The sequence below is a fragment of the Paenibacillus sinopodophylli genome (assembly GCF_005930355.1).
GTDB classification, from domain to species: domain Bacteria; phylum Bacillota; class Bacilli; order Paenibacillales; family Paenibacillaceae; genus Pristimantibacillus; species Pristimantibacillus sinopodophylli.
The window spans coordinates 1-55,480 of sequence record NZ_VDBO01000020.1 but is presented as its reverse complement, the minus strand read 5'-3'; the positions used below and the strand labels follow the sequence as shown (position 1 = coordinate 55,480).

Annotated in this window: 72 protein-coding genes, 1 pseudogene and 1 other annotated feature (1 of these 74 cut by a window edge); of the genes and pseudogenes, 70 read left to right on the top strand and 3 right to left on the bottom strand. The window is 46.0% G+C overall.

Annotated features, from left to right (window positions below; translation table 11 throughout):
• Window positions 1-19: the final stretch of an HD-GYP domain-containing protein gene (locus FGT79_RS29035; protein WP_138756311.1), read on the top strand. It extends 614 nt beyond the left edge of the window; the window shows 19 of its 633 coding nt (coding positions 615-633); its start codon lies beyond the left edge, outside the window; the stop codon is at window positions 17-19.
• A gap of 63 nt (window positions 20-82) precedes the next feature.
• Here FGT79_RS29035 and FGT79_RS29030 read toward each other — a convergent pair whose 3' ends face one another.
• On the bottom strand, window positions 83-478 hold the full coding sequence (locus tag FGT79_RS29030; protein WP_138756310.1) for a nucleoside triphosphate pyrophosphohydrolase family protein: 396 nt from the start codon (window positions 476-478) through the stop codon (window positions 83-85).
• Window positions 479-654: 176 nt separating this feature from the next.
• On the opposite strand from FGT79_RS29030, the gene FGT79_RS29025 reads away from it, so the two are divergent.
• The 66 genes and pseudogenes from FGT79_RS29025 (at window position 655) to FGT79_RS28700 (ending at window position 51,467) form a co-directional block, all read left to right on the top strand.
• A complete protein-coding gene (locus FGT79_RS29025; protein ID WP_138756309.1) occupies window positions 655-1,752 on the top strand; it encodes a PIN/TRAM domain-containing protein in 1,098 nt (365 codons plus the stop codon).
• A gap of 146 nt (window positions 1,753-1,898) precedes the next feature.
• On the top strand, window positions 1,899-2,618 hold the full coding sequence (ispD, locus tag FGT79_RS29020) for a 2-C-methyl-D-erythritol 4-phosphate cytidylyltransferase (RefSeq protein ID WP_138756308.1): 720 nt from the start codon (window positions 1,899-1,901) through the stop codon (window positions 2,616-2,618).
• Window positions 2,615-3,097: a 2-C-methyl-D-erythritol 2,4-cyclodiphosphate synthase gene (gene ispF, locus FGT79_RS29015; RefSeq protein ID WP_138756307.1), complete on the top strand. Its 483-nt coding sequence runs from the start codon at window positions 2,615-2,617 to the stop codon at window positions 3,095-3,097. Before ispD ends, ispF begins: the two co-directional genes overlap by 4 nt.
• 74 nt (window positions 3,098-3,171) lie before the next feature.
• Window positions 3,172-4,644, top strand: coding sequence for a glutamate--tRNA ligase (gltX, locus tag FGT79_RS29010; RefSeq protein WP_138756306.1), 1,473 nt, complete (start codon window positions 3,172-3,174; stop codon window positions 4,642-4,644).
• A gap of 511 nt (window positions 4,645-5,155) precedes the next feature.
• Entirely contained in the window at window positions 5,156-5,800 is a 645-nt protein-coding gene (cysE, locus tag FGT79_RS29005) for a serine O-acetyltransferase (RefSeq protein ID WP_138756305.1), read from the top strand.
• A 4-nt stretch (window positions 5,801-5,804) separates the two neighbouring features.
• Window positions 5,805-7,244: a cysteine--tRNA ligase gene (gene cysS, locus FGT79_RS29000; RefSeq protein WP_138756304.1), complete on the top strand. Its 1,440-nt coding sequence runs from the start codon at window positions 5,805-5,807 to the stop codon at window positions 7,242-7,244.
• Window positions 7,241-7,675: a Mini-ribonuclease 3 gene (locus tag FGT79_RS28995; protein ID WP_138756303.1), complete on the top strand. Its 435-nt coding sequence runs from the start codon at window positions 7,241-7,243 to the stop codon at window positions 7,673-7,675. The genes cysS and FGT79_RS28995 overlap by 4 nt, the downstream gene beginning before the upstream one ends.
• Before the next feature lie 43 nt (window positions 7,676-7,718).
• Window positions 7,719-8,474, top strand: a complete 756-nt coding sequence (rlmB, locus tag FGT79_RS28990) for a 23S rRNA (guanosine(2251)-2'-O)-methyltransferase RlmB (RefSeq protein WP_138756302.1) — start codon at window positions 7,719-7,721, stop codon at window positions 8,472-8,474.
• A 3-nt stretch (window positions 8,475-8,477) separates the two neighbouring features.
• Complete coding sequence (locus FGT79_RS28985) at window positions 8,478-9,002, top strand: NYN domain-containing protein (protein ID WP_138756301.1); 525 nt, start codon at window positions 8,478-8,480, stop codon at window positions 9,000-9,002.
• Between the two features lie 298 nt (window positions 9,003-9,300).
• On the top strand, window positions 9,301-9,951 hold the full coding sequence (gene sigH / locus FGT79_RS28980) for an RNA polymerase sporulation sigma factor SigH (RefSeq protein WP_138756300.1): 651 nt from the start codon (window positions 9,301-9,303) through the stop codon (window positions 9,949-9,951).
• Between the two features lie 312 nt (window positions 9,952-10,263).
• Complete coding sequence (gene rpmG / locus FGT79_RS28975; RefSeq protein ID WP_015847242.1) at window positions 10,264-10,413, top strand: 50S ribosomal protein L33; 150 nt, start codon at window positions 10,264-10,266, stop codon at window positions 10,411-10,413.
• Between the two features lie 18 nt (window positions 10,414-10,431).
• Complete coding sequence (gene secE, locus FGT79_RS28970; protein ID WP_138756299.1) at window positions 10,432-10,641, top strand: preprotein translocase subunit SecE; 210 nt, start codon at window positions 10,432-10,434, stop codon at window positions 10,639-10,641.
• Between the two features lie 24 nt (window positions 10,642-10,665).
• Window positions 10,666-11,199 carry a transcription termination/antitermination protein NusG gene (gene nusG / locus FGT79_RS28965; RefSeq protein WP_053373884.1) on the top strand — a complete coding sequence of 178 codons (534 nt, stop codon included), beginning with the start codon at window positions 10,666-10,668 and terminating at the stop codon, window positions 11,197-11,199.
• A 121-nt stretch (window positions 11,200-11,320) separates the two neighbouring features.
• Window positions 11,321-11,746, top strand: a complete 426-nt coding sequence (gene rplK, locus FGT79_RS28960) for a 50S ribosomal protein L11 (protein WP_028609671.1) — start codon at window positions 11,321-11,323, stop codon at window positions 11,744-11,746.
• A gap of 100 nt (window positions 11,747-11,846) precedes the next feature.
• Entirely contained in the window at window positions 11,847-12,539 is a 693-nt protein-coding gene (rplA, locus tag FGT79_RS28955) for a 50S ribosomal protein L1 (protein WP_138756298.1), read from the top strand.
• A 12-nt stretch (window positions 12,540-12,551) separates the two neighbouring features.
• Window positions 12,552-12,718, top strand: a sequence feature (ribosomal protein L10 leader region).
• A gap of 57 nt (window positions 12,719-12,775) precedes the next feature.
• Entirely contained in the window at window positions 12,776-13,279 is a 504-nt protein-coding gene (gene rplJ / locus FGT79_RS28950; protein WP_138756297.1) for a 50S ribosomal protein L10, read from the top strand.
• A gap of 86 nt (window positions 13,280-13,365) precedes the next feature.
• On the top strand, window positions 13,366-13,725 hold the full coding sequence (gene rplL / locus FGT79_RS28945; RefSeq protein WP_138756296.1) for a 50S ribosomal protein L7/L12: 360 nt from the start codon (window positions 13,366-13,368) through the stop codon (window positions 13,723-13,725).
• Between the two features lie 227 nt (window positions 13,726-13,952).
• Window positions 13,953-14,552, top strand: a complete 600-nt coding sequence (locus FGT79_RS28940; protein ID WP_171056502.1) for a class I SAM-dependent methyltransferase — start codon at window positions 13,953-13,955, stop codon at window positions 14,550-14,552.
• Between the two features lie 384 nt (window positions 14,553-14,936).
• Window positions 14,937-18,485: a DNA-directed RNA polymerase subunit beta gene (rpoB, locus tag FGT79_RS28935; protein WP_138756294.1), complete on the top strand. Its 3,549-nt coding sequence runs from the start codon at window positions 14,937-14,939 to the stop codon at window positions 18,483-18,485.
• Window positions 18,486-18,580: 95 nt separating this feature from the next.
• Window positions 18,581-22,207, top strand: coding sequence for a DNA-directed RNA polymerase subunit beta' (gene rpoC / locus FGT79_RS28930; RefSeq protein ID WP_138756293.1), 3,627 nt, complete (start codon window positions 18,581-18,583; stop codon window positions 22,205-22,207).
• Between the two features lie 244 nt (window positions 22,208-22,451).
• The gene (locus FGT79_RS28925) at window positions 22,452-22,682 is read left to right on the top strand and encodes a ribosomal L7Ae/L30e/S12e/Gadd45 family protein (protein ID WP_138756292.1); all 231 of its coding nucleotides are present in this window, start codon (window positions 22,452-22,454) and stop codon (window positions 22,680-22,682) included.
• Window positions 22,683-22,939: 257 nt separating this feature from the next.
• Window positions 22,940-23,362 carry a 30S ribosomal protein S12 gene (gene rpsL, locus FGT79_RS28920; protein WP_054025332.1) on the top strand — a complete coding sequence of 141 codons (423 nt, stop codon included), beginning with the start codon at window positions 22,940-22,942 and terminating at the stop codon, window positions 23,360-23,362.
• A 90-nt stretch (window positions 23,363-23,452) separates the two neighbouring features.
• Window positions 23,453-23,923 carry a 30S ribosomal protein S7 gene (gene rpsG, locus FGT79_RS28915; RefSeq protein WP_028609662.1) on the top strand — a complete coding sequence of 157 codons (471 nt, stop codon included), beginning with the start codon at window positions 23,453-23,455 and terminating at the stop codon, window positions 23,921-23,923.
• A gap of 29 nt (window positions 23,924-23,952) precedes the next feature.
• Complete coding sequence (gene fusA, locus FGT79_RS28910) at window positions 23,953-26,028, top strand: elongation factor G (protein WP_138756291.1); 2,076 nt, start codon at window positions 23,953-23,955, stop codon at window positions 26,026-26,028.
• 112 nt (window positions 26,029-26,140) lie between these two features.
• Window positions 26,141-27,331, top strand: a complete 1,191-nt coding sequence (gene tuf, locus FGT79_RS28905) for an elongation factor Tu (RefSeq protein ID WP_138756290.1) — start codon at window positions 26,141-26,143, stop codon at window positions 27,329-27,331.
• A gap of 309 nt (window positions 27,332-27,640) precedes the next feature.
• Entirely contained in the window at window positions 27,641-28,684 is a 1,044-nt protein-coding gene (locus FGT79_RS28900) for an ABC transporter substrate-binding protein (RefSeq protein ID WP_138756289.1), read from the top strand.
• A gap of 98 nt (window positions 28,685-28,782) precedes the next feature.
• Window positions 28,783-29,697, top strand: coding sequence for an ABC transporter permease (locus tag FGT79_RS28895; RefSeq protein ID WP_138756288.1), 915 nt, complete (start codon window positions 28,783-28,785; stop codon window positions 29,695-29,697).
• Window positions 29,697-30,491, top strand: coding sequence for an ABC transporter ATP-binding protein (locus tag FGT79_RS28890; RefSeq protein ID WP_138756287.1), 795 nt, complete (start codon window positions 29,697-29,699; stop codon window positions 30,489-30,491). Before FGT79_RS28895 ends, FGT79_RS28890 begins: the two co-directional genes overlap by 1 nt.
• Before the next feature lie 483 nt (window positions 30,492-30,974).
• Entirely contained in the window at window positions 30,975-31,283 is a 309-nt protein-coding gene (gene rpsJ, locus FGT79_RS28885; protein ID WP_017692074.1) for a 30S ribosomal protein S10, read from the top strand.
• Between the two features lie 41 nt (window positions 31,284-31,324).
• Window positions 31,325-31,948 carry a 50S ribosomal protein L3 gene (gene rplC, locus FGT79_RS28880; protein ID WP_138756286.1) on the top strand — a complete coding sequence of 208 codons (624 nt, stop codon included), beginning with the start codon at window positions 31,325-31,327 and terminating at the stop codon, window positions 31,946-31,948.
• 28 nt (window positions 31,949-31,976) lie between these two features.
• Window positions 31,977-32,600 (top strand): 50S ribosomal protein L4, encoded by a 624-nt coding sequence (gene rplD / locus FGT79_RS28875; RefSeq protein ID WP_138756285.1) that lies wholly within the window; start codon window positions 31,977-31,979, stop codon window positions 32,598-32,600.
• The gene (gene rplW, locus FGT79_RS28870) at window positions 32,600-32,893 is read left to right on the top strand and encodes a 50S ribosomal protein L23 (RefSeq protein ID WP_053373900.1); all 294 of its coding nucleotides are present in this window, start codon (window positions 32,600-32,602) and stop codon (window positions 32,891-32,893) included. Before rplD ends, rplW begins: the two co-directional genes overlap by 1 nt.
• Before the next feature lie 17 nt (window positions 32,894-32,910).
• Entirely contained in the window at window positions 32,911-33,741 is an 831-nt protein-coding gene (gene rplB / locus FGT79_RS28865) for a 50S ribosomal protein L2 (RefSeq protein WP_138756284.1), read from the top strand.
• Window positions 33,742-33,807: 66 nt separating this feature from the next.
• Complete coding sequence (gene rpsS, locus FGT79_RS28860) at window positions 33,808-34,089, top strand: 30S ribosomal protein S19 (protein ID WP_053373902.1); 282 nt, start codon at window positions 33,808-33,810, stop codon at window positions 34,087-34,089.
• 43 nt (window positions 34,090-34,132) lie between these two features.
• Window positions 34,133-34,468, top strand: a complete 336-nt coding sequence (gene rplV / locus FGT79_RS28855) for a 50S ribosomal protein L22 (protein ID WP_028609649.1) — start codon at window positions 34,133-34,135, stop codon at window positions 34,466-34,468.
• Window positions 34,469-34,481: 13 nt separating this feature from the next.
• Window positions 34,482-35,144: a 30S ribosomal protein S3 gene (gene rpsC, locus FGT79_RS28850; RefSeq protein WP_138756283.1), complete on the top strand. Its 663-nt coding sequence runs from the start codon at window positions 34,482-34,484 to the stop codon at window positions 35,142-35,144.
• Between the two features lie 2 nt (window positions 35,145-35,146).
• Window positions 35,147-35,581, top strand: coding sequence for a 50S ribosomal protein L16 (gene rplP / locus FGT79_RS28845; RefSeq protein WP_028609647.1), 435 nt, complete (start codon window positions 35,147-35,149; stop codon window positions 35,579-35,581).
• On the top strand, window positions 35,571-35,771 hold the full coding sequence (gene rpmC / locus FGT79_RS28840) for a 50S ribosomal protein L29 (protein ID WP_053373905.1): 201 nt from the start codon (window positions 35,571-35,573) through the stop codon (window positions 35,769-35,771). The genes rplP and rpmC overlap by 11 nt, the downstream gene beginning before the upstream one ends.
• A gap of 50 nt (window positions 35,772-35,821) precedes the next feature.
• Complete coding sequence (rpsQ, locus tag FGT79_RS28835; protein WP_138756282.1) at window positions 35,822-36,085, top strand: 30S ribosomal protein S17; 264 nt, start codon at window positions 35,822-35,824, stop codon at window positions 36,083-36,085.
• A gap of 47 nt (window positions 36,086-36,132) precedes the next feature.
• Window positions 36,133-36,501: a 50S ribosomal protein L14 gene (gene rplN, locus FGT79_RS28830; RefSeq protein WP_054025318.1), complete on the top strand. Its 369-nt coding sequence runs from the start codon at window positions 36,133-36,135 to the stop codon at window positions 36,499-36,501.
• Between the two features lie 46 nt (window positions 36,502-36,547).
• Window positions 36,548-36,901 carry a 50S ribosomal protein L24 gene (gene rplX, locus FGT79_RS28825; protein ID WP_076271424.1) on the top strand — a complete coding sequence of 118 codons (354 nt, stop codon included), beginning with the start codon at window positions 36,548-36,550 and terminating at the stop codon, window positions 36,899-36,901.
• 31 nt (window positions 36,902-36,932) lie between these two features.
• Window positions 36,933-37,475 carry a 50S ribosomal protein L5 gene (gene rplE, locus FGT79_RS28820; RefSeq protein ID WP_110773991.1) on the top strand — a complete coding sequence of 181 codons (543 nt, stop codon included), beginning with the start codon at window positions 36,933-36,935 and terminating at the stop codon, window positions 37,473-37,475.
• Window positions 37,476-37,501: 26 nt separating this feature from the next.
• Window positions 37,502-37,687, top strand: coding sequence for a type Z 30S ribosomal protein S14 (locus FGT79_RS28815; protein ID WP_037291562.1), 186 nt, complete (start codon window positions 37,502-37,504; stop codon window positions 37,685-37,687).
• A gap of 30 nt (window positions 37,688-37,717) precedes the next feature.
• Window positions 37,718-38,116 (top strand): 30S ribosomal protein S8, encoded by a 399-nt coding sequence (gene rpsH, locus FGT79_RS28810; protein ID WP_138756281.1) that lies wholly within the window; start codon window positions 37,718-37,720, stop codon window positions 38,114-38,116.
• Window positions 38,117-38,147: 31 nt separating this feature from the next.
• Complete coding sequence (rplF, locus tag FGT79_RS28805; protein WP_138756280.1) at window positions 38,148-38,690, top strand: 50S ribosomal protein L6; 543 nt, start codon at window positions 38,148-38,150, stop codon at window positions 38,688-38,690.
• 60 nt (window positions 38,691-38,750) lie between these two features.
• Window positions 38,751-39,119, top strand: coding sequence for a 50S ribosomal protein L18 (gene rplR, locus FGT79_RS28800; protein WP_138756279.1), 369 nt, complete (start codon window positions 38,751-38,753; stop codon window positions 39,117-39,119).
• A 30-nt stretch (window positions 39,120-39,149) separates the two neighbouring features.
• Complete coding sequence (gene rpsE, locus FGT79_RS28795; protein ID WP_054025314.1) at window positions 39,150-39,647, top strand: 30S ribosomal protein S5; 498 nt, start codon at window positions 39,150-39,152, stop codon at window positions 39,645-39,647.
• A gap of 13 nt (window positions 39,648-39,660) precedes the next feature.
• A complete protein-coding gene (rpmD, locus tag FGT79_RS31680; protein ID WP_076271422.1) occupies window positions 39,661-39,846 on the top strand; it encodes a 50S ribosomal protein L30 in 186 nt (61 codons plus the stop codon).
• Between the two features lie 39 nt (window positions 39,847-39,885).
• Window positions 39,886-40,326: a 50S ribosomal protein L15 gene (gene rplO, locus FGT79_RS28785; RefSeq protein WP_053373914.1), complete on the top strand. Its 441-nt coding sequence runs from the start codon at window positions 39,886-39,888 to the stop codon at window positions 40,324-40,326.
• The gene (gene secY, locus FGT79_RS28780) at window positions 40,327-41,628 is read left to right on the top strand and encodes a preprotein translocase subunit SecY (protein WP_138756277.1); all 1,302 of its coding nucleotides are present in this window, start codon (window positions 40,327-40,329) and stop codon (window positions 41,626-41,628) included.
• 91 nt (window positions 41,629-41,719) lie between these two features.
• The gene (locus FGT79_RS28775) at window positions 41,720-42,370 is read left to right on the top strand and encodes an adenylate kinase (RefSeq protein ID WP_138756276.1); all 651 of its coding nucleotides are present in this window, start codon (window positions 41,720-41,722) and stop codon (window positions 42,368-42,370) included.
• Entirely contained in the window at window positions 42,370-43,128 is a 759-nt protein-coding gene (gene map / locus FGT79_RS28770; RefSeq protein ID WP_138756275.1) for a type I methionyl aminopeptidase, read from the top strand. The genes FGT79_RS28775 and map overlap by 1 nt, the downstream gene beginning before the upstream one ends.
• Before the next feature lie 8 nt (window positions 43,129-43,136).
• Window positions 43,137-43,418, top strand: a complete 282-nt coding sequence (locus FGT79_RS28765; protein ID WP_138756321.1) for a KOW domain-containing RNA-binding protein — start codon at window positions 43,137-43,139, stop codon at window positions 43,416-43,418.
• Between the two features lie 3 nt (window positions 43,419-43,421).
• Window positions 43,422-43,637, top strand: coding sequence for a translation initiation factor IF-1 (gene infA, locus FGT79_RS28760; protein WP_053373919.1), 216 nt, complete (start codon window positions 43,422-43,424; stop codon window positions 43,635-43,637).
• A gap of 45 nt (window positions 43,638-43,682) precedes the next feature.
• Entirely contained in the window at window positions 43,683-43,796 is a 114-nt protein-coding gene (rpmJ, locus tag FGT79_RS28755; protein WP_003333770.1) for a 50S ribosomal protein L36, read from the top strand.
• 19 nt (window positions 43,797-43,815) lie between these two features.
• Window positions 43,816-44,184, top strand: a complete 369-nt coding sequence (gene rpsM / locus FGT79_RS28750) for a 30S ribosomal protein S13 (RefSeq protein ID WP_054025308.1) — start codon at window positions 43,816-43,818, stop codon at window positions 44,182-44,184.
• A 19-nt stretch (window positions 44,185-44,203) separates the two neighbouring features.
• Window positions 44,204-44,599, top strand: coding sequence for a 30S ribosomal protein S11 (rpsK, locus tag FGT79_RS28745; protein ID WP_054025307.1), 396 nt, complete (start codon window positions 44,204-44,206; stop codon window positions 44,597-44,599).
• Window positions 44,600-44,726: 127 nt separating this feature from the next.
• Window positions 44,727-45,671 carry a DNA-directed RNA polymerase subunit alpha gene (locus FGT79_RS28740; protein WP_053373922.1) on the top strand — a complete coding sequence of 315 codons (945 nt, stop codon included), beginning with the start codon at window positions 44,727-44,729 and terminating at the stop codon, window positions 45,669-45,671.
• A 44-nt stretch (window positions 45,672-45,715) separates the two neighbouring features.
• Complete coding sequence (rplQ, locus tag FGT79_RS28735) at window positions 45,716-46,084, top strand: 50S ribosomal protein L17 (RefSeq protein ID WP_138756274.1); 369 nt, start codon at window positions 45,716-45,718, stop codon at window positions 46,082-46,084.
• 351 nt (window positions 46,085-46,435) lie between these two features.
• Complete coding sequence (gene truA, locus FGT79_RS28730) at window positions 46,436-47,188, top strand: tRNA pseudouridine(38-40) synthase TruA (RefSeq protein WP_138756273.1); 753 nt, start codon at window positions 46,436-46,438, stop codon at window positions 47,186-47,188.
• A 182-nt stretch (window positions 47,189-47,370) separates the two neighbouring features.
• Complete coding sequence (gene rplM, locus FGT79_RS28725; protein ID WP_138756272.1) at window positions 47,371-47,808, top strand: 50S ribosomal protein L13; 438 nt, start codon at window positions 47,371-47,373, stop codon at window positions 47,806-47,808.
• A 20-nt stretch (window positions 47,809-47,828) separates the two neighbouring features.
• Window positions 47,829-48,221 (top strand): 30S ribosomal protein S9, encoded by a 393-nt coding sequence (gene rpsI / locus FGT79_RS28720; protein ID WP_056635921.1) that lies wholly within the window; start codon window positions 47,829-47,831, stop codon window positions 48,219-48,221.
• A gap of 209 nt (window positions 48,222-48,430) precedes the next feature.
• Window positions 48,431-49,126, top strand: coding sequence for a phosphoadenylyl-sulfate reductase (locus FGT79_RS28715; protein WP_138756271.1), 696 nt, complete (start codon window positions 48,431-48,433; stop codon window positions 49,124-49,126).
• Between the two features lie 64 nt (window positions 49,127-49,190).
• Window positions 49,191-49,316, top strand: a pseudogene (gene sat, locus FGT79_RS28710) (sulfate adenylyltransferase); the annotation flags it as partial.
• Between the two features lie 131 nt (window positions 49,317-49,447).
• Window positions 49,448-50,236 (top strand): N-acetylmuramoyl-L-alanine amidase CwlD, encoded by a 789-nt coding sequence (cwlD, locus tag FGT79_RS28705; protein ID WP_138756269.1) that lies wholly within the window; start codon window positions 49,448-49,450, stop codon window positions 50,234-50,236.
• 106 nt (window positions 50,237-50,342) lie between these two features.
• Window positions 50,343-51,467 carry a P-loop NTPase gene (locus FGT79_RS28700; RefSeq protein WP_138756268.1) on the top strand — a complete coding sequence of 375 codons (1,125 nt, stop codon included), beginning with the start codon at window positions 50,343-50,345 and terminating at the stop codon, window positions 51,465-51,467.
• Window positions 51,468-51,584: 117 nt separating this feature from the next.
• Here the strand turns inward: FGT79_RS28700 and gerD are convergent, their stop codons facing one another.
• Entirely contained in the window at window positions 51,585-52,289 is a 705-nt protein-coding gene (gerD, locus tag FGT79_RS28695) for a spore germination lipoprotein GerD (RefSeq protein WP_138756267.1), read from the bottom strand.
• Window positions 52,290-52,579: 290 nt separating this feature from the next.
• On the opposite strand from gerD, the gene FGT79_RS28690 reads away from it, so the two are divergent.
• Window positions 52,580-53,203 (top strand): KinB-signaling pathway activation protein, encoded by a 624-nt coding sequence (locus tag FGT79_RS28690; RefSeq protein ID WP_171056501.1) that lies wholly within the window; start codon window positions 52,580-52,582, stop codon window positions 53,201-53,203.
• Between the two features lies 1 nt (window position 53,204).
• On the opposite strand, the gene pdaB is transcribed toward FGT79_RS28690, so the two are convergent.
• The gene (gene pdaB / locus FGT79_RS28685; protein ID WP_138756266.1) at window positions 53,205-54,014 is read right to left on the bottom strand and encodes a polysaccharide deacetylase family sporulation protein PdaB; all 810 of its coding nucleotides are present in this window, start codon (window positions 54,012-54,014) and stop codon (window positions 53,205-53,207) included.
• A 205-nt stretch (window positions 54,015-54,219) separates the two neighbouring features.
• Here pdaB and FGT79_RS28680 point away from each other — a divergent pair, with 205 nt between their 5' ends.
• Both FGT79_RS28680 and FGT79_RS28675 read left to right on the top strand, forming a co-directional pair.
• Window positions 54,220-54,846, top strand: coding sequence for a stage II sporulation protein M (locus tag FGT79_RS28680; protein ID WP_246096677.1), 627 nt, complete (start codon window positions 54,220-54,222; stop codon window positions 54,844-54,846).
• Between the two features lie 226 nt (window positions 54,847-55,072).
• Window positions 55,073-55,294: a hypothetical protein gene (locus tag FGT79_RS28675; protein WP_138756265.1), complete on the top strand. Its 222-nt coding sequence runs from the start codon at window positions 55,073-55,075 to the stop codon at window positions 55,292-55,294.
• Window positions 55,295-55,480: the final 186 nt, after the last annotated feature.

Genomic DNA, 55,480 nt, shown 5'->3' with positions numbered 1-55,480 from the left:
ACACGGGCAAGACAAATAAAATTCAAATACAAAGAAGCTTTGGGGATGGAACACCGCCCCAAAGCTTCTTCTCAATCAAATTCTAAGTTAAATTAAACAGGCCTAAAGTGGAGCATTTGTCGTATTCGTCGGCAATCACTTCATCCAGTTGAATATCTAGCAAGTTGCATAAAGCTGTCATATAAAACAGGTTGCGCCCCAGGTCATTCTTAAGCGCGTCGCGGCAATGCTCGCATACCGCGCCGGTAAGATGGCTTTGCAGCGTCGTTTTGGCGTTCTCAAGATTCAATTCATCTGAATATTGCTGTTTCCGGGCATTAAGCTCGATACACCCGCAATCTGTTACGGCCTTCGTGACCGCTCGATTGACAGAAGCACCGGACTGTCCGAATTTAGACATGACATCTAGTAAGCTGCGGTGCCTAAGCAGCAATTCAGAGACTTGCTGCTGAAATTGATCCAGTGTAGGAGCACTCATCGGTTCCACCTCTTTCACCAACCTCTTATGTTGAAAACTTTAATTCCATTATAAGCTTGATCCTGCCCGTTTACAAAATGTGAATTATTAGAAATTATAAATCTTTGCAAATAATAGGGCACCGCACGGTTAACAAGGCAATTATTGGAACATAATTGTAGTGGAGGTGAACCATAATGGTTAGACGAATTATTCAATTAATGGGGATGTTATTCGGTGGTATGGCAGGCGGTGAGGTATACGGTTGGGTGAACGGAGCGGCCGTATGGTCTGGCTCATCCTTCGGAATGCTGCAGCGGTCTGGCACTTATTACATGAATGTAGCCATTGGCGCGGTTTTTGGCGTTGTTGTGGCAACGATGCTTGCAGGTCAAATTATCCGCTATATGCAAAAGGGAGCAGAGCAAGCGGCCGCGCTTCCGATGCAGCAGCTCATTGCAGGTACAGGTGGTCTTCTTGCTGGGTTATTGCTTACCGTCTTGATCTATCCCGCTGTATCTGGCCTCAGTGGCTTAGGAAGTTTGATTCCAGCAGCTATGATGGTATGCTTCGGTTATTTAGGCATGCGTATTGGCTTAAACAAGCAGCAGGAGATGGCCGATGGCTTTGCTGCTATGCTGGAGAAGCGGAGAGTTGCTCCGGCAGTTGATGAAGCGGGTGGTTACGAGGAGCATAAAATTCTCGATACAAGCGTTATTATTGACGGACGAATTGCGGATATTTGCAAGACTGGCTTTATTGAAGGGACGCTTGTTATTCCGGAGTTTGTGCTCGAGGAGCTGCAGCATATTGCGGACTCATCCGATCTTCTCAAGCGAAACCGAGGACGGCGCGGGCTCGATATTTTGAACAAGATTCAGAAAGAACTTGATGTGAAGGTCCTTATTTACGAAGGGGATTTCGAAGAAATAGGTGAAGTGGACAGCAAACTTGTTAAGCTTGCTAAAGCGCTGCATGGCAAGGTTGTGACTAACGATTTCAATTTAAACAAGGTCTGTGAACTACAGGGCGTATCCGTCCTTAATATCAATGATTTGGCCAATGCTGTGAAGCCGGTTGTACTGCCTGGAGAAGAAATCATCGTTCAAGTGATTAAAGACGGCAAAGAGCATGGGCAAGGCGTCGCTTATTTGGATGACGGCACGATGATCGTAGTAGAGGGCGGACGCGAATATATTGGCACAACAATGGAAGTGCTCGTGACGAGCGTGCTGCAAACCTCTGCGGGAAGAATGATATTTGCCAAGCCGAAGCTGTTGGAAAAAGCGCTGTAACAAGGTATGATAGTACTATTGTTTAAGCGCAAACGGCTGACGCCGCTCCATGGCGGCAAAAGCTCGTTTCGCGGTGAAGGATAAGCCGGCTGTGCATGCAGCCTTAGAGGGCTATTCTTTAACACAGTGTGAGGCGGGTCGAAGGCATGGGAGCAGATTGGGGAGTCATCATCGTAGCGGCTGGAAAAGGCACGCGGATGGGCACGAAGGAAAGTAAACAATATTTGCAATTGGCAGACAAGCCTATCCTTGTACATACGCTGGAGCTGTTCCAGTCACTTGCTTGGGTTAAGGAAGCTGTACTAGTTGTCGGCAGCCATGATGTAGAACGCTGCCGCAATTGGGTGAGCGAATATGGGATAACGAAGGTAACGGCAGTTGTAGCGGGAGGCAAAGAGCGTCAGCATTCTGTGTACTGCGGGCTGCAGGAGCTATCAACGGATTGGGTAATGGTGCATGATGGTGTACGCCCGTTAGTGACAGAGGAGGCAGTTCGTACATGCTGTACACAGGCCGAGGAAAGTGGAGCTTCCGTTCTTGCCGTTCCGGTGAAGGATACGATCAAACAAGTGAATGATGCGGGTGTGATTGTCTCGACGCCGGACCGTCGAAGCTTGTGGGCGATACAAACGCCGCAAGCTTTTCGGCGTGTCTTGCTGCAGGAGGCGCATGAACGTGCAATGGCAGATCAATTCATAGGTACGGATGACGCGATGGTGGTTGAGCGCTTAGGCGTAAGTGTTACAGTCGCGGAAGGGGAATATACCAATCTAAAAATAACGACGCCAGAGGATTTGCCTTGGGCAGAGTTCCTGCTTGCGAAGCGTCGTGCCGATCGGGCAGAGGGGAAGGGTGAGCAAGGATGATTCGAGTAGGACAAGGGTTTGATGTGCATCAATTGGTGGAGGGACGTCCATGCATTATTGGTGGGGTAACCATTCCATATGAGAAAGGTCTTCTCGGCCATTCAGATGCGGATGTGCTTCTGCATGCGATAACGGATGCTATATTAGGTGCACTTGGGCTTGGTGATATCGGCAAGCATTTCCCTGATACAGATGCTGCCTACAAAGATGCTGATAGTCTCAAGCTGCTAGAAGACGTATGGAAGCTAGTGCGTGAGCGCGGTTATAAGCTGGGCAATATTGATTCAACAATTATTGCACAGCGTCCCAAAATGCTGCCATACATCCCGCAAATGGCCGAAATTATCGCAAAAACGTTAGAAGCAGACATCACCCAAGTAAATGTAAAGGCAACAACGACTGAACAGCTTGGATTCACAGGACGCGGCGAGGGAATTGCGGCGCAATCCGTTGTTTGCCTAATCATGGATGTGATATGATCGGATTTATTCATCTATAGGACTGCTTGCGGAGGATACGCTTGTGCCGCATAACTACTAGGAGGTAATTTGAGATGACAGCAGAGGTTAGAGTTCGTTATGCTCCGTCACCAACGGGACATTTACATATCGGTAATGCAAGAACGGCCTTATTCAATTATTTGTATGCGAGAAACAAAGGCGGCAAATTTATTATTCGGATTGAAGATACCGATGTGAAGCGCAATGTTGCAGGCGGCGAAGAAAGCCAGCTGAAATATTTGAAATGGCTGGGGATTGATTGGGATGAGAGCATTGATATCGGGGGCGGATACGGACCATATCGTCAGACAGAACGGCTTGATATTTACAATACATACTGGCAGAAGCTGCTTGACCGCGGTCTTGCATACCGCTGCTACTGTACGGAAGAAGAGCTGGAGAAGGAGCGGGAGGAGCAGACAGAACGTGGTGAGACACCGCGCTATTCCGGCCGCCACCGCCATTTGACAGACGAACAGCGTCAAGCGTTTGAAGCAGAAGGCCGTGTGCCTAGCATTCGCTTCCTTGTTCCGGAAGGGCGTACGTATGCTTTTGATGACCTCGTTAAAGGTTCCATCAGCTTCGATACCGCCGAAATGGGCGATTTCGTAATCGTGAAGAAGGACGGCATACCGACCTATAACTTCGCAGTCGTGCTGGACGATTATTTGATGAAAATTAGCCATGTGCTGCGCGGGGAAGACCATATCTCCAATACACCGCGTCAATTGATGATCTATGAGGCTTTCGGCTGGGAGCCTCCGATATTTGGTCACATGACGCTGATTGTCAATGAACAGCGCAAAAAGCTGAGCAAACGAGACGAGTCAATTATACAGTTCATTTCACAATATGACGATTTAGGGTATCTGCCGGAAGCGATGTTCAACTTCATAACGCTGCTTGGCTGGTCGCCAGAGGGTGAGCAAGAAATCTTTACACGTGAAGAACTGGTGTCCGTATTCAATGCGGATCGACTGAGCAAGAGCCCTGCTGTATTCGATACGCAGAAGCTTAGCTGGATGAACAATGAGTATCTGAAGAAAGCCGATATTGGCCGCGTAGTTGATCTATGTCTGCCGCACTTGGTGCAAGCGGGACGTGCTGCCCTTGAGCTTGATGACGCTGGACGTGCATGGATTACAGATTTAGTTGCGCTCCATCAGGACAAACTGCGTAGTGCCTCGGATATCGTGCCGATGACAGAACTATTCTTCCGCGATACCGTTGAAGATGAGGAAGAGGCGACAGTCGTGCTGGCGGAGGAACAGGTTCCTACGGTGCTTGAGGCGTTTTTGACGCTTGTTGAAGCGGGTGAGGCTCCGTTCGAGGTTGACGGCATTAAGGATATGATTAAGTCGGTACAGAAATCGACAGGCTTCAAAGGGAAACAGCTGTTTATGCCGATTCGTGCTGCGCTTACCGGTCAGACTCATGGTCCAGATTTGAATCAATCACTCGCTCTACTTGGCCAAGAAAAGGTCATTAAGCGCCTTCGTGACCGCTTAGCAGGCTATTCAGCATAATCGCCTTAAGCGTTTGAATAACCAAGCATTTATAATACCCTTGTCACATTTTTGGGTATTCGGTATACTATGTCTAATAATAGAATGAATCGAACAGCCATGAACAGGAGAAGTACGTTTGCTTGTGGATTCGCAGAGAGGACAACCGTCATTCGAATCGACGCCCATTTTGGTGCGGCTAAGGGACTCGAGTGGGGCTGAAAGTTGTCTGGTCCGCCGAACGGAAATATGCACCTGGGAGCTTTGTTCCGAGCTGCTGCAGCAACATATGAATGGTCATAAGGATTAGGCGATGCCGCGTAATTGTTTATGAGTGTATGTATGAAGCTTCAGCGGGGTAGGCAGCAACGTATTGTCTGCGTTATAGACTTTGAGATGAATGTTCAAGGGGGAATGCTGCCTTGTTTGTTCAAGCAGAGTGGAACCGCGAGATTGTACGCCTCTGCAGCATAATATGCTGCAGGGGTTTTTTTATTCATTATTTATGAGTGTTTGAAAAAGGGGATTGTTTATGTTTCGTCACATTCGATCGGACATCCAAGCAGTTTTTGAGAATGATCCGGCTGCTCGCAGCCGCTTCGAGGTTATTTTCACCTATTCGGGTTTGCACGCCATATGGGCACATCGTATAGCTCATCCTTTATACCGTAGTGGCTGGTTTACGGTAGCACGTATGATCTCTCAAGTAAGTCGGTTTATGACAGGTATTGAGATACATCCAGGCGCAAAAATTGGCGAACGATTGTTTATCGATCACGGCATGGGTGTCGTAATCGGTGAAACTTGCGAGATTGGCGATGATGTAGTTATTTATCAAGGCGTCACGCTGGGTGGAACGGGCAAGGAGAAAGGTAAGCGACACCCGACAATTGGTAATAATGTAGTTATTGGCTCGGGATCCAAGGTGCTCGGCTCATTCACTGTGGGCGAGTTTTCAAATATCGGTTCCAATGCGGTGGTGCTGCGAGAGGTGCCCACCAATTGTACGGTAGTCGGAAATCCTGGACGTGTTGTGAAACGAAACGGCGAGCGGGTTGGTGATCGACTTGATCATACGCAGCTGCCGGATCCGGTCATCGAGATGTTCCGAACGATGCAGAAAGAAATTGACGAACTAAAAACCGAACTGAAGCAGCTTCGGGACGAGGAGAAATAAGATAATGACAGTATCCATTTATAATACGGTGTCGCGGAATAAGGAGCCCTTTGTACCGCAAGAGCCTGGCAAAGTGAAAATGTATGTATGTGGACCAACCGTATACGATTATATCCATATCGGCAACGCGCGCCCCGTTATCTTTTTCGATGTGGTGCGGCGGTATCTGGAGGATGTAGGAAACGAGGTGCAATACGTCGTTAACTTTACGGACGTGGATGATAAGCTTATTCGTAAGGCGGAGCAGCTTGAGACTACCGTTCCTGAAGTAGCTGAAAAGTTTATTAAAGCGTTTTATGAGGATATCGAATCGCTTGGTGTGCACAAAGCCACGCTTAATCCGCGTGTAACCGAGCATATCCCTCATATCATCGCGTTTATCCAAGGGTTAATTGACAAAGGCTATGCTTATATGAGTGATGGCGACGTCTATTATCGCACAGCTGCTTTCGCAGATTATGGCAAGCTATCTCATCAGAATATTGAGGAGCTTCAGTTCGGTATTCGAGTTGAGATTGGCGACCGTAAACAAAATCAACAAGACTTTGTACTATGGAAAGGCGCGAAGCCTGGAGAAATTAAGTGGGAAAGTCCATTTGGAGACGGTCGACCGGGCTGGCACATTGAGTGCTCGGCAATGGCTCGGGCTTATCTTGGCGATACACTCGATATACATGGCGGCGGACATGATCTGCAGTTTCCGCATCATGAGTGCGAGGTCGCGCAATCAGAGGCATTGACGGGCAAGCCGCTGGCTAATTATTGGATGCACAACGGCTATATTCATATCAATAATGAGAAAATGTCCAAATCGCTCGGCAATGGAATTACGGTGCATGAGCTGGTGAAGCGGGTTAAGCCTCATGCGATACGTTACTTTATGTTGTCTACTCATTATCGGAGTCCTTTGAACTTCAGTGACGATACAGTAGCACAAGCAGAGAACAGTGTTGAACGGATCGCCAACAGCGCCGCTAATCTAAGGCATAGGCTGTCTACGGTGGAAGGCGGCTTGGCGCAAGCAAATGAGAGTAGCAATGGACTGCTTCCATCCGGAGATGCAGCACTCGATGCGAGATTGCAAGCGATCTACAGTCAGTTTCATGCTAGAATGAGCGATGATTTCAACACACCAGATGCGATAACATCGGTATTCGATTTGGTTGCGGAAGCGAATCAATATCTTAATCGCGCCGATGCCGAGGCTGGCGGTGTGCTTGCCTTGCTAACATTGCTTGAACGTATGGATTCTGTGCTTGGCTTGCTGCCACAGCAGGCGGAATCCGAGCTGCTTGATGCGGATATCGAGCAGCTTATCGTTGAGCGTACAGAGGCTCGTGCTTCGAAAAACTGGGCAAGAGCGGATGAAATAAGGGTACTGCTTACTGAGAAAAATATCGTGCTTGAGGATACGCCGCAAGGCATCCGTTGGCGGCGCAAATGAGCGGGCGCGTAGAGGAGAATAAGCTGCTGTTCCACGCACCCTCCAAAACACCGCAGCTGATGAATCCGGTAATCCTTGCTTATATGGGCGATGCTGTGTTCGAGCTTCTGGTGAGGCAATATTTAATATCGCTGCCGAACCAAAAGTCTCATCATATTCACCGCGAAGCGACAAAGTTCGTGTCAGCCAAAGGTCAAAAGAGAACGCTCGATCTATGGCAGCCGCATCTAACGGACGAAGAGGCGGACATCGTCCGCCGAGGTCGCAATTCCAAATCAGGTGCGCCTCCCAAAAATGCGGATCTGGCTGATTATAGGCTTGCGACAGCATTGGAGAGTCTAGTTGGTTATTTATACTATGAAGGTCGTATTGAACGCATCCATGAGCTCTTTACGATTGCGATTGGAAAGAATGAGAAGATTGAAGGCTGACTATGCCTTTCGTGATATCAAGACCATATGAGGAGGGTAACCGATGACTGAAGAAATCGTTCAAGATGAGATGATTGCCGGCAAACATCCGGTACTGGAAGCTTTGCGCTCCGGACGAGAGATCAATAAGATTTGGATTGCCGACGGCGCTCAGAAAACATTGACGCAGCCTATTGTAGCTGAAGCTAAGAAATTTGGAATTATCGTTCAGTTCGTAGATAAAAGAAAGCTCGACAGCTTAACTCCAGGTGTAACTCATCAAGGGGTAGTCGCACAAGCTGCCGCATTCGCATATGTAGAGGTTGAAGAAATTCTTGAACGTGCTAAGGAGCGGGATGAGGTTCCGTTTATACTGCTGCTGGATGAAATTGAAGATCCGCATAACTTAGGATCGATACTGCGTACCGCCGAATGTACAGGTGTCCATGGCGTTATCATACCGAAGCGTCGCTCGGCTGGATTAACCGCAACCGTGCTGAAAACGTCTGCTGGCGCAGCAGAACATGTGCCGGTCGCCCGGGTAACGAATCTTGCACAGACGATCGACAAGTTGAAGGATGCAGGCGTATGGGTAGCAGGGACGGACCTGAGTGCATCTCAAGATGTTTACAAAATGAAATTCGATATGCCTCTTGTCGTAGTTATCGGCAATGAAAGTAAAGGAATGGGAAGACTGATCAAGGAGAAATGTGATTTTCTCGTTAAATTGCCGATGTTAGGCCAACTTAACTCACTGAATGCTTCTGTTGCCGCAGGCGTTCTTATGTATGAGGTCGTGCGTCAACGTCGGAGCCTTTAGGCGATGAAGCGGAAGGACGATATTCTATTAGTCGACGGATATAATATAATCGGTGCATGGCCCGTACTTGAGAAACTGAAGGAATACGACTTGGAGGAAGCACGTGACAAGCTTCTGGATATGATGGCGGATTATCAAGGTTTCACGGGGATGCAGGTATATGTCGTGTTTGATGCCCATCAGGTACCAGGGCTAGGTGCGACGTATAGGCATCACAAGCTGATGATTGTATATACGAAAGAAAAGGAAACCGCGGATGAATGCATTGAGCGTCTATGCTCAGAGTTATATATGCGCCGCAGGAATATCTATGTAGCCACTTCCGATTTGGTTGAGCAGAACGTTGCCTTTGGTAAAGGTGCGCTTCGGGTATCGGCGCGTGAGTTGCTTATTGACATTGGTCAAAATCGTAAAAATATCGAGCAGACGCTTCGCGAAGACAAACCGGGTACCCGCAATTCTGTAGACGGAATTGTCAGTCTTGAAATCCGCAGTCAGCTTGAGAGACTGCGGCGTGGAGAGAAATAATGAGAATGATTACCAAGTCCTTCCTTGCCGATGGTGATTGATTGAAGAAATAGCATCCACAAAGTTACAAAATTGCTAATAAATCGATACTTTATAGCATTCCGATTGGTTGACGGTGGAAGGTTACATCATGTATACTGACTCTATTATTAGCGATAAGAACGTGTTGTATTTCCTAAAGTAACTTTCTTATCTTTGGACGCAGATCGCTGATTGGATCATGCTATTGGATTCACAGGATAGATTTGCGAGAATAAGAATCTAGCGGTGTACGCCTTGCAGGCCGGAGGGATAGTTCGTGAGTATCGACCTCAAAGAATGGAGTACGCTCGAGTATGACAGCAGTTCGGACGAGGACATCGTCGAAGCGGTCCGCAATGGCGACAGTATGGCGTTGGAATATTTGATTAACAAATATAAGAATTTTGTGAGGGCCAAAGCGCGCTCCTATTTTCTTATCGGCGCGGATCGTGAAGATATCGTGCAGGAGGGTATGATTGGTCTATACAAAGCAATTCGTGATTTCAAAGGGGACAAGCTGGCAAGCTTCAAAGCCTTTGCAGAGTTGTGTATTACTAGACAGATTATTACCGCCATCAAAACAGCCACGCGTCAGAAGCATATCCCGCTTAATTCCTACGTATCACTTGACAAGCCCATTTACGATGAAGACTCGGATCGCACACTGCTCGATGTCATATGCGGCACGCGAGTATCTGATCCTGAAGAGTTGATTATCAATCAAGAAGAATTCATTGGCCTGGAAGATAAGATGTCCGAAATATTAAGTGACCTTGAGCGCAAGGTACTTATGCTCTATTTGGATGGAAGATCCTATCAGGAAATTGCTGTCGACTTAGATAGGCATGTGAAATCTATTGATAACGCGCTCCAACGGGTTAAGCGCAAGCTAGAACGTTATTTGGAAGTCAGAGATATTAGCGGTTAAACGCAATCATACACAATCGTCAATACGAGGGTTGTCTTCCATCTGGCGGTGTCCAGGTGGGACATAGACCCTTTTTGTTTGAAATGGGTCGGAGTAGACTATAATGGTAGAAACGAGCCCGATGCTCTTGTTATTACCAGTTTTTCGCAGGCCTGACACTTATCTTTTAGATTGACATCGAAATTACGGTGTGATAAAGTGTTTAGGTAGGCCTAAAATCGAGGTTTTTTTTCGTTTTGGCGTTGGAATCAATGAACTTTCATATAGAGCTTCATGATTCGTATTTTGTAGCAGTTCGGGAGGTGTAATTCAATGCGGGTAATTATCACGTTGGCATGCACAAACTGCAAACAGAGAAACTATGCGAGCAGCAAGAACAAACGCAATCACCCCGACCGCATCGAGTTGAAGAAGTTTTGCAAGTTCTGTAACGAGCAGACTCCTCATCGCGAGACGAGATAGTCAATTGGAGGTGTGAACGTGGCATTTTTGGCTAAACTAAAGCAAAGCTTTGGTACAACGTTTAGTTTTTTTGCCGACAGCTGGGCGGAACTTAAGAAGGTTCGCTGGCCAAGCCGTAAAGAGTTGACAAGCTATTCGATCGTGGTTTTGCTGACGATCACGTTTGTAACGATTTATTTCTGGCTTCTTGACATCGGGATCTCGTCTCTGGTTGAATTCATTGTTTAAGAATGGTCCAAAGGTGGATTTGTGATGGAAAAAAGATGGTACGTCGTGCATACTTACTCAGGCTATGAGAACAAGGTGAAAGCCAATTTGGAGCGCCGTGTTGAATCGATGGGCATGGAAGACAAAATTTTCCGTGTGCTTGTTCCTATGGAAGATGAAGTGGTAGAGAAGGATGGTAAGAAAAAAACCGTCCAACGTAAAGTCTACCCCGGCTATGTTCTTGTGGAAATGGTTCAAACCGACGATTCATGGTACGTTGTTCGTAATACGCCTGGCGTAACTGGATTCGTAGGATCAACAGGTTCCGGTTCTAAGCCGATTCCTCTATTGCCAGATGAGGTTGAGCAAATTCTCAAGCACATGGGTATGGAAGAGCCAAAACCGAAAATCGAGTTCGATCTGAAAGAAACAGTACGCGTAAAAGTAGGTCCTTTCGCAGATTTTGTTGGTACAGTAGAAGAAATTTTGCTGGACAAAGCGAAGTTGAAGGTTCATGTAAACATGTTTGGCAGGGAGACCCCGCTGGAGCTGGATTACACTCAAGTGGAGAAGATATAATATCTGGTTCCCGATTCTACTGGGTAAAACCAGTAGAAGTTTGGACGCGAAGTGGCAATGCCTCTTATTAGCGGCATATGCTATTTACGCATGGAATAAAGGGTAAGGAGGTGTGTCAGGCATGGCAAAAAAGGTCATTAAAATGGTCAAATTGCAAGTCCCTGCAGGTAAAGCTAACCCAGCGCCGCCAATCGGTCCAGCACTAGGTCAAGCGGGCGTCAACATTATGGCGTTCTGTAAAGAGTTTAATGCTCGTACTGCAGATCAAGCAGGCTTGATTATTCCAGTCGTTATTACAGTATTTGAAGACCGTTCTTTCACTTTCGAAACAAAAACGCCGCCGGCAGCAGTATTGCTACGCGTCGCAGCTGGTATCGAAAAAGGTTCAGGCGAGCCTAACAAGAAAAAGGTCGCTACTGTAAAACGTGACAAAGTTCGCGAAATCGCTGAGCAAAAAATGCCGGATCTTAACGCAGCTTCAGTTGAAGCAGCAATGCGTATGGTTGAAGGTACTGCTCGCAGCATGGGCGTAACTATTGTTGACTAATCTTACAGAGTAGCTTGCTTTGCGAAGCTTAGGCTTTCGCGAGTGGGAGGATCATCCTTTGGAGGATTTTCCGCTACAACCACATGAGGAGGAAATTACAATGGCTAAACACGGTAAAAAATATCAAGAAGCTGTTAAGCTTATTGACAGCGAAGCAACTTACGAGCCTTTGGAAGCGATCGAGCTTGTGAAGAAGGCAGCAACAGCAAAATTCGACGAGTCCGTTGAAGTTGCAGTGCGTTTGGGTGTAGACCCTCGTAAACAAGACCAAGCCGTTCGTGGCGTAGTAGTACTTCCACATGGTACTGGTAAAACAAAACGCGTTCTCGTTTTCGCAAAAGGCGAAAAAGTGAAAGAAGCGGAAGCTGCGGGCGCTGACTTTGTTGGCGATGCAGACATGATCAACAAAATCCAACAAGGCTGGTTCGAATTCGACGTTTGCGTAGCAACGCCGGACATGATGGCTGAAGTTGGTAAACTTGGACGTATTCTTGGTGGTAAAGGCTTGATGCCTAACCCTAAAGCTGGTACAGTAACGTTTGACGTTGCGAAAGCCGTTCAAGAAATTAAAGCCGGTAAGATTGAATACCGTCTTGATAAAGCGGGTCAAATCCATGCTCCAATCGGTAAAGTATCATTTGATGCTGAGAAACTCAACGAGAACCTCAAATCATTGATCGATGCACTTAATCGTGCTAAACCGGCTGCTGCAAAAGGTATTTACCTGAAAAACATCGCCGTTTCTTCAACAATGGGCCCTGGCGCTCGTGTTTCTACAGCGGTATATCGCTAAGAAGAACGGAACTAAATTCGAATACGCATACCGTAGACAGTAGGTGCCATAAGGCTTAATTTCCTACCGAGGTGTTATGATAAAACGTTTGTAAGCAACATTCGATCCTTTGCGGATTGATGCGCGATAACGACATCATGGCCTTCGCAGTGTCTGCGAAGGCCTTTCTCATGCATCGAGGCGTGGAAAGCCCGTCGTAATTAACGGAATGTATACTATTACGGGAGGTGTACAGTTTGGCTAACGCAAATATCATCCAAGAGAAACAAGAGGCAGTTGCCGTAATCGCGGCGAAAATTGCTGCTAGCTCCAGTACAGTTGTAGCTGACTATCGTGGATTGAACGTTGCGCAAGTTACTGAACTTCGGAAACAGCTTCGTGAAGCAGGAATTGAGTTCCAAGTTCTTAAAAACTCGCTCGTTCGCCGCGCAACAGAAGGTACGGATTATGTAGAATTGAACAATATTCTTACAGGTCCTACTGCTATTGCATTCGGTAATGAAGACGCTGTTGCTCCAGCTAAAATTTTGAACGATTTTGCTAAGAAAAACGATGCTTTGAAACTTAAAGGCGGCGTTGTTGAAGGTAAAGTCGTATCACAAGAAGAAATTAAAGCTCTTGCGGAACTTCCGTCCCGCGACGGTTTGCTCTCTATGCTCCTCAGCGTATTGCAAGCTCCAGTGCGCAACTTCGCGCTTGCAGTTAAAGCAGTCGGTGAAAAACAAGAAGCAGGCGTTTAATTTCTATTCAGTACCGTTCAGAGTATTAAATCGGCAAAAGCCGAATGCAGCATAAAAAAATAAACCATATTCCCGGAGGTATAATCATGTCTAAAGAGCAAATCCTAGAAGCGATTAAAGTTATGAACGTTCTTGAACTGAACGATCTTGTTAAAGCAATTGAAGAAGAATTCGGCGTAACTGCAGCAGCTCCAGTAGCAGCAGCAGGTGCAGGCGCAGCTGTTGAAGCTGAGCAAACAGAATTCGACGTTATCCTTAACGGCGCTGGCGCTTCAAAAATCAACGTAATCAAAGTTGTTCGCGAAATCACAGGTCTTGGCCTGAAAGAAGCGAAAGATTTGGTTGACAGCGCTCCTAAAGCTGTTAAAGAAAAAGTTGCTAAAGAAGAAGCTGAAGCAGTTGCAGCTAAACTTTCTGAAGCAGGCGCTTCTGTAGAAGTTAAGTAATATTGCTTTAACCAAATATGCTGATCATGCGATTGTACGATGAGTCGGCTGGCGAGCCCCTTGAATCCGTCAGGTTTCAAGGGGCTCGTTGTATGTTAAAGGATAAGAGTGTATAAATGAAATGGCTTATACATTCTTATCTTTCAACGCGAGCCTTGCCTATCGTTCAAAAAGGCTGGCAGCTGAATGCTTTTAGGAGTATTGGGATGACAGGAGAGTGATGAATCATGTCCGATCACTATTATTCACAAAGCCCGGACGTGAAGCATAACCGTCAGGTACATGAGGTGTCTCTTAGAGGCTTTTCTTTCCGGTTTATGACGGATGCCGGCGTTTTCTCGAAGACGGGTGTCGATTATGGGAGCCGAGTTCTGATTGATGCGCTTGAGCTAAAGCGTGATGCGGTGGTGCTCGATGTTGGCTGCGGCTATGGCCCAATCGGTCTCACTTCAGCAAAACTTGCAGAACATGGGCATGTAACGATGATTGATATAAATGAAAGAGCAGTAGAGCTATCGAAAGAAAATGCGAAGCTTAACAAGGTTGCGAATATAACGGTTCTGCAGAGCGATCTGTTTGAGGCAGTGAAGGGAAAGACCTTCACTGTTATTGTAACAAACCCGCCTATTCGTGCAGGTAAAACGGTTGTACATCGCATATTCGAAGAAGGCTTTGAATTGCTTAGGTCTGGTGGAGAGATGTGGGTTGTCATTCAGAAGAAACAAGGAGCACCCTCAGCAAAGGCTAAACTGGAGTCATTATTTGAAGAGGTTGACGAAGTGACGAAAGATAAAGGCTATCGCATTTTCCGAGCTGTAAAAGGGTAGTTGAAAAGGGAAAATGTTATTTTAAGTTTTTACTTAAAAAAGCCATAAAAATTATTGACTTGACATTTTAGATATGGTAAAATTATAAAATGTCAGCATTAAATTGGGCTCAATCTCTTTAGTTAACTAAAATGTCAAGTGTAATTTTAAAGCGCGGAATGCATAAGTTTTACACATTTGACGTATAATGTTTACGTTTTGGGCAAAATTATTTGATATGAGACTATCACGGCCGCGCTGTGATTGGTTAACTGCCGGAACATGCTCTTTTTTCGAACTATTCGATAAGGGCTTTTCTTTATTTGACTATATAGGCGGCTGGTCCGTTTATAGTGACGCAGTGATTATCGATGCTGTGATACAGACATGAGGGGTGAGGTTAAGTTGGCAGGACAACTTGTTCAGTATGGTCGGCGCGCGCGCAGAAGCTACGCCAGGATCAACGAGGTGCTGGAAGTCCCGAACCTGATTGAAATCCAACAAAAATCGTATGAGAAGTTTTTGGACAGCGATCTTATCGAATTGTTCCAAGACATTTCTCCGATTTCGGACTTTACGGGCAATCTATCGCTTGAGTTTATCGACTATAGCTTAGGCGAACCGAAATATTCGGTCGATGAATCAAAAGAGCGCGACGTGACGTATGCGGCTCCTTTACGCGTTAAGGTACGACTTTTCAATAAGGAGACCGGCGAAGTAAAGGAACAAGAAGTTTTCATGGGTGATTTCCCGCTTATGACAGAGACAGGCACGTTTATTATTAACGGGGCCGAGCGTGTCATAGTTAGCCAATTGGTTCGATCCCCGAGTGTGTACTTCAGCACGAAGGTCGATAAAAACGGGAAGAAAAACTACACAGCTACGGTTATTCCTAACCGCGGCGCTTGGCTAGAGCTTGAAACAGATGCGAAAGATATCATCTACGTTCGTATTGACCGCACTCGGAAAATTCCGGTAACGGTGCTTTTGCGTTCGTTAGGCTTCGGTACTGACGCTGAAATTCTTGAACTGCTGGGACATGATGAGTACATCCGCAACACGCTTGACAAAGACAACACGGATTCCACGGAAAAAGCGCTAATTGAAATATATGAGCGTCTTCGTCCGGGTGAGCCTCCGACTTTGGACAATGCGAAGAGCTTGCTGGTTGCTCGCTTCTTTGACCCGAAACGTTATGACTTGGCCAATGTAGGCCGTTACAAAATAAACAAAAAACTTCACATCAAGAACCGTTTGTTTAATCAACGACTTGCGGAAAATTTAGTTGACCCTACGACTGGTGAAATTATTGCTGAGTCTGGTCAAATGATTGATCGCCGCTTGCTTGATGAAATTCTCGAGAAGCTTGAGAAGGATGTTGGCTTCAAGACTTATCACGTTGCTAACGGTGTATTGGATGCAGATAGTATTCCACTACAAACGATCAGCGTATTCTCACCATATGACGAGAGCAAAGTTATTAAGGTAATTGCGAATGGCATTATTGATAAATCCGTGAAGCATATCACGCCTGCGGATATCATTTCTTCCATTAACTACTTTATTAACCTGTTGCACGGCGTAGGCAGCACGGATGACATCGATCATCTAGGTAACCGTCGTCTGCGTTCAGTAGGTGAGTTGCTTCAGAACCAATTCCGAATTGGTCTATCTCGTATGGAGCGCGTAGTGCGCGAGAGAATGTCCATTCAAGATGCCAATGCGATTACGCCGCAAGCGCTAATCAACATTCGTCCGGTTATAGCATCTATAAAAGAGTTCTTCGGATCCTCGCAGCTATCCCAGTTTATGGACCAAACGAATCCGCTTGCTGAATTGACGCACAAACGTCGTTTATCTGCACTCGGACCCGGCGGTTTGACTAGGGAGCGCGCGGGCTTTGAAGTCCGTGACGTCCATCACTCCCACTATGGGCGGATGTGTCCGATTGAGACGCCAGAGGGACCGAACATCGGGTTGATCAACTCCTTGTCTTCGTTTGCCCGCATTAACGAGTACGGCTTCATTGAGGCTCCATATCGTTGGGTTGATCCGAAAACAGGAATTGTCACCGAACAAATCGCATACTTGACTGCTGATGAGGAAGACAACTACGTAATCGCACAGGCGAATGCGAAGCTGACTTCTGAAGACAGGTTTGCAGAAGAAAATACGATCGTACGTTACAACAAGCAAGCCGATAACATTCTGACCATGCCTAGTGATCGCGTTGACTACATGGACGTATCTCCTAAACAGGTTGTATCCGTTGCGACAGCGTTAATTCCGTTCCTGGAAAACGATGACTCCAACCGTGCCCTCATGGGATCGAACATGCAACGTCAAGCGGTACCTCTTCTTATCCCTAGATCACCACTAGTTGGAACGGGGATGGAGCATAAGGCAGCGAAAGATTCGGGTGTTTGTATCGTTGCGAAGCATGACGGTATAATCGAACGTTCTTCCGCTAATGAAATTTGGCTTCGCCGTGTGGAACAAATCGATGGCAAGCCAGTTACTGGCGACCTTGTGAAACATAAGTTACACAAGTTTATGCGTTCCAATCAAGGAACGTGCATCAATCAGCGTCCACTTGTACGCAAAGGTGATGTAATTAAGAAAGGTGACATTCTTGCAGACGGTCCTTCCACAGAAAAAGGCGAATTGGCTCTTGGACGCAACGTTGTCGTTGCATTCATGACGTGGGAAGGCTACAACTATGAGGATGCGATCCTGCTTAGTGAGAAACTTGTGAAAGAGGATGTATACACATCCATTCACATCGAGGAATATGAGTCCGAGGCCCGTGATACGAAGCTAGGACCGGAAGAAATTACACGCGATATTCCGAATGTCGGCGAAGAAGCTCTTCGCAATTTGGATGAGCGCGGAATTATCCGTGTCGGCGCTGAGATCGGCGCTGGTGATATTCTAGTAGGTAAAGTTACGCCTAAGGGTGTAACGGAGCTTACTGCTGAAGAAAGATTGCTTCATGCAATCTTCGGCGAGAAGGCTCGTGAGGTTCGTGATACTTCGCTTCGCGTTCCGCATGGTACTGACGGTATCGTTGTAGACGTGAAAGTGTTCACTCGCGAGAATGGCGATGAATTGCCACCAGGCGTTAACCAATTGGTACGTGCATATATTGCTCAAAAACGGAAAATTTCCGAAGGCGACAAAATGGCCGGCCGTCATGGTAACAAAGGGGTAATCGCTCGTATTATGCCTGAAGAAGATATGCCGTTCCTACCGGATGGAACTCCAGTTGAGGTTGTACTTAACCCGCTCGGTGTACCATCACGGATGAATATCGGTCAGGCACTTGAAGTTCACTTAGGTATGGCTTGTAAGCATCTTGGCATTCATGCCGCTACGCCGGTATTTGATGGCGCGCGCGAGAATGACGTTTTCGATACAATGGAAGAAGCAGGCATGCAGCGTAACGGTAAAACCGTCCTTTATGACGGACGAACAGGTGAGAATTTCGAACGTGAAGTTACAGTTGGGGTCATGTACATGATCAAACTAGCTCACATGGTCGATGACAAAATCCATGCTCGTTCGACGGGTCCTTACTCGCTTGTTACGCAACAACCGCTTGGTGGTAAAGCACAATTTGGTGGACAACGTTTCGGGGAGATGGAAGTATGGGCGCTTGAAGCATATGGCGCTGCATACACGCTTCAAGAGATTTTGACCGTTAAATCCGATGACGTTGTTGGCCGTGTGAAAACATATGAGTCAATCGTCAAGGGCGAGAATGTACCAGAACCAGGCGTTCCGGAATCGTTCAAAGTTTTGATCAAAGAGCTTCAAAGCTTGGGTATGGACGTCAAAATTTTATCCGAGAATGAAGAAGAGATTGAAATGAAAGAAATGGACGATGAAGACGAGGCAACAGGCGATAAGCTCAACCTCAATATAGAAGGTGCCGAGATCGGCGCTGCTGAATAAACTAGTTGCTGGATTCCGTCGCATGGTCACGCGCCTACGACGGAATCTAGCTGATTAGATAGACATTGTCATACATGACGGAGGAGGGTTGCTCCTTGTTGGACGTGAACAACTTCGAGTATATGAAAATCGGTCTGGCTTCGCCGGATAAAATTCGCTCGTGGTCCCGCGGAGAAGTTAAAAAACCGGAGACGATCAACTATAGGACCTTAAAGCCGGAGAAGGAAGGTCTCTTCTGCGAGAAAATTTTCGGACCTACGAAAGACTGGGAATGTCATTGCGGTAAATACAAACGTGTACGCTATAAAGGTGTCGTTTGTGATCGCTGCGGCGTTGAAGTAACCCGCGCTAAAGTACGTCGCGAGCGCATGGGTCACATTGAGCTAGCTGCTCCTGTTTCCCACATATGGTATTTCAAAGGCATTCCAAGCCGAATGGGTCTTGCACTCGATATGTCGCCTCGTTCGCTTGAGGAGATCATTTACTTTGCATCCTATGTGGTAACGGATCCAGGTGATACCCCGCTTGAGAAAAAACAACTCCTTTCGGAGAAAGAATATCGCAGCTACCGGGAGAAATACGGGTATGGTTTCCATGCTGGTATGGGTGCCGAGGCTGTCAAAAGACTATTGCAGGATATCGACGTTGATAAAGAGCTGGAACAATTGAAGGAAGAGCTGCGCACGGCACAAGGCCAACGCCGTAATCGTGCGATTAAGCGCCTTGAAGTTGTAGAAGCATTCCGCAACTCTGGCAATGAGCCCGAATGGATGATTCTTGATGTGCTACCTGTCATCCCTCCTGAGCTTCGTCCGATGGTACAGCTTGACGGTGGTCGTTTTGCGACTTCTGACCTTAACGATCTGTACCGCCGTGTTATTAACCGTAACAACCGTCTGAAGCGTCTGCTTGATCTTGGCGCTCCTGATATCATTGTTCAGAATGAGAAACGGATGCTGCAGGAAGCAGTTGACGCTTTGATCGATAACGGTCGTCGCGGCCGTCCTGTAACAGGCCCTGGTAACCGTCCGCTTAAATCGCTCAGCCACATGCTGAAAGGTAAGCAAGGACGTTTCCGTCAGAACTTGCTCGGTAAACGGGTGGACTATTCTGGTCGTTCGGTTATCGTCGTAGGTCCTAACCTCAAGATGTTCCAATGTGGTCTTCCGAAAGAAATGGCACTAGAATTGTTCAAGCCTTTCGTTATGAAAGAGCTTGTAAATAAAGGCCTAGCACATAATATTAAAAGTGCGAAGCGCAAGGTTGAACGCGTAAGTCCTGAGGTATGGGATGTGCTTGAGGAAGTCATTAAGGAACACCCTGTATTGCTTAACCGTGCTCCGACGCTTCACAGACTAGGTATTCAAGCATTTGAGCCTATTCTGGTTGAAGGTCGCGCAATTAAGCTTCACCCACTCGTATGTACAGCTTATAACGCTGACTTCGATGGTGACCAAATGGCCGTTCACGTTCCGTTGTCTGCTGAAGCACAAGCGGAAGCTCGCTTGCTTATGCTTGCATCAGGTAACATTCTTAACCCGAAAGACGGCAAGCCAGTCGTTACTCCTTCACAGGATATGGTACTAGGAAGCTTCTACTTAACGATGGATAACAAAGAAGCTAAAGGCAGTGGTTCCGTATTCGGTACCATTAACGAAGCGATCTCTGCTTACCAGCGCGGTATTGTTTCCTTACACGCTAGAATTTTCATTCCAGTGCGCGTACTCAAGAAAGTTAATTTCACGGAGCAACAGCAAAATTCATTGCTCGTTACGACTGTTGGTAAAATTATCTTCAATGAAATTTTCCCTGAAGATTTCCCTTATATCAACGAAGCAACGAAAACGAATTTGCTGCAAGGTACACCGGATAAATACTTTGTATACGAAAAAGGCGCTGATTTGACTAAATTTATTGAAGTATCCGATATCCCTGGGGCGGTGGGTAAGGATTACCTTGCTCTATTGATCGCGGAGTGCTTCCGTAAATATCACACAACGCTTACTGCACAGCTTCTTGACCGCATTAAGCAGCTTGGTTTCACCTACTCGACTAAGTCTGGTATTACGATCGGCGTTGCTGACGTTATCATTCCGAAAGAGAAAGATGAAATTATGCATGCCTCCGATGCTAAGGTCGGAACCGTTATGAATCAATACCGTCGTGGTTTGATCACAAACGAAGAGCGTTATGACCGAATCATCAGCATTTGGAGCAAATGTAAAGACGAAATCACCGAAGTTCTTATGAAGTCGATGGATCGTTACAACAACATCATGCTCATGGTGGACTCCAAAGCACGGGGTAACAAATCTCAAATTACTCAACTCGGCGGTATGCGTGGTCTAATGGCCAACCCATCCGGTCGTATCATTGAGTTGCCAATTAAATCAAACTTCCGCGAAGGTCTTACTGTACTCGAGTACTTTATCTCGACTCACGGAGCGCGCAAAGGTTTGGCGGATACAGCACTTCGGACGGCCGATTCCGGTTACTTGACTCGTCGACTTGTCGACGTTGCACAAGACGTAATCGTGCGAGAAGAAGATTGTGGTACGGACAAAGGCTTCTCCGTAAGCAAAATTCAAGACGGTAAAGAGGTTATTGAAGACCTATATGACCGTATTGAAGGACGCTATGCGTTCGAAACCGTTCGTAATCCAAAAACAGGCGAAATCATTGTAAACCGCAGCGAGCTTATTGATTCTCATAAAGCTGATGCGATTATCGATGCAGGCGTCGAAAAACTGCAAATTCGTTCCGTACTCAGCTGCCGTGCTCGTCATGGCGTATGTAAGATCTGTTACGGACGTAACCTTGCAACTGGCAAGCACGTTGAGATTGGGGAAGCGGTAGGCATTATCGCAGCACAATCAATCGGTGAGCCAGGAACACAGCTGACGATGCGTACGTTCCATACGGGCGGCGTTGCCGGCGATGATATTACACAAGGTTTGCCGCGTATCCAGGAGTTGTTCGAGGCGCGTAATCCGAAAGGTCAAGCGATTATTTCTGAGCTTGACGGTGTAATTAAAGAAATTCGTGAAGCGAAGGACCGTCGCGAAATCGAGGTTCAAGGCGAAGCGGAATCGAAAGTGTATGCTGTTACTTATGGTTCGCGTATCCGCGTAACACAAGGTCAACAAATCGAGGCCGGCGATGAGCTGACCGACGGTTCTATTGACCCTAAAGATATGCTGCGCATCAAAGGTATCCGTGGCGTTCAAAACTACATTTTGCAAGAAGTACAGCGCGTTTACCGGAACCAAGGGGTAGAAATCAATGACAAGCACGTTGAAGTCATGATTAAGCAAATGCTCCGCAAGATCCGTATCGTAGACGCAGGCGGCACTACATTGCTTCCAGGCGCGTTTGTTGACATTCATGAATATGAGTCTCAGAACCGTACTGCAATCTTTGCAGATCTAGAGCCAGCTGTAGCAAAACCAGTTTTGCTCGGTATTACGAAAGCATCGCTTGAGACAGATTCATTCTTGTCAGCGGCTTCTTTCCAAGAAACAACTCGTGTATTGACTGACGCGGCTATCAAAGGCAAAGTCGACCAGTTGCTTGGACTCAAAGAAAATGTTATTATCGGTAAGTTGATTCCTGCAGGTACGGGGATGGCGCGTTACCGCAACATTCGCTTTGCTGGACTAGAAGATGAAGCTACTACTGCAGTTGAAGGGGAATTGGAAACGGAAGCAGTTACTGTCGACTAACGAATAGTTACTGAATCCTTATTTCAACCGGATACTAAACATATATAAGGAGCGTTGCATCTTCCGCTTTGTTTGGAAGCGGAAGATGGTCGCTCTTTTCCATGTTTACAGTATGAAACTCATTAATAAATGGTTTGCAAATGATTATCTTGAAGTTTCTTGACACAATCACGGTATAGGTGCTATTATATCGAAGTGTGCCTAATTGTGTGATCGCTGAATGGAAGAATTGAAGGTGATTTTCATGCAATTCAAAGTCGGCGCAAAGCAGACAACCAAGATGCTCGAGCAAGAAAGAGCGATTGAAGTCTATGTTGCACGCAATGCAGATCCGCAGATGAGAGAGAAGATTGTTCATCTATGTGAGCGGACGGGAGTTCCAGTGAAATGGATCGATACGATGGAAGAGCTCGGGGAAACCTGCGGCATCGATATCGGGGCCGCAATGGCAGCGCTCGTAAACGAAGAAGAATAATGCAATAGCCGTTTTTGTTAGTTGATTATTTAACGATGATTGACTGGCGAGAACTTTTGTTTGTTCTTTTATGAACCGCCTGGATCTGTGGGCTTAATTTTAGGTAAAATGTCTACCATACAAGCGTATACGGCTGTTGCCGTCTTTTGGTGGAAAGAGCTCGTTACGCAAAAGAAATATAAGTTGATTTATAAACAAATGTATTTATAAATGCTTATATTCTCAAAAGACATGAATATAGGGAAGGGGGTGGCAACATGCCAACTATTAACCAACTAGTCCGTAAAGGACGCCAAGCGAAAGTCGTTAAATCGAAATCGCCGGCATTGCAAAAAGGTTTCAATGCATTGAAACGTGAAGCTACTAACATCAGCGCTCCTCAAAAACGCGGTGTGTGCACTCGTGTAGGTACAATGACTCCAAGGAAACCGAACTCCGCACTTCGTAAATATGCACGTGTTCGTTTAACGAACCGTCTAGAGGTTACGGCGTACATTCCGGGCATCGGACACAACTTGCAAGAGCATAGCGTTGTTTTGATCCGCGGTGGTAAAGTAAAAGACTTAGCGGGAGTACGTTATCATATCGTTCGTGGCGCACTTGATACTGCGGGTGTTAACAACCGTATGCAAGCTCGTTCGAAATACGGTACAAAACGTCCGAAAGTTAAAAAATCATAATTATTAGCCTTACACGGAATTTTGAATATGTCCCTTACGGGTCATTGAAAGCTAGAAATAGCAACTATTAGAAGAAAGGGGGACTTTCTCATGCCACGCAAAGGTCCTGTAACGAAACGCGATGTGCTTCCAGATCCGCTGTATAACAGCAAACTGGTAACGCGCCTAATCAACCGCATTATGCTTGACGGTAAAAGAGGCGTTGCACAAACGCTATTGTATGATGCTTTCAAACTGATTCAAGAACGCACGGGTAAAGATCCGATGGAAGTGTTCGAAGCTGCTTTGAAAAATATTATGCCAGTACTTGAGGTTAAAGCACGCCGTGTCGGCGGTGCAAACTATCAAGTGCCTATCGAAGTTAAACCAGAGCGCCGTACGGCACTTGGTCTTCGTTGGCTCGTGAACTATTCACGTAACCGCGGAGAGAAAACGATGGAAGAGCGTTTAGCTGCTGAAATCACAGATGCTTCCAATAACACTGGCGCAGCTGTTAAGAAGCGCGAAGATACTCACAAAATGGCTGAAGCGAACAAAGCGTTTGCTCACTACCGCTGGTAGAATCTTTACATTCGAGAGGAGACCATTTTATGTCAAGAGAGTTCTCCTTGAAAAATACGCGTAACATCGGGATTATGGCGCATATTGATGCCGGTAAAACCACTACAACTGAACGGATTTTGTTCTTCACGGGCCGTACCCACAAAATCGGAGAAGTGCACGAAGGTGCAGCTACGATGGACTGGATGGAACAAGAACAAGAGCGCGGTATCACGATCACGTCTGCCGCGACAACTGCTCAATGGGATGGACACCGTATTAATATTATCGACACCCCGGGACACGTTGACTTCACAGTAGAAGTTGAACGTTCCCTGCGCGTATTGGACGGGGCCGTTGGAGTTTTCAGTGCGAAAGAAGGAGTCGAGCCACAATCTGAGACTGTATGGCGTCAAGCAGACCGTTACAACGTTCCGCGGATCGCATATGTCAACAAGATGGACATCATTGGTGCTGACTTTCTGAATGTTATTAAAGACATGCGTGAGCGTCTTCAAGCTAATGCTGTTGCGATTCAAATTCCGATTGGCGCTGAGTCAGATTTCGTCGGCGTTATCGATATCGTTGAACGCAAAGCATATAAGTACAAAGACGACACAGGTAAAGATCCAATCGAGGTCGAAATTCCTTCGGAGTACGCTGACCAAGTGGAATCACTTCGTACGGAATTGATCGAGAAGGTTGCTGAGCTTGACGAAGAATTAACGATGAAATATTTGGAAGGCGAAGAAATTTCGATTCCAGAAATCAAAGCAGCGCTCCGTAAAGGCGTTTGCGAAGTTAAAATCTTCCCAGTAATCGTAGGATCTTCTTACCGTAACAAAGGTGTTCAACTGATGTTGGATGCGGTTGTAAACTACCTTCCATCACCTCTTGATGTACCTTCGATTAAAGGTACAACTGAAGACGGTGAAGAAGGTGAACGTCCATCATCCGATACAGAGCCGTTTGCGGCTTTGGCATTCAAAATCATGACGGATCCTTACGTTGGTAGATTGACGTTCTTCCGTGTATATTCAGGAATTCTGAAATCCGGTTCGTATGTTCTTAACTCAACTAAGGGCAAACGTGAACGGATTGGACGTATTCTTCAAATGCATGCGAACGCTCGTCAAGAAATTTCAGAAGTGTATGCAGGCGATATCGCTGCAGCAGTTGGACTTAAAGATACGACAACTGGGGACACTCTTTGTGACGAGAAGAGCATTATCATTCTTGAATCAATGAACTTCCCTGAGCCAGTTATCTCGGTTGCTATCGAGCCAAAAACGAAAGCTGACCAAGACAAACTAGGTATCGCTATTTCCAAGCTGGCAGAAGAAGACCCTACCTTCCGCGCACATACGGATGAGGAAACAAACCAAACGATTATTTCTGGTATGGGTGAGCTTCACCTTGAGATTCTTGTTGACCGTATGTTCCGTGAATTCAAAGTTGAGACAAACGTTGGTAAACCACAAGTTGCTTACCGTGAAACGTTCCGTCAAGCTGCGAAGGTTGAAGGTAAGTTCGTTCGTCAGTCCGGTGGTAAAGGTCAATTCGGTCATTGTTGGGTTGAATTCTCACCACTTGAGCCTGGTTCAGGCTTCATATTCGAAAACAAAACAGTCGGCGGTTCGATTCCTCGTGAATTTATCGCTCCTATCCAGGCTGGTATTGAAGAGTCAATGAAGAACGGTGTAGTAGCCGGCTTCCCGCTCGTTGATGTCAAGGCTGTTGTAGTAGACGGATCTTACCATGATGTTGACTCCTCGGAGATGGCGTTTAAAATTGCAGGTTCGATGGCGCTTAAAGCTGCCAAAGAAAAATGTAAGCCAGTTCTTCTTGAGCCAATCATGAAAGTAGAAGTTACTGTTCCTGAAGAGTACATGGGCGATGTTATGGGTATGCTTAACTCCCGTCGTGGTCGTATCGAAGGTATGGATTCACGTGCAGGTGCACAAATTATCCGCTCCAAGGTACCTCTCTCCGAGATGTTCGGTTATTCCACAACACTACGTTCCGGTACACAAGGACGCGGCGTATTCTCCATGGAACTTTCTCACTATGAAGAAGTTCCGAAATCGATCTCTGAAGAGATTATTGCTAAGAACAAAGGCGAGTAATCGTTTTTGTCCTATACAACCATTTGCTTTTGGCCGTCAGCTCGTTTGCTTGCAAGCTTGATGTCGGCCCACACATAAAAATTTTATGATATATTGAGGAGGCTCAAGTTCAATGGCTAAGGCTAAATTTGAACGTAACAAACCGCACGTTAATATCGGTACTATCGGTCACGTCGATCACGGTAAAACGACTTTGACAGCAGCTATCACTACTGTACTTTCCAAAAAATACGGCGGTGCAGCAATCGCATTCGACCAAATCGATAAAGCTCCAGAAGAGCGCGAGCGTGGTATCACGATCTCGACAGCTCACGTTGAGTATGAGACGCCAGCTCGTCACTACGCACACGTTGACTGCCCAGGTCACGCCGACTACGTTAAAAACATGATCACTGGTGCTGCTCAAATGGACGGAGCTATTCTTGTAGTTTCCGCTACTGACGGTCCTATGCCACAAACTCGTGAGCACATCTTGCTTTCGAAACAAGTAGGCGTACCTTACATCGTTGTATTCCTGAACAAATGCGACATGGTTGAAGACGAAGAGCTTCTTGAGCTAGTTGAAATGGAAGTTCGTGACCTTCTTTCTGAGTATGAGTTCCCAGGTGACGACACTCCAATCATCCGTGGTGCTGCTCGTGAAGCGCTTGCTAACCCAGAAGGTCCTTGGGCTGAAAAAATCATCGAGCTTTTCGAGCAAGTTGATACTTACATCCCAACTCCTGAGCGCGACACAGCTAAGCCTTTCCTTATGCCTGTCGAGGACGTATTCACAATCACTGGCCGTGGTACAGTTGCTACAGGTCGCGTAGAGCGTGGCGTTATCAAAGTAGGCGACGAGGTAGAAATTATCGGTCTTGCTGAAGAGTCCCGTAAATCCGTAGTAACAGGCGTTGAAATGTTCCGTAAATTGCTTGATTCCGCTCAAGCTGGGGACAACGTAGGTGCATTGCTTCGTGGTGTAGACCGCAGCAACATCGAGCGTGGACAAGTTTTGGCTAAACCGGGTTCGGTTAAACCACACACTAACTTCACTGCACAAATCTACGTTCTAACTAAAGAAGAGGGTGGCCGTCATAAGCCTTTCTTCACTGGCTACCGTCCACAGTTCTACTTCCGTACAACTGACGTAACAGGTATCATCAGCCTTCCAGAAGGTACTGAAATGGTTATGCCTGGCGACAACATCACTGTAACGGTTGAGCTTATCGCTCCAATCGCTGTAGAAGATGGAACTCGTTTCTCTATCCGTGAAGGCGGCCGTACTGTAGGCGCTGGCGCAGTAGCATCTATCCAAAAATAATTGATGGCGGCTTAGCCGCTGTTAATAGAGAAAGCCCTCACTTCGGTGAGGGCTTTTGATTTTTCTAGCAATACTAATTTATGGTAGGGTTTACTTTCTATTTACAACCAACTAATGATTGACGCTGCACCTTACACGCATTTAATATTAGGGAATAGTAAAAAGAGCTTCTACATAAATAGTAAGAACTCGGTTGAAGTACATCGTTATCGACTTTAATATTAGAAAGCGATGATGTTTTGCTGTGCTTGCAGTTTATGTTCGAGCCGCATAAGTAGAGGATTTATAAAATGAGAGGGGATTAAACAAATGAATAAAAAGTTTTGGGTCGGCATTGCATTGGCATCAGTCATGATTGTAACAGCAGCATGTGGTGCGAAAACAGAGTCAGGAACGAACGAAAGCACGAACACATCTAATACTGGCGGAACTGCGGACAAGTCTTACACCATTGCTATATCACAGATTGTCGAGCATCCATCATTAGATGCTACGCGTGAGGGCTTTATTGCTGCACTTAAAGATGCGGGTATTGAAGAAGGCAAAAATCTTAAAATCGATTTCAACAACGCGCAAGGTGATGCAACTAACATCAAAACGATCTCCCAAAAAATCGCAACAAGCAAAAGTGACCTTGCTCTAGGAATTGCAACACCAACTGCACAGGCGCTAGCTGATGATGTTAAGGACATTCCGGTATTGTTTGCTGCTGTTACGGATCCAGTTGATGCAGGAATCGTAACCCAACTGGAAGCACCGGGCGGCAACATTACAGGCGCATCGGATACGAATCCGGCTGCGATTACGCAAACGATGGATTTCATTGCTGCTCAATTCCCTAATACTAAAAACGTAGGCCTTATTATTAATGAAGGTGAACCAAATGCTGTAATTATGGGTAACATCGCAGAAGAAGCATTGGCAAAGCACGACATTAAGCTAGTTAAAGCTGCAGTTGCCAATTCATCGGATGTGAAGCAAGCAGCTGATTCCCTTGTTGGTCGTGTGGATGCGATCTATATCACATTGGATAATATGGTTGTTACCGGTGCGGATGCGATTATCGAAGTAGCAAATGCTAACGATATTCCCTTTTTCTCAGCAGACCGCGATACAGTCGAGAAGGGCGCATTTGCAGCAGTAGGATTCAAATATTATGATCATGGCTATGAAGTTGGTCAAATGGCAGTGGAGATTTTGAAAAATGGTAAAAACCCAGGTGAAATGAATGTAACCGTTCCTCAGAAGCTTGATTTTATCTTCAATATGAAAGCAGCTGCTGAGCAAGGCATTACGGTTACAGACGAAATGAAAGCTTTCGTGAAAGACCAAGCAAACAATATCATCGAGTAGAAGATAATTTGAACGTTTAGAAAATATGATGAACGAAAACAATACGGGGGGATCAGGCAACTGATTCACCCTCTTGTTTTGAAGAGGAGGTAATTCATATGCTCGTATCCATGCAAGGTGCTGTGGAAAGCGGATTATTATATGCGTTAATGGCACTAGGTGTGTATATAACGTTCCGGATACTCGACTTTCCGGATTTGACCGTAGATGGCAGCTTTACGACGGGCGCAGCTATTGGATCGGTAATGACGGTTAACGGCACTCCACCTTGGCTTGCAGTGCTTTGCGCTTTTGTTGGTGGAGCTTTGGCTGGAGCGTGTACGGGGCTGCTTCACACCAAAGGTAAAATTAACGGGTTGCTATCCGGTATTATTATGATGATTGCTTTGTATTCGATCAATCTAAGAATTATGGGCAAACCAAATGTTTCGCTTAGAGGACAGGAAAATTTATTCGATAATGTATCTACACTTGGCATGATGATCGTTTTCGTTATTATCGTGAAGGTCATTCTCGATTTATTTTTCCGCACAGACCTCGGTTTGAGCCTGAGAGCAACGGGGGATAACTCACGCATGATCCGCAGCTTTGGTGCTAACACAGATATCACGACGATATTCGGTATCGCTCTGTCTAATGCATTAGTTGCGACTTCAGGTGCATTAATTGCCCACTATAATAAGTATGCGGATAATAGCATGGGGATAGGTATGATTGTCATCGGACTCGCTTCGGTTATTATCGGTGAAGCGATCTTTGGATCACGCACAATCTTCAGAGCGACAATGGCCGTTATACTTGGTTCAATTATTTATCGGATCATATATGCGCTGGCTTTGCGCATCGAGTGGTTGGATGCTTCGGATATGAAGCTGATTACAGCAGTAATCATTATATTTGCTCTTGTAGTTCCAGCGTCAAGAAGGGTATGGAAGCAAAAAAACGTAGCCAGAAAACGTACGGCAGAGATGCTGGCTATTTTGGATAAAACACAGCCTGGGGGTGGACGCTAATGTTGGAAATTGCAAAGGTGTCCAAGCTGTTCAATCCAGGCACAGTGGATGAGAAAACGGCGCTCGTAGGAGCGAATCTACTGATGAAGCCAGGCGATTTCATTACGGTTATTGGAAGTAACGGCGCCGGTAAATCTACTTTAATGAATATTATTTCCGGTGTTATGAGGCCGGACGCCGGCGAAGTAAGAATCGATGGTCAAAATATAAGCAATCTTACGGAGTACCAGCGTAGTCAGTGGATCGGCCGGGTCTTTCAGGATCCCATGGCAGGAACTGCGCCTCGCATGTCCATTGAAGAGAATTTAGCGATTGCATATGCACGTGGCAAAAAACGAGGATTTTCATTCGGGGTTAATAAAGCGAAGCGCGAAATTTTTAAGAAAGAGCTTGCGAGGCTCGGTATTGGCCTTGAAAACCGTCTGGGCGCTAAAGTTGGTTTACTATCAGGTGGAGAGCGACAGGCGTTAAGCTTGTTGATGGCTACCTTTACCAGACCGCAGATTCTGCTTCTTGATGAGCATACTGCTGCGTTAGACCCTTCTAGAGCAGAGCTTATCACAACGCTGACAGAAACGCTCGTTAAAGAAATGAATCTAACAACGCTAATGGTTACACACAATATGGAGCAGGCGATACGTCTTGGCAACCGTTTGATCATGATGGATAAAGGCCGGATCATTCTCGATGTTCCTGAAGAGCGCAAGAAGGATCTTACCGTTGCGCAGCTGCTAGGTGAGTTTGAACAAATAAGCGGAAAAAAATTGGCGGATGACCGAATTGTATTAGGGTAAAATATTAAAACCATCATTTCCGGTTATACGGCGAATGATGGTTTTTGTTGTATCAATTCAGTTGGCGTTAATTGGCGGTGTCTTTTCCGTATACAAGTGTTTATAATCATGTAGTGCCCATTATGTCCGTTATTATAAACAATAAGTATGGATTAATTGTAATAAGGGACATAATGGTCGCTATAAGGGTTCATAGTGCAGTCTGATCTGATTTTCACGAAGTATGAACGCGATTGGAGTTCGAACATACGTCCTCATAAGGCGCGTCGGAAAGCCGTTTTTGCAAAAATGTTTGTTTTTGAAAGAAGCTAAACTTAATGTTGCAATTGCCCATTAAATTCGGTATAATAGTGTCTGTTGGTCTGACGTTGCGATGATGTGAGAGGTTGCCGACACACCCGGCCCCTTTGCCATGGGGCATGTGCAGGGTTTTCTTACGGAGTATGTCCGATAATAAATTGGGCGATAGAAGGAGGGACTTATATGGCAAAGCAAAAGATTCGTATCCGCTTGAAAGCATACGATCACAGGATTCTTGATCAATCCGCAGAGAAAATCGTTGAAACTGCAAAACGTTCCGGTGCAGGTGTATCCGGGCCGATTCCGTTGCCAACGGAAAAGCAAATCATCACCATTCTCCGTGCGGTACACAAGTACAAGGATTCGAGGGAGCAATTCGAACAACGCACTCATAAGCGTTTGATCGACATTGTAAACCCAACGCCGCAAACGGTTGATGCGTTGATGCGCCTGGATTTACCGTCCGGTGTAGATATCGAAATCAAACTGTAATACCAGCATATGCGATTATAGGAAGGAAATGAGGTGTCAACATGAAAGGTATCTTAGGAAAAAAACTTGGTATGACTCAAGTGTTTACTGCAGAAGGTAACGTCGTTCCAGTAACGGTTATCGAAGCTGGACCTTGCGTAGTACTACAGAAGAAAGATCAAGAAAACGACGGCTATGAAGCTGTTCAATTCGGTTTCTCCGATAAGAAGGAGAGCAGATCGAACAAGCCAGAAGCTGGTCACGCCAAAAAGGCAAATGCAACACCTAAGCGCTACGTTCGTGAAATTCGCGGCATTAACTTGGGCGATTATGAAGTTGGCCAAGAAGTTAAAGCTGACCTTTTCACAGAGGGCGAGTTCGTTGACGTAACAGGTATTTCTAAAGGTAAAGGCTTTGCCGGCGTAATCAAACGTTGGGGACAAAGCACGGGTCCTATGTCTCACGGTTCCCGTTACCACCGTGGACCAGGTTCGATGGGTTCAATCCAAGCGAACCGTGTACCGAAAGGCAAACGCCTTCCAGGACATATGGGTCACGAAACAATCACGATTCAAAAGCTTGAAGTTATCCGTGTAGATGTAGAACGTAACGTTCTTCTAATAAAAGGTTCGATTCCGGGCCCGAAAAACGGATTCGTAAAAGTGAAACAAACTGTTAAGAACTAATCGCTTTTAAAGAAAGGAGGAACAGGAAATGCCTAAAGTAACAGTATATAACGTGAGTGGCGCGCAAGTGGGCGAGCTTGAACTGGCTGAAACAGTTTTCGGAATTCAACCAAACGTTCATGTTTTGCACAGTGCTGTTGTTAACCAACAAGCATCTGAACGCTTCGGCAATCACAAAACAAAAGGACGCTCCGAAGTACGTGGCGGCGGTCGTAAGCCTTGGAAACAAAAAGGAACTGGCCGTGCTCGTCAAGGTAGCATTCGCTCCCCGCAATGGGTTGGCGGCGGTACGGTTTTCGGACCTACTCCACGCTCATACGGATTCAAGCTTCCTAAGAAAGTTCGTCGTCTAGCGATTAAATCTGCTTTGTCTTCGAAAGTGATTGCAAACGAGATTATCGTTTTGGATCAACTGACACTTGCAGCTCCTAAGACGAAAGAATTCGCAGCTATTCTAAGTAACCTTAAAGTAGGCCGCAAAGCTCTTGTAGTAACGGCTAACTATGAAGATAACGTAGCATTATCTGCTCGTAACATCCCAGGTGTTAAATTCGTTGCAGCTGACGGCATTAATGTTCTGGATGTATTGGTGCATGATAACCTTATCATCACTAAAGAAGCAGTAGAGAAAGTACAGGAGGTGCTTGCGTAATGAAAAATCCACGCGATATTATCAAGCGCCCGGTTATCACGGAACGTACGTCCGATTACATGGTTGATAAGAAGTATGTTTTCGAAGTTGATCTTCGTTCAAACAAAACTGAAATCAAACTTGCTATCGAACAAATCTTTAAAGTAAAAGTAACCGGCGTTAACACAATGCGTGTTGCGGGTAAACCAAAACGTTATGGTAAACATAGCGGATACAGACCGGATTGGAAAAAAGCGATCGTTCAACTGAGCGCTGACAGCAAAGAACTTGAATTCTTTGAAACGTCTGTTTAGAAAAGGAGGGAATCGAAGTGCCTATTAAAAAGTACAAACCGACATCTCCAGCACGTCGTAACATGTCCGTCTCGACTTTCGAAGAGATCACGACAAGTACACCGGAGAAATCGTTGCTTGCTCCACTTTTCAAAAAAGCTGGACGTAACAACCAAGGTAAAATTACGGTTCGTCACCACGGCGGCGGACACAAACGTAAATACCGGATTATCGACTTCAAACGTACGAAAGATGGTATTGTTGGTAACGTAGCGACGATCGAATACGATCCGAACCGTTCATCCAACATTGCTTTGATCCATTACGCTGATGGTGAGAAAGCATACATCATCGCACCAAAAGGTTTGAAAGTTGGAGACAAAATCACTTCTGGTGTTGGCTCTGATATTAAACCAGGAAACACTTTGCCGCTTGCGAATATCCCAGTCGGTACAGTTATCCACAACATCGAATTGAAACCAGGCAAAGGCGGACAACTTGTTCGTGCAGCTGGTACTAGTGCTCAACTTCTTGGTAAAGAAGAAAACTATGTATCCGTTCGTTTGACTTCAGGTGAAGTTCGTCGCATTCTGAACACTTGCCGCGCAACAATTGGTTCTGTTGGTAACGAAGATCACGAACTTGTGAAAATCGGTAAAGCCGGCCGTAACCGTTGGTTAGGCAACCGTCCAACTGTACGTGGTGTTGTCATGAACCCTAACGATCACCCACACGGTGGTGGTGAAGGCCGCGCTCCAATCGGACGTAAATCTCCGTTGTCACCATGGGGTAAACCAACTCTTGGTTACAAAACGCGTAAAAAGAAAAAAGCATCGAGCCAATACATTATTCGTCGTCGCACGAAATAATAGCAGCTTGATAACACTTTGTGATACGAAAGTATCGCTACCGCTTATACGAAGGGAGGAACTCAAATGGGTCGCAGTTTAAAGAAAGGGCCGTTTATTGACGGTTACCTGCTTAAAAAAGTCGAGGTATTGAACGAAGCTGAGAAGAAAGTCGTTATCAAAACCTGGTCCCGCCGCTCGACCATTTTCCCGCAATTCATTGGTCACACGTTTGCAGTATATGACGGTCGCAAGCACGTACCGGTATATGTAACGGAAGATATGGTTGGACACAAGCTTGGTGAATTTGCACCAACTCGTACGTATAAAGGCCATGCTGGTGAAGACAAAAAAACGGGCAGACGTTAATTTGCCCTTAAACATCTCTAACTGAACGAGAGGAGGTTCCTACATGCCAGAAGCTAAAGCGCACGCTAAATTCATCCGAATTGCTCCCCGTAAAGCACAGCTTGTTGCGGATTTGATTCGCGGTAAACAAGTTGGCGAAGCAATCGCGATTTTGCGTCACACGCCTAAGTCTGCATCCCCAATTTTGGAGAAGCTGCTAAACTCTGCAATTGCTAACGCTGAGCATAACTATCAGCTTGACGTAAACAAATTGTTTATATCGCAAGCCTTCGTTAACCAAGGGCCAACGATGAAACGTTTCCGTCCTCGTGCGATGGGTCGCGCAAGCCGGATCAATAAAAGAACCAGCCACATTACCTTGGTGGTATCTGAAAAATAAGGAGGGATTACGTGTGGGTCAAAAGGTAAATCCAGTAGGCTTCCGGGTCGGAGTTATCCGTGATTGGGAGTCCAAATGGTTCGCGGGCAAAGATTTCGGCGATCTTCTAATGGAAGACGTTAGAATCCGTGAATACTTGAAAAACAAGCTGAAAGACGCAGCAGTTTCTCACATCGAGATCGAACGTGCAGCTAACCGCGTGAACGTAACGATCCAAACTGCTAAACCAGGTATGGTTATTGGTAAAGGCGGTTCCGAAGTAGAAAACCTTCGTACTGAGCTTGGTAAAATCACTAAAGGCAAAAAAGTACACATCAACATCTCTGAAATCAAACATGCAGATCTTGACGCTATTCTTGTAGCTGAAAGCATCGCACAACAACTTGAGCGTCGTGTATCTTTCCGTCGCGCATTGAAGCAAGCAATTCAACGCTCCATGCGTTCAGGTGCTAAAGGGATCAAAACCGCAGTTAGCGGTCGTCTCGGTGGCGCGGAAATCGCACGTTCGGAAGGCTACAGCGAAGGAACAGTACCACTTCATACACTACGTGCTGATATTGATTACGGCACGGCTGAAGCGGCTACAACATACGGCCGTATTGGCGTTAAAGTATGGATCTATCGCGGCGAAGTCCTTCCGACTAAGAAGAAAGCTCCCCAGGAAGGAGGCAACTAATCATGTTGGTACCTAAACGTGTCAAACACCGCAAACAACAACGCGGTCATATGAAGGGTCGCGCTAAAGGCGGCACTACAGTAGCATTCGGCGAATTCGGTCTGCAAGCTCTAGAACCATCATGGATTACCAACCGTCAGATTGAAGCGGCTCGTATTGCAATGACTCGCTACATCAAACGTGGTGGTAAAGTATGGATTAAGATTTTCCCTGCTAAACCAATTACTCAAAAGCCTCTAGAAGTGCGGATGGGTAGTGGTAAAGGTAACGTTGAGAAATGGGTAGCCGTAGTTAAACCAGGTAAAATCCTGTTTGAACTTGCTGGTGTATCCGAAGAAACCGCTCGTGAAGCGATGCGTCTTGCGGCTCATAAATTGCCAATCAAGACTAAATTCGTGAAACGTGAAGAAGTGGGTGGTGAAGCAAATGAAAGCTAGTGAATTTAGAAACCTAACCTCTGCTGAGCTTGAACAACAGGTCGCTGGTTTTAAAGAAGAGCTTTTCAATCTTCGTTTCCAACTGGCTACTGGCCAATTGGATAACCCGACTCGGATCCGTGATGTGCGTAAAGGAATCGCTCGTGCTAAAACGATTTTGCGTGAAAGAGAACTCGGAATTAGCAGCTAGTCAATCCCTTACATGAATGCATAAACACGGCTGAAGGAAGGAGGAAGAACATGAGCGAACGCAATGCCCGCAAAGTTCAAATCGGCAAAGTGGTAAGCGACAAGATGGACAAAACAATCGTGGTTGCTATCGAAACATACAAAAAACACGATTTGTACCATAAACGCATTAAAGTTACGAAAAAATTTAAAGCGCACGATGAGACAAACCAAGCGAAAATTGGCGACATCGTGAAAATCATGGAGACTCGTCCGCTATCGAAAGACAAACGCTTCAGACTTGTAGAAGTTGTTGAAGTTGCTGTCATTATCTAATGAGCGTATGCAGTACCTGAGCATTTTTTCGAAAGGAGGACGTTGAAATGATTCAACCATTCTCGCGCTTAGCGGTTGCTGACAACTCTGGCGCAAAGCAATTAATGTGTATCCGTGTACTTGGTGGAACGGGACGTCGCGTTGGACACATCGGCGATTTGATCGTTTGCTCAGTTAAACAAGCAACACCAGGCGGCGTTGTCAAAAAGGGTGACGTTGTTAAAGCGGTTATCGTTCGTACTAAACGTTCGGTTCGTCGTAAAGACGGTTCGTACATCGCATTTGATGAAAATGCAGCTGTAATTGTTAAGGAAGACAAAAGCCCGCGCGGTACTCGTATCTTTGGACCAGTTGCCCGTGAGCTTCGTGATAAAGACTTCATGAAAATCGTATCGCTAGCACCAGAAGTAATCTAACAACCTATATAAGCTTGATAGCACAAGCGTGCAGGAGGTGTAACTCATGCCAAGGCTGAAAAAAGTACTCGAATCTCATAACAACAAATTGCACGTGAAAAAAGACGACACGGTTATCGTCATTACCGGTAAAGACAAAGGTAAGAAGGGCCGCGTTATCGCTGCGTACCCGCGTGAAAATCGCGTACTCGTAGAAGGTGTTAACACTGTTAAGAAACATACACGTCCATCGCAAGCTAATCCACAGGGCGGTATTATCGAACAAGAAGCACCAATTCACGTATCAAACGTTATGCATATCGATCCGAAAAGCGGTAAAGTAACACGTATCGGATACAAAGTGCTAGACAACGGCAAGAAAGTTCGGATCGCGAAACGTTCCGGAGAAGTAATCGACTAATCGTTACGGTAGGAAAGGAGGTCCATGATCAATGGCAGCAAGATTGAAAGGTCGTTTCTTAAACGAAATAACTCCTGCTCTTATGCAGAAGTTCAACTATACGTCTGTTATGCAAGTGCCGAAAATTGAGAAGGTAGTTATCAACATGGGGGTAGGCGAAGCGGTTTCCAATTCGAAAATCCTTGATGTAGCAGTTGAAGAACTACGTATCATTTCCGGCCAAAAACCAGTCGTTACTCGTGCGAAGAAGTCTATTGCAGGCTTTAAACTTCGTGAGGACATGCCAATCGGGGTTAAAGTTACATTGCGCGGCGAGCGTATGTATCATTTCCTTGACAAATTGTTCAACATTTCTCTTCCGCGCGTACGTGACTTCCGCGGTGTATCGAACAAAGCTTTCGACGGCCGTGGTAACTATACACTTGGTTTGAAAGAGCAATTGATATTCCCAGAGATCGAGTACGACAAGGTCGATAAAGTGCGCGGTATGGACATCGTCATCGTCACGACGGCAAAAACGGACGAAGAATCTCGTGAACTGCTGACCCAAATGGGCATGCCGTTTACGAAGTAATCCACTTTTAGGAGGTGTAATACCCAGTGGCAAAAACTTCGATGAAAGTGAAGCAACAACGCACACCGAAATTTAAAGTGCGTGCATATACGCGCTGTGAGCGTTGCGGCCGTCCGCATTCTGTTTTGCAAAAGTTTAAAATTTGCCGGATTTGTTTCCGTGAGTTAGCACATAAGGGCCAGATTCCTGGCGTTAAAAAAGCAAGCTGGTAATCAGCCTAGTTTGGGAAGGAGGTTAACACAATGGTTATGTCTGATCCGGTTGCAGATATGTTGACACGCATTCGTAATGCGAATGTTGTTCGTCACGAGACCGTGGAAATGCCTGCATCAAAATTGAAGAAGCAAATCGCTGAGATTTTGAAGCGCGAAGGTTTTATCCGCGACGCTGAATATATCGAAGACAACAAACAAGGGATTATCCGTATTTTCTTGAAATACGGCCCTAACCAAGAGCGCGTTATTACTGGCTTGAAACGTATTTCGAAACCAGGCCTTCGCGTTTATACACAATCAACTGAAATCCCCCGTGTACTCGGTGGACTTGGAATTGCTATCATTTCCACTTCCAAAGGGATTATGACTGATAAAGAAGCTCGCCAAGTTAAATCCGGCGGCGAAGTAGTTTGCTACGTTTGGTAAGTAACAAGTCACAGAGATAGGAGGTGTAACAATGTCCCGTATTGGTCGCAAACCAATCCAAGTGCCTAACGGCGTAACAATCAACTTGGACAACACAGTAATTACTGTTAAAGGACCTAAAGGATCGCTTTCCCGTGAACTTCACAAAGATATGAAAGTGAATGTAACGGAAACGGAAATCCTAGTAGAACGTCCTTCCGATAATAAATTGCATCGTTCGTTGCACGGAACAACTCGCAGCGTCATCGCTAACATGGTGAGCGGCGTTACTGAAGGCTTCTTCAAAAACTTGGAGCTAGTAGGCGTTGGATACCGTGCAAACAAAGCTGGAGACAAAATCGTACTTAACGTAGGATATTCTCACCCAGTCGAAATCGCACCTGATAACGGAATCGAGTTCGAAGTACCAGCAAACACGAAAATCACTGTTCGCGGTATTGATAAAGAGCTTGTTGGTGCAACTGCTGCAAAAATTCGTTCTGTACGTGAGCCTGAGCCGTATAAAGGTAAAGGTATTAAGTACGAAGGCGAACGCATCATCCGTAAAGAAGGTAAAGCTGGTAAGAAAAAATAAGCAAACGTCACGTTTGCTTAAGATAGCGTCTTAAGGCTGAAAGAAAGGAGTGAACTTTGTATGATTACGAAAGGCGACAAAAACAAGGCTCGTCTGAAAAGACACCTTCGTGTTCGTAAAAAAATTAACGGTACAGCTGCACGTCCGCGTCTATCTGTATTCCGTTCCTCCAAGCATATGTATGCTCAATTGATCGACGATGTTTCAGGCGTAACAATCGTTTCTGCATCCACACAGGATAAAGAATTGACTGAAGCGGTTGGCAACGGTGGTAACATCGATGCAGCGAGCAAAGTCGGAGAATTGATTGCGAAACGCGCTCAAGCTAAGGGTGTAACCCAAGTAGTATTTGATCGCGGCGGTTACTTGTATCACGGCAGAATTCAGGCACTTGCTACAGCAGCTCGTGAAGCTGGCCTAGAATTCTAATCGACTTTATTTATAAGGAGGTTAAACGACTTGCGTGTAGATCCAAATACGTTAGAACTGACTGAAAAAGTTGTTAATATCAATCGCGTATCTAAAGTTGTAAAAGGCGGACGCCGTTTCAGCTTTAGTGCACTTGTAGTAGTCGGCGACGGTAAAGGCTACGTTGGCGCAGGGATCGGTAAAGCAGGCGAAGTACCTGATGCAATCCGCAAAGGTATCGAAGATGCTAAGAAAAACCTGATCCACGTTCCAATCGTTGGCACGACTATTCCCCACCTTGTTCTCGGACATTTCGGAGCAGGTGAAGTTCTTCTGAAGCCAGCTTCTGAAGGTACTGGCGTTATCGCTGGCGGCCCGGTTCGTGCAGTACTCGAACTTGCTGGTGTCGGCGACATCTTGACGAAATCGCTAGGTTCTTCGAACTCCATGAATATGGTTAATGCAACGCTTGAAGGTCTTTCCCGTCTTAAACGCGTGGAAGAAGTTGCAAAGCTTCGTGGAAAAACAGTCGAAGAGCTGTTACGCTAAGGAGGGAAATAAGATGGCAAAATTGCAAATCACCCTCGTTCGCAGTTTAATCGGTCGCAACGAGAAACAACGTGCAACGGTTGAATCTTTTGGTCTAAAAAAGATTCGTCAGGCAGTTGTTTTGAACGACAGCCCAGCTGTCCGCGGCATGGTTAACACTGTTAGTCACTTGGTTAAAGTAGAAGAAGTACAAGAATAGCATGTAGTTCCAAGAAATAAATAAGGAGGTGCACGAACGATGAAATTGCATGAGCTAGCACCAGCACCGGGCTCTACCCAAGCGCCAAAGCGCAAAGGTCGCGGTATCGGTTCCGGTAACGGTAAAACAGCCGGTAAAGGTCACAAAGGTCAAAACGCTCGTTCCGGCGGCGGCGTTCGTCCTGGTTTCGAAGGCGGACAAAACCCTTTGTATCGTCGAGTGCCGAAACGTGGATTTAACAACCCGTTCCGCAAAGAGTACGCGATTGTCAACATTGAAGAACTAAATGCGTTTGCAGCAGGAACTGAAGTCACTCCAGAAGTTCTCATCGAGACTGGGATCGTTAAGAACCCGCTCGCAGGAATTAAAATTTTGGGTAATGGTGAAGTTAGCGTTACACTTACTGTAAAAGCAAACAAGTTCTCTCAATCTGCGGTAGAGAAAATCCAGGCTGCCGGCGGTAAAACCGAGGTGATCTAATTGTTCAAGACCGTGTCCAACATTTGGAAAGTGGCGGATCTTCGTACAAGGATCCTCTTCACCCTTTTCATCCTTTTGATTTACCGCATCGGATCTTTCATTCCAGTTCCCGGTGTAAACAAAGATGTGTTTAAGCAGGTTGATGCAGCCGGTGCGGATCTGTTCGGCTTGCTTAACACGTTTTCCGGCGGTGCTTTGTTCCAGTTTTCCATCTTCGCAATCGGAATTACACCATATATTACAGCGTCGATTATCGTACAGTTGTTGTCTATGGATGTTATTCCTAAGTTTGCGGAATGGGCGAAGGAAGGCGAGAACGGTAAACGTAAGCTCGCACAAATCACTCGTTATGGTACGATTGTACTTGGTTTGATCCAAGGTTTCGCTACAGCAATCGGCTTTAACCGTCAATACGGTTACGAAATGATTGTTGGCGCGACTTTCGTTGATTATGTTCTAATCGCAATTATCTTGACTGCAGGTACTGCATTCTTGATGTGGCTAGGTGAGCAAATCACGGAAAAAGGAATCGGAAATGGTATTTCCATTCTTATCTTTGCAGCAATTGCAGCTGGTATCCCTGGACACATTCGTACGATCGTTGAAGATCAGTTCGTTGGTGCTCAAGATCAGTTGTTCCTGAACATTATCAAAATGGTACTGGTTCTGGTTGCGATCATTGCAATCATAGTCGGTGTTATATTCGTACAACAAGGTATTCGTAAAATTCCAGTTCAATACGCTAAACGCGTGGTTGGACGCAAAATGTACGGTGGACAGTCGACTCACATTCCTATGAAAGTGAACGGCGCTGGCGTTATCCCGGTTATCTTCGCGGTATCGCTTGTTATGTTCCCGATTACGATTGCTCAGTTCTGGGCTACTCAGGCTTGGGCAGACTGGATCATTAAAAATATGAGCTATGACCAACCGCTTGGTATGGTATTGTACGTATTGTTAATTATCGGGTTTACCTTCTTCTACACATTCGTGCAAATTAATCCGGTTCAAATGGCTGATCAGATGAAGAAGAACGGCGGCTACATTCCTGGTATTCGTCCAGGTAAGCCAACTTCGTCATACCTGACTCGCGTTATGTCGCGGATCACGTTGACAGGAGCGATCTTCCTGGCGGTTATCTCAGTTATTCCGGTATTCTTCGGGACACTTGCTGGATTACCTAAATCAGTACAGCTAGGCGGCACCTCGCTCCTAATCGTTATCGGTGTTGCACTAGATACGATGAAGCAAATCGAGAGCCAGTTGATCAAACGCCATTACAAAGGGTTTATCAATAAATAACAATAGGTTCTGACCGGGCTTCCGCGTTCGTCAACAGGCGCTCTGCGGCAGCCCGCCCGAGCCTATTGTGCTTAAAGCGAGGAACTCAGCAATGAACATTTTATTCATGGGCCCTCCGGGAGCCGGTAAAGGTACACAAGCTGAACGGATCGTTGAAGAGTTCGGTATTCCTCATATCTCGACTGGCGATGCTTTCCGCCTCGCTATGAAAGAAGGAACCGCACTTGGAATCAAAGCGAAAGAGTATGTCGATCAAGGCCTACTCGTTCCCGATGAGATCACGAACGGTATTGTAAAGGAAAGACTTGAACAATCCGATTGCAAAAATGGATTCTTGCTCGACGGGTTTCCTCGCACACTACAACAAGCAGAAGCACTAGATGTTATGCTTGCGGAGCTCGGTCGTGGTATAGACCATGTTGTCAATTTAAAGGTTGATCGCAGCTTGCTGCTTGCTCGTTTGACGGGCAGACGCATATCGAAAACGACTGGTACGACTTATCATGTAATCTTCAATCCACCTAAGGTCGAAGGAATCTGCGACAAAGACGGCGGAGAGCTGTATCAGCGTTCTGATGATACAGAAGAAAAGGTAGGCACTCGTTTGGATGAGTATTCATCCAAGACTGCACCTTTACTTGATTACTACAGTGCTAAAGGTCTTCTTCGCGAAGTCGACGGCGAGAAGGACATTGATGTTGTAACATCCGACATCATTTCCAACTTGAGAGGTTCATTGTAATGATTATTTGCAAATCCGAATCGGAGCTGCGATATATGAGGGAAGCTGGACGCATTGTTGCGGAAACGCATCGATTAATGGCGGAGGCTGTGAAACCAGGTATCACTACTCGTGAGCTTGACCAAATCGCTGAAATGTTCATTAAGAGTCAAAATGCGATTCCTTCCTTCAAAGGTTACAATGGCTTTCCTTCCAGCATTTGTGCTTCTGTGAATGACGAGCTGGTGCACGGCTTCCCTGGTTCACGCAAGTTGAACGAAGGCGATATTATTAGTATTGATATCGGTGCGCAGTATGAAGGCTATCACGGTGACTCGGCTTGGACCTACGCGGTTGGAGCTGTAACGCCTGAAGTTCAGAGGCTGCTTGATGTAACGGAAGCTTCGCTATACGCGGGACTTGCGCTTATCAAACCAGATATTAGGCTATATACAATTTCGCACGCTATTCAAAAGGTAATTGAAGATGCAGGATTCTCCGTAGTTAGGGAATACGTAGGGCACGGAATCGGCGCGGACCTCCATGAGGAACCACAAATACCGAACTACGGCATACCTGATCGCGGCCCTCGTTTGAAGACCGGAATGGTGCTTGCAATCGAACCAATGGTTAATATCGGTGAACGATATGTCCGTACGCTCGAAGACAATTGGACGGTTGTAACGGAAGACGGCTCATGGTGTGCCCATTTCGAGCATACAGTAGCTGTTACAGAGGACGGCTTTGAAATATTGACCATTCTGCCGCAGCAGTCATAAGTATGATGATGGATGCTCGTCCCCAGATTGGTCAGTTCGTCAAAGTTCTTCGTGGCAAAGATGAGGAATGCTATGCGATTATCTTATCAATCGTTGATGATCGATTTGTCACGATTGCTGATGGCCATAAGCGCCGATTTGATCAGCCTAAGAGAAAGAACGTTCTACATCTCGAGTTACAGCCTGCAATTAGTTCTGAGGTTTCAAGCAGCATGCAAGAAACCGGCAGGGTGACCAACGCAAAGTTACGTTATGCTATTCAGAAGTATGTTAATGCGAAAGGAGAATGACGCTTGGCTAAGGAAGACATCATTGAGGTCGAAGGTACGGTTATAGAGCCGTTGCCGAATGCCACGTTCAAGGTGGAGCTGGAGAACGGTCACCAAATTCTCGCACATGTTTCCGGTAAGCTCAGAATGCACTTTATCCGCATCCTGACAGGAGACAAGGTGGTTATACAGTTATCGCCTTATGATTTATCAAAAGGGCGCATCACCTATCGTAAGTAAGCTGCAGCAGCGGCTTGATTACGAAAGATTCGGGAGGTAATCACAATGAAGGTTAGACCTTCGGTAAAGCCGATCTGCGAAAAATGCAAAGTCATTCGTCGCAAAGGCAACGTTATGGTGATTTGTGAAAATCCGAAACACAAACAAAAACAAGGATAGAAGGAGGGGAATATAGCCTATGGCACGTATAGCTGGTGTAGACTTGCCGCGTGACAAACGCGTCGAAATCGCCCTGACATACATTTTCGGTATCGGCAAAACAACGTCGCAAAAACTTTTGAATACAGCTGAAGTTAGCTACGACACTCGCGTTCGCGATTTGACAGAAGACGAACTTGCTCGCCTTCGCGAAGCAATCGACAAGTCTGTTAAAGTAGAAGGCGACCTGCGTCGTGAAATTTCACTTAACATTAAACGTTTGACTGAAATCGGATGCTACCGTGGTCTTCGTCACCGTCGCGGCTTGCCTGTTCGTGGTCAACGTACGAAAACAAATGCGCGTACGCGTAAAGGTCCTCGTCGGACTGTAGCTAACAAGAAGAAATAAGAAGGGAGGATAATGGACAATGGCTAAACCAAAAAAAGTCGTTCGTACGAAACGTCGCGACCGGAAAAATATTGAGACTGGCGTTGCGCACATTCGCTCAACGTTCAACAATACGATCGTTACGATCACGGATCCGCACGGCAATGCGATTTCATGGGCAAGCTCTGGTAACATGGGCTTCAGAGGCTCACGTAAAAGCACGCCTTTCGCAGCTCAAATGGCTGCTGAAACGGCTGCAAAAGCAGCAATGGAGCATGGCATGAGAACCGTTGAAGTGATGGTAAAAGGACCAGGCGCTGGCCGTGAAGCAGCAATTCGTTCGCTTCAAGCAGCTGGATTGGAAGTTAACCTCATTAAAGACGTAACACCAGTTCCTCACAACGGATGCCGTCCTCCGAAACGTCGTCGCGTATAGTTGGATCTGATGTGGTATCAAATAACAACAACTTGTGAATAATGGTTGTGAAGGTTTGGCATACTACAAGGTTTGACTTAAAATAACGGTAAGCTAACGGAGCGACGTTTGAAGGAGGGTACTATTAGTGATTGAGATCGAAAAGCCGAAAATCGAAACCGTAGAACTGAATGATGAGGGAACTTACGGACGTTTCGTCGTGGAGCCGCTTGAACGCGGTTATGGCACGACGCTAGGAAATTCGCTTCGCCGAATTTTGTTGTCCTCGCTGCCAGGTGCAGCAGTAACCTCGGTTCAGATCGATGGAGTGCTTCACGAGTTCTCTACGGTTCCCGGAGTGATTGAGGATGTTACCGAAATCATTCTGAACCTGAAGGGCCTCTCGTTGAAAATCCACTCTGATGAAGAAAAGGTGTTGGAAATCGACGCGGATGGCGAAGGGAATATTACAGCGGGCGACATTCGAGCAGACAGCGATGTCGAGATTTTAAGCCCTGATCTTCACATCGCAACCTTGGCTTCCGGCGCGCGGCTCCATATGCGGGTTTTTGCTAATCGGGGACGTGGTTACGTGCAAGCGGACCGCAACAAGAAAGACGAACAGCCGATTGGGGTAATTCCCGTCGATTCGATATACACGCCAATTACTCGCGTTAATTATAGCGTTGAAAATACGCGTGTCGGTCAAGTTACCAACTACGACAAGCTTACGCTTGAAGTATGGACTGACGGCAGTATTAGACCGGAAGAGGCTGTAAGCCTCGGCGCTAAAATTCTCACTGAGCATTTGGATTTGTTCGTTGGATTGACCGATGAAGCCAAAGATGCGGAAATTATGGTTGAGAAAGAAGAAGACAAGAAAGAGAAAGTTCTTGAGATGACGATCGAGGAACTTGATCTTTCTGTCCGTTCTTACAACTGCTTGAAGCGCGCTGGTATCAACACGGTTCAAGAGCTGATTACGAAATCCGAAGAGGACATGATGAAGGTTCGTAACCTCGGACGTAAATCCCTTGAGGAAGTTCAAGAGAAGCTTGAAGAATTGGGCCTTGGCTTGCGTATGGAAGAGTAGTATTCAACTAGTGAAGACAAAAGAGCAAGGGAGGGGAAAACAAGATGGCATATCAAAAATTAGGACGTGACGCTAGTGCACGGAAAGCTTTGTTCCGTGACCTCGTTACTGACTTGTTCCTTTATGAGCGTATCCAAACGACTGAGGCTAAGGCGAAAGAAGTTCGTTCAATCGCTGAAAAACTGATCACTAAAGCTAAGAAAGGTGATCTTCATGCTCGTCGTCAAGTAGCTGCTTATGTTCGTCGTGAAACAGTTGACGGTGAAAAAGACGCTATTCAAAAGCTGTTCTCTGATCTAGCTCCTCGTTATTCGGAGCGTGCAGGCGGCTACACGCGTATTCTAAAACTAGGACCCCGTCGCGGCGATGCTGCGCCTATGGTTTACCTGGAATTGGTTGACCGCGCGGAGTAATCTAATAAGTGTATAAGCTTGTCCACAGCGTTAAACCTTGTCCAAGCTTTATACGCGAGCGCAAACGGCTTATGCCTGCCTCTGGCGGGCACAGGAACGCTTACGCTACAAAATATAAGCAAGTATATGGGTTTCCCTATACTTCTTATATTTTAGTGAAAAGGGTGGACCCTTGAGGCCACCTTTTTTTATTTGCTCAATCGGTTTGTTCTTTCTATTGCGGAGCAGCCAGGGAGCGCAGGATGAGCTTATGCGACATCATATGGATGCCATGAGGGCGCAATTCTATGGCACTGTTCCGTACAGCGCCTAAGATGTGTAGGATTCCCTTTAGCTAAAGGGGGAAAAAGGTTGAGGAACATATGCGTAAAGGTGAGCTATGATGGGGCAGGCTTTAACGGTTTTCAAACGCAGCCATACGGTAGAACGGTCCAAGGAGAAATTGAGAAGGCCATTAAGAAGCTAACGGGTGAAACGACCATCATTATTGGTTCGGGTCGTACCGATGCGGGAGTACATGCTCAAGGACAAATGTTCAATTTCTATACGGAATCGACGATTCCGACTGAAAGGTGGGCAATCGCGCTTAATACGCGGTTACCTAAGGATATTGTCATCATTGAAGCATGTGATGTGCCAGAGCATTTTCACGCCAGAAGATCCGCCAAGCGCAAAACGTATCGTTACACGATTGATACCGGTAAGTTTCCTGATGTATTTGGCCGTCAATACCGTTTTCATCATCCGACGCCGCTGGATGTGGATGCGATGCGTGAGGGACTCCGTTTCCTTGTGGGGAAACATGATTTCACCTCATTTACATCTATCCATTCAACCAAGCCTCATCATATACGCACGATCTACGAAGCAGACTTTGTGCAGGAGGGCCCGATCGTACATATGTACGTCACCGGGAATGGCTTTCTGTACAATATGGTTCGAGTCATAATGGGTACTTTATTATGGGTTGGGGAAGGGAAGATGGCTTCATCCGAGATAAAAAGCATCCTTGAGGGTCGCAATCGATCACTTGCAGGTCCTACGGCTATGCCGCATGGATTGATGCTGCTCGATGTTGAATATTCCAGCGAAAAACAGGGATAAATCACTATAATTTACTTGCACTTAACTATATTTTATAGTAGAATATAACTTGTGCTTTCGAAGTGGCTAACCCACAGCCCCGACTGAGATTGTCACAAACTTGGCGAATTACAATGAACTAACAAACCAACGATTACGTTGTTATAAAAACGATTAATGTATGAAATTAAGGAGGATCATCCATGCGCACCACTTATATGGCTAAATCAACTGAAGTTGATCGTAAATGGTTCGTCGTCGATGCGGAAGGCAAAACGCTAGGCCGCTTGGCGAGTGAAGTTGCTGCCCTGATCCGCGGCAAACACAAACCGACATTTACGCCACATGTTGATACAGGCGATTTCGTTGTTGTTATCAACGCTGAAAAAATCCATCTGACAGGTAAGAAAATGTCAGATAAAATCTACTACCGTCACTCCATGTACTCCGGTGGCTTGAAAGCTACTCCGGCACAAGAGATGATCAAGAACAAACCAGAGCGCGTTATCGAGCTGGCTGTTCACGGTATGTTGCCTAAGAACCGTCTTGGCAACCAAATGAAGCTTAAACTTAAAGTATACGCAGGTGCGGAACATCCACATCAAGCACAAAACCCTGAAGTTTACGAACTTCGCGGGTAATAAAGAGGAGGACAAGTTTCATGGCTCAAGTGCAATACTATGGAACCGGTCGTCGTAAACACTCTGTTGCACGTGTACGTCTTGTGCCGGGTGAAGGACGAATCATTATTAACAAACGCGACCTTAATGAATATTTCGGTCTAGAAACATTGAAGCTGATCGTAAAACAACCGCTTAACCTTACTGATACATTGTCGAAATACGATGTGCTTGTAATCGCTAATGGCGGCGGTATGTCCGGTCAAGCAGGCGCTATCCGTCATGGTATTTCTCGTGCTTTGCTTAAAGCAGATCCAGAATTCCGTCCGGCTCTTAAGCGTGCTGGCTTCCTAACTCGTGATCCGCGTATGAAAGAGCGTAAAAAATACGGTCTTAAAGCGGCTCGTCGCGCTCCACAATTCTCGAAACGTTAATTCTTATACGACAAAATGCCTTCTCTGCCAGTCAGAGAGGGCATTTTTTTGCGTTTAGGACTTCTTTTTTTCGTGTTTGTGTATACAGATTTTAAATATCTAAAACTTTATTTCATTTTGGTGTAAACTTATATTGAACATTACGCATACAGGACTTATAATTTTAACACAGACTAACTTACTAGGATTTAATGATGGAGGGGATTCAAATGAACCTTTTTGAGAAGGAAGCACTAATTAAACAAAAAGAAGTAGAGCTCGAAAACGCGACACCGGAAGAAATCATTGCGTTTGCGGTTGAAACTTTTCCTAATATTACATTCGCCTGCAGCTTTGGCGCTGAGGATGTCGTTCTTGTTGACATGCTCCAAAAAATAAGCCCAACTACAGACATTTTCTACTTAGATACGAATTTTCACTTCAAGGAAACATACGAAACACGTGACAAAATGGCTGCTCGCTACCCAGGCATTCCATTCGTACAGGTTATGCCTGAAATGACGGTCGAAGAGCAAGCTGCACAATTCGGTGAAGAGTTATGGAAGTCCGATGCGAACGCTTGCTGCAATATCCGTAAAGTTAAACCGCTCACGAACATTTTATCGAAATACAGTGCATGGATTACAGGTATTCGCCGAGATCAAGCGCCGACGCGTGCCAACTCCAAAAAAATTGAGTACGACACGAAGTTTGGACTCGTTAAATTTAATCCGATTGCACATTGGACAACGGAGGATGTATGGCAATACATTCGCGAGAATGATGTTATCTATAACCCGCTGCATGATCAAAACTATCCAAGCATTGGCTGCGAGCATTGCACGCGCAAAGTTATGCCAGGTGAAGATGCTCGTGCAGGACGTTGGTCCGGTCAAGAGAAAACAGAATGCGGCTTGCATAAATAAGCAAGTATAGGACTCTATCTTTTGATAGGAGACAAATTAAACTCTGCATGACATAGCGTATTATTTGATGCTATCGGGTACAAAGGTTCGCGCATTACTGCGTAATGGTGTTTGCCCGCCGCCTGAGTTCTCCCGTCCTGAAATAGCGGAAAGTTTAATTGAAGACATGTATGAGCAGTCTATAGTTTAATAATGGCTTTGCTTTAAGGTTTGTCTCATAATCGACCATCTCGTCCCATATAAATGAAAGTGTGCATTTGGCTTGCTATCAGCCGGTGGATGCCACGTATTCATTTGATGGAGAACGGGGTGGTTTTTTTTATGCGCCGAATAGGTCGGCATGTTGTAGTTTGGATGACGTACAAAGGGGCTATACGCATCGCAATAGGGCTATTGGTCATTGCTCTGACAGGTATATTGCTTACACAATCAATGCCTTCAGCTAAAACTTGGTCCTACTGGACGTTGCCTCTATCAGGTAAAACGATTGCAATCGACGCTGGCCACGGCGGGGTTGACGGTGGAGCAGTCAGCAAGCAAGGTGTGATTGAAAAGGATTTGAATCTTGCGATTGCGCTATACTTGAGGGACTACTTACAGCAGGCTGGTGCTATGGTCGTTATGACGCGAGAGGGTGATTATGACCTTGCTACAGGAGATGCTCGCGCATATAGCAAGCGGAAGACAGAGGATCTGAAGAAAAGAGTTTCTTTGATCAAGGCTAGTCAGCCAGCGGCTGTCATCAGTATTCATATGAACAGCATACCATCAACAAAGTGGTCAGGTGCGCAAACGTTCTTTCACCCTTCGAACCATCCGGATAATCGTATTCTCGCAACGTTCATACAGGATGAGATTAAACGCAACTTGGAGAATACGACTAGAATTGCGGCCACGGTTAAGGACGTATACGTGCTGAAGGCAATTGAGAATATTCCGACAGCGTTAGTTGAGGTCGGGTTCTTGTCTAACCCAGGCGAATCGCAGCGACTTGCGGATGCGGAATACCAAAGACAGGTTGCGGCTTCTATTTACGAAGGGGTACTGCGGTATATAGCAGGGGAGAAGCTTGGCGGAAGCGTACGGCAGGATGAAGGAATAACGAAGTAACCATTCGTACTCCAGGGGTAAAGGTTTCGGCTAAGGGCTTGGATGCTCCACTTCCTGTGTTATAATCATTATTATATGGTTTTAATTATATAAAGGTGGGACATATATGACGTTGACACGCGAACAAGCAATAGAAGCCGTCGATTCAGTGACGGCACCCTATATAGCGGATGGGATCGCCATCCGCGACTTAATGGTGCGGGACCGTCAGGTATCCTTGACGGTCCTTGGTGCTGGCGCGGACACACATCCCGCGCTTGAAGCCTCGCTCCGCGAGGCGCTGGCGCGCCTGGGCGCCGAAACCGTGCACTTCCGGTTTCGGGCCGAGGCAGCGCCAGCCGCGGGCGCAGGCGCGTCTACGCCGCCTGCGGCAGCCAAAGCACCGGTCGCGGCTAGCGCAGGCGGTGTCGGCAAAGCTGAAGGCTCCGCGCCCATCCAGGGCCACGGAGCTGATCTAGCTGTGCCGCTGCTGGACCCTAGCAGCGGCGTGCAGTTCATCGCCATCGCCAGCGGAAAGGGCGGCGTCGGCAAATCGACGGTGACCGTTAATCTCGCGGTCGCTTTAGCCCGCAGGGGCAAGCGCGTCGGCATTATCGACGCCGACATCTACGGCTTCAGTGTGCCCGATATGATGGGCATTGAGGAACGCCCTGAGGTCATAAACGAGCGCGTTATCCCGATCGAGAAGTTCGGGGTCAAAGTAATGTCTATGGGCTTCTTCGTAGAAGACAACAGCCCGATCGTTTGGCGCGGACCGATGCTTGGCAAAATGCTTCGTAACTTCTTCCAAGAAATCGAATGGGGAGAGCTCGATTATTTGCTGCTTGATTTGCCTCCAGGTACTGGTGACATAGCACTTGATGTTCATCAGATCATTCCGCAAAGCAAAGAAATTATAGTGACGACACCACATGCAACCGCAGCATTCGTTGCCGCTCGTGCAGGTGCCTTGGCGATCAAGACGGAGCATGAAATTATAGGCGTTGTGGAGAATATGTCCTATTACGTCTCGAAATCAACAGGCGAGATTGAATATGTATTCGGTCGCGGCGGCGGTGCACGTTTGGCAGAGAATCTGCATGCAGAGCTTCTTGCTCAAATTCCGCTTGGCGCTCCTGATAATCACATAGCTGAGCCTGATTTTGCACCATCTGTGTACAAGTCGGATTCAGAAACCGGTCAGCTGTATCTAGAACTGGCGGACAACGTGCTGTCCAAATGCGAGCGTTAATCTAAATAACAAAGCCCGAACAGGTGTCCGGAGCGCATATGTGGCGCTTCAATGGTGGACAGGCTGTTCGGGCTCTTTACAAAAATCATGCTTTCTCCAATAGATACGACTACTGTGCTACATGCCAGAATCCCCTTGCTCATCCCCAGAACCGGAATCCTCGCTTTGCTGATCATCTTCCTCAGACTTTTGCTCTTCATCCCCAGAGCCTTCATCCTTTTTCTTATCAACCTTCTCGTCAGGGTTCGGCTTCAATTCTTCTTGAACCGCTTTTTTCATTAAATCAAGTACTTCCAAGCGGAACAACGGATTTTGCATCGCATCCTGCATAAGTGACATGACTTCCTTGCGGTATTGCGTGCTTTGCAGCACCTCAAGAATCATTTTATCCATCTCCGGATTTTTTAGCACTTTGATTAGTTCAGCCTGGTAAGAGGGATCCTTTATTAATTCTTTGTGAATATCTTTGTTCTGCTTGTTGACCGATTTTGCAAACTCCCCTGCAAACCGAGGATCAACCATCAATTTTTTAATGACCTTATCGTACTGAGGTGAAATTAACACATCCTTGACGGCTAAGCGAACTTCTTCTTGATCTTGAACCGACAGCAGCTTGGAGGTTTGTCCGGAATAGCCGGTCATTTGCTGTGTCGATTCCTGCAGCGCCTTCTGCGCATCCTCTGTTTTGAGAATATCGATGACCATGGATTTCAAATCCTTGTAGCTGACCTGCTCATTTCCTCCAGAGGGCTCAGCACCGCAGCCTGCAAGCACAAACAACATGGCGGAGAGAACCAACATCAAAGCCCATCTCTTACGCATTCTTCGTATGCTCCCTTCTATGTGAGTACTGCTGTATACCGTATGGATAATCAAATCGTTCTAAAAGTGGCGGATCACGGTCTTATTATGCACATTGTTCACCGTATTATCATGGACAATCGTTAGCTTTTTGTTGTGAACGTGGTAAAATAAAGGGTAATACGGAAGCATTTAAGCATTGCAGTCTGTGGCTGTATCTCAATAAGACATTGTTGCACGGCATAAGATGCATCTACTTGCGGCAATAACGGAAAGCATAGCCGTCATAAACATTCAGGAGGACAAGGAACGTGAATTTAAAAAAATGGTTCTTTTTATTTTGGAGCGCTATGGTAGTCGGGGGGCTCGCATGCGTGGTGACCGGTGCCATTATGGCATGGGTGGATCCGGAGTTTGGCTTTCTAGGTTTTAAGGCAGTTGGTTTCAACGCATTAATGATGGCTTTGGTCGGACTTATGATCGGAGCCTTCAGCCAAATGGGCTTCTTCGCTTATTTAACCTTGAACTATATTGCCCTTAGCGTATTTGGCAAAAAATATTTGTGGAATGCCTTGCAAGGCTATACCACCATATTTGCGGCTGCAGGACTTGGCTATATGCTCTATGAGCAGCGCTTGAATAATTGGTTTTTCTGGCTGCTTCCGCTCATTCTGCTTGCTATGTCCGGTGCCGTTTCATGGTTCAAGATTAAGCAAACGAATAAAACAGCCTTCGTACCGACCATGTTTCTTATGTTTGTGGTTACATTCATAGAGGCTTGGCCAGCTCTTCAGGGCGAAACGAATGTATCTGCTATCATCTTTATGATGGTTCCTTTATTCGTCTGCAATGCATACCAAATTATGATGATGCATCGTTTGGTCAAAAAAGAAACAACCGACTCCGCGGTTATTACCGCAAAGCCGGTCGTATAGGTTAGTATTCAAGCTCGGCGGCATTCAGCTGTGGGAACGTAGACGTCGTCTTATCCTGCACTGCTTTGCCGTCGATTTCTGTTTGAGTGATTAGATCGGTTACGGTTACGAAATCATAGCCCTTCTCACGAAGTTGATCAATGACGGCAGGTAAGGCTTCATGCGTCTGTTTGACAGAATCGCTGGCATGGAAAAGGATAATGTCGCCAGGATGGGCGCGTGTAACGACACGATTGATAATTTTGGCAGTACCGATGTTCATCCAATCGAGTGAATCGGTGTCCCACTGGATGACCTTATATTGCAATTCTTCCGCAATGCGGAGCACACGTTTGTCGAAATCGCCATTAGGAAGTCGGATTAATTTCGGTTGCTTGCCAGTCACGTCGGATAGAATAGTATGCGCGGTCGTAATTTGCTTGCGAATCTCTTCGTCGCTCAGCTTGCTGTAGTTGTCATGCTTGTGGCCGTGGCTGCCGATCTCATATCCAGCGTCTTGAATTTTTTTTACGATTTCTGGATGCGATTGGCTCCAAGGCGAGGATAGGAAGAAGGTCGCCTGCTTAATGTTCTTTTCTTTGAGTACGTTAAGAATTGGCTCTGTACGTTTGTCTCCCCAGCTAATATCGAAGGTTAGCGCAACTACCTTCTTATCAGTGGGAACACTGTAGATCGCTGCCGGCTGCTGCGGAGCAAATACAGTAATGTTGTCGCGCTCAGCATAAATGATGCCTACGGAGAACACAACGGCAATTGCGATCAAGAAATACCGTTTTAGTTTTCGACCGTTCAATACATAAAAAACATTCATGGGGAAGGGCACTCCTCTCTAATGGAAGCTTGTACAAAGATAAGAAAGTATGAATCCGACTTTTATACTTCGCTTATCTTTTACCGCGAAACGAGCCGTTGCTTCCTAGGATAGCGGCTGGCGTTAACGCTTGTAGTACAATCTATGCTCGTACAATCGAGATATTCATCTATCTTGCGAAGTTTCTTGCTGGGAGGGAAATTCATTGTTCAAGTGGCAGTTGAATTGGGAATATTTCAAACGAATGAATTCGTATATCGCATTTGGTACCATTTTGTTTTTGGCGGGGATGGTGATCGGAGGCACGAACCCGGCGTTCAAGTCGTTTCTTGATGGACAGCTGGAGGGGCTTGGGAAGATTGCCGAGATGATTGATGATTCAAGTAATCCTACATTAACGATGTTTATATTTATCTTCTTGAATAATGCGGTCAAATCGATTGTGATTATGTATTTAGGAGCCATGTTAGGCATTTTGCCGATTTTTTTCTTGGTTGTGAATGGCATGGTAATCGGCTACTTGCTCAAAGCAACCGCAGATCTTCATGGCGGAGCCTACGTGTTCGAGCTCATCGTAAAAGGGTTGTTGCCTCATGGCATATTGGAGATTCCAGCCATCATTATTGCTTGCGCTTATGGTATGCGTTTCGGCGTTCTTGTTTTGAAGGCATTAGGCTCGCTACTGTTCGCGAGATCGAAGTCCGGTCGGTTAGGAGAAGAGCTTGAGGGTTTCGTAGCACGAACAGTACCGATGATGGTCGTACTGACTATTACGCTTCTAATTGCAGCTGTAATCGAGAGTACATTTACAACATGGCTGTTAACCTTGTAATAATTTTTCCAATATTTGAGCATAACAGTAAAGCAGTGTCGAAACGCATTTGCGTGAGGCGTTGCTTTTTTGTTCAAATATAGGAAAGTATATGATTTCTTCATCCTTTCTCTATATTTCCTAGATGGAAACGGGCTGTGCTGCCAGAGGTCGGCGGGTAGCCGTTTCATCTTAGGTAAAGGACGGTCTAGTTGCGCTTTACAACTAAAGGAGGTCACATACGGCTATGCTCGGAATACTATTCAACGATAAAGAATGCAAAGAACTCGACTACGTCCTTCGAAAAGAACTGGATGAAATGCTGCTCGACCTGAATGATTCAAGACTAGACGGAGATATTAAACAAGCCATCACGAGACGCTATAAAATTATCTTCCGTATGTATGCCCGAATTGCATCCTCGAAAGAACTTTCGCGTTATGCATTAAATGCGCGTTCTTATCGATAAATCAGCTTTTTAAAAAAGTTTTAAAAAAGGGGTTGCATTTAATTGGGCCCCTGTGATATATTATTTCTTGTCGCCAACGAGACACAGTCGGTTGACACGAAAGAGTAAATTGCTCTTTGAAAACTGAACAACGAGTAATAACTGCCTCGCAAATCCTTCGGGATAAGCGAAAAAGCGATAAAAAAG

Bases quoted from the DNA above. Each gene is read 5' to 3' on its own strand.
- rplM (WP_138756272.1), top strand. From the start codon at position 47,371: ATGCGCACCACTTATATGGCTAAATCAACTGAAGTTGATCGTAAATGG.
- rplR (WP_138756279.1), top strand. From the start codon at position 38,751: ATGATTACGAAAGGCGACAAAAACAAGGCTCGTCTGAAAAGACACCTT.
- rplO (WP_053373914.1), top strand. From the start codon at position 39,886: ATGAAATTGCATGAGCTAGCACCAGCACCGGGCTCTACCCAAGCGCCA.
- rpmD (WP_076271422.1), top strand. From the start codon at position 39,661: ATGGCAAAATTGCAAATCACCCTCGTTCGCAGTTTAATCGGTCGCAAC.
- tuf (WP_138756290.1), top strand. From the start codon at position 26,141: ATGGCTAAGGCTAAATTTGAACGTAACAAACCGCACGTTAATATCGGT.
- rpmG (WP_015847242.1), top strand. From the start codon at position 10,264: ATGCGGGTAATTATCACGTTGGCATGCACAAACTGCAAACAGAGAAAC.
- rplD (WP_138756285.1), top strand. From the start codon at position 31,977: ATGCCTAAAGTAACAGTATATAACGTGAGTGGCGCGCAAGTGGGCGAG.
- rpsQ (WP_138756282.1), top strand. From the start codon at position 35,822: ATGAGCGAACGCAATGCCCGCAAAGTTCAAATCGGCAAAGTGGTAAGC.
- rplQ (WP_138756274.1), top strand. From the start codon at position 45,716: ATGGCATATCAAAAATTAGGACGTGACGCTAGTGCACGGAAAGCTTTG.
- rplX (WP_076271424.1), top strand. From the start codon at position 36,548: ATGCCAAGGCTGAAAAAAGTACTCGAATCTCATAACAACAAATTGCAC.
- rplN (WP_054025318.1), top strand. From the start codon at position 36,133: ATGATTCAACCATTCTCGCGCTTAGCGGTTGCTGACAACTCTGGCGCA.
- gerD (WP_138756267.1), bottom strand. From the start codon at position 52,289: ATGCGTAAGAGATGGGCTTTGATGTTGGTTCTCTCCGCCATGTTGTTT.
- ispD (WP_138756308.1), top strand. From the start codon at position 1,899: ATGGGAGCAGATTGGGGAGTCATCATCGTAGCGGCTGGAAAAGGCACG.
- rpsK (WP_054025307.1), top strand. From the start codon at position 44,204: ATGGCTAAACCAAAAAAAGTCGTTCGTACGAAACGTCGCGACCGGAAA.
- rpsL (WP_054025332.1), top strand. From the start codon at position 22,940: ATGCCAACTATTAACCAACTAGTCCGTAAAGGACGCCAAGCGAAAGTC.
- rplK (WP_028609671.1), top strand. From the start codon at position 11,321: ATGGCAAAAAAGGTCATTAAAATGGTCAAATTGCAAGTCCCTGCAGGT.
- rplP (WP_028609647.1), top strand. From the start codon at position 35,147: ATGTTGGTACCTAAACGTGTCAAACACCGCAAACAACAACGCGGTCAT.
- rplC (WP_138756286.1), top strand. From the start codon at position 31,325: ATGAAAGGTATCTTAGGAAAAAAACTTGGTATGACTCAAGTGTTTACT.
- rlmB (WP_138756302.1), top strand. From the start codon at position 7,719: ATGACTGAAGAAATCGTTCAAGATGAGATGATTGCCGGCAAACATCCG.
- FGT79_RS28925 (WP_138756292.1), top strand. From the start codon at position 22,452: ATGCAATTCAAAGTCGGCGCAAAGCAGACAACCAAGATGCTCGAGCAA.
- rplV (WP_028609649.1), top strand. From the start codon at position 34,133: ATGCCAGAAGCTAAAGCGCACGCTAAATTCATCCGAATTGCTCCCCGT.
- rplL (WP_138756296.1), top strand. From the start codon at position 13,366: ATGTCTAAAGAGCAAATCCTAGAAGCGATTAAAGTTATGAACGTTCTT.
- FGT79_RS28985 (WP_138756301.1), top strand. From the start codon at position 8,478: ATGAAGCGGAAGGACGATATTCTATTAGTCGACGGATATAATATAATC.
- map (WP_138756275.1), top strand. From the start codon at position 42,370: ATGATTATTTGCAAATCCGAATCGGAGCTGCGATATATGAGGGAAGCT.
- FGT79_RS28900 (WP_138756289.1), top strand. From the start codon at position 27,641: ATGAATAAAAAGTTTTGGGTCGGCATTGCATTGGCATCAGTCATGATT.
- rpsM (WP_054025308.1), top strand. From the start codon at position 43,816: ATGGCACGTATAGCTGGTGTAGACTTGCCGCGTGACAAACGCGTCGAA.
- FGT79_RS28675 (WP_138756265.1), top strand. From the start codon at position 55,073: ATGCTCGGAATACTATTCAACGATAAAGAATGCAAAGAACTCGACTAC.
- rpmJ (WP_003333770.1), top strand. From the start codon at position 43,683: ATGAAGGTTAGACCTTCGGTAAAGCCGATCTGCGAAAAATGCAAAGTC.
- rpsS (WP_053373902.1), top strand. From the start codon at position 33,808: ATGGGTCGCAGTTTAAAGAAAGGGCCGTTTATTGACGGTTACCTGCTT.
- rpsH (WP_138756281.1), top strand. From the start codon at position 37,718: ATGGTTATGTCTGATCCGGTTGCAGATATGTTGACACGCATTCGTAAT.
- rpsG (WP_028609662.1), top strand. From the start codon at position 23,453: ATGCCACGCAAAGGTCCTGTAACGAAACGCGATGTGCTTCCAGATCCG.
- FGT79_RS28765 (WP_138756321.1), top strand. From the start codon at position 43,137: ATGGATGCTCGTCCCCAGATTGGTCAGTTCGTCAAAGTTCTTCGTGGC.
- FGT79_RS29025 (WP_138756309.1), top strand. From the start codon at position 655: ATGGTTAGACGAATTATTCAATTAATGGGGATGTTATTCGGTGGTATG.
- cysE (WP_138756305.1), top strand. From the start codon at position 5,156: ATGTTTCGTCACATTCGATCGGACATCCAAGCAGTTTTTGAGAATGAT.
- fusA (WP_138756291.1), top strand. From the start codon at position 23,953: ATGTCAAGAGAGTTCTCCTTGAAAAATACGCGTAACATCGGGATTATG.
- rplA (WP_138756298.1), top strand. From the start codon at position 11,847: ATGGCTAAACACGGTAAAAAATATCAAGAAGCTGTTAAGCTTATTGAC.
- FGT79_RS29030 (WP_138756310.1), bottom strand. From the start codon at position 478: ATGAGTGCTCCTACACTGGATCAATTTCAGCAGCAAGTCTCTGAATTG.
- rplE (WP_110773991.1), top strand. From the start codon at position 36,933: ATGGCAGCAAGATTGAAAGGTCGTTTCTTAAACGAAATAACTCCTGCT.
- rplF (WP_138756280.1), top strand. From the start codon at position 38,148: ATGTCCCGTATTGGTCGCAAACCAATCCAAGTGCCTAACGGCGTAACA.
- ispF (WP_138756307.1), top strand. From the start codon at position 2,615: ATGATTCGAGTAGGACAAGGGTTTGATGTGCATCAATTGGTGGAGGGA.
- FGT79_RS28890 (WP_138756287.1), top strand. From the start codon at position 29,697: ATGTTGGAAATTGCAAAGGTGTCCAAGCTGTTCAATCCAGGCACAGTG.
- rplW (WP_053373900.1), top strand. From the start codon at position 32,600: ATGAAAAATCCACGCGATATTATCAAGCGCCCGGTTATCACGGAACGT.
- FGT79_RS28895 (WP_138756288.1), top strand. From the start codon at position 28,783: ATGCTCGTATCCATGCAAGGTGCTGTGGAAAGCGGATTATTATATGCG.
- FGT79_RS28700 (WP_138756268.1), top strand. From the start codon at position 50,343: ATGACGTTGACACGCGAACAAGCAATAGAAGCCGTCGATTCAGTGACG.
- nusG (WP_053373884.1), top strand. From the start codon at position 10,666: ATGGAAAAAAGATGGTACGTCGTGCATACTTACTCAGGCTATGAGAAC.
- cysS (WP_138756304.1), top strand. From the start codon at position 5,805: ATGACAGTATCCATTTATAATACGGTGTCGCGGAATAAGGAGCCCTTT.
- pdaB (WP_138756266.1), bottom strand. From the start codon at position 54,014: ATGAATGTTTTTTATGTATTGAACGGTCGAAAACTAAAACGGTATTTC.
- FGT79_RS28940 (WP_171056502.1), top strand. From the start codon at position 13,953: ATGTCCGATCACTATTATTCACAAAGCCCGGACGTGAAGCATAACCGT.
- cwlD (WP_138756269.1), top strand. From the start codon at position 49,448: ATGCGCCGAATAGGTCGGCATGTTGTAGTTTGGATGACGTACAAAGGG.
- FGT79_RS28995 (WP_138756303.1), top strand. From the start codon at position 7,241: ATGAGCGGGCGCGTAGAGGAGAATAAGCTGCTGTTCCACGCACCCTCC.
- rpmC (WP_053373905.1), top strand. From the start codon at position 35,571: ATGAAAGCTAGTGAATTTAGAAACCTAACCTCTGCTGAGCTTGAACAA.
- FGT79_RS28775 (WP_138756276.1), top strand. From the start codon at position 41,720: ATGAACATTTTATTCATGGGCCCTCCGGGAGCCGGTAAAGGTACACAA.
- gltX (WP_138756306.1), top strand. From the start codon at position 3,172: ATGACAGCAGAGGTTAGAGTTCGTTATGCTCCGTCACCAACGGGACAT.
- rpsJ (WP_017692074.1), top strand. From the start codon at position 30,975: ATGGCAAAGCAAAAGATTCGTATCCGCTTGAAAGCATACGATCACAGG.
- FGT79_RS28715 (WP_138756271.1), top strand. From the start codon at position 48,431: ATGAACCTTTTTGAGAAGGAAGCACTAATTAAACAAAAAGAAGTAGAG.
- rpsI (WP_056635921.1), top strand. From the start codon at position 47,829: ATGGCTCAAGTGCAATACTATGGAACCGGTCGTCGTAAACACTCTGTT.